Source organism: Algoriphagus iocasae, from assembly GCF_014206875.1.
GTDB lineage: Bacteria > Bacteroidota > Bacteroidia > Cytophagales > Cyclobacteriaceae > Algoriphagus > Algoriphagus iocasae.
Genome location: NZ_JACIJO010000001.1, coordinates 461372 through 519042, shown reverse-complemented (window position 1 = coordinate 519042; position 57671 = coordinate 461372). Strand labels below are relative to the sequence as shown.

Genomic DNA, 57671 nt, shown 5'->3' with positions numbered 1-57671 from the left:
TTGATTCTATTTGGAGACCAAACCCAGATCGAACAGGTTTTGATTAACCTTGCCCAAAATGCTATCCACGCAGTCGAGGATTCCGATATCAAAGTGATCACATTTAGGGCATTTATAGATGAAGCTGGAAAAATCATTTTGGAAGTCAGCGATACAGGAAAAGGGATTGAAGAAGAAGCATTGAGTAAAATCTTTATTCCATTCTTTACTACAAAAAAGAAAGGTTCTGGCATTGGATTGAGCTTATCCAAGCAGATCATGCGCAGACACAAAGGCAATATCCAAGTGCGGTCAGCCATCGAGGAAGGAACAACTTTTAAATTGATTTTTAACGGATAGTCCGATAATTCAGAATGTTTAAATCAGAAAGCTAATAGATCCAAAACAGCCTTCTCATGAATCTTGAATAAAGAGTCAGAAAAAAACACTAATCGCCCCTTCCAAATTTTTATAACCAAATGAAGCAGCAAAATCTATTTTTATTCGGATTTATACTGATCAAGTTTGTATTACAGTATTTGCTGATTGACTCAGGTTACGATCTCCATCGGGATGAATTTCTCCATCTAGACCATGCTCATCATTTGGCTTGGGGTTATATTTCTGTTCCTCCAGTTACTTCTTGGTTCTCTTACCTTATTTATCTGCTGGGCTACACAGAGTTTTGGGTCAAATTTTTCCCCACTCTTTTAGGTGCCTTGACCATTACTTTGGTTTGGAAAACAATAGAAAGCTTTGAAGGAAATTTATTCGCTTGTTCACTTGCAGCTATCGCATTGATTTGTTCAGCATTGGCACGATTGAACCTCCTTTTCCAGCCAAATTCATTCGACATCCTTGCATGGACCTTTATCTTTTATACCCTGATCAAACACATCCAAACAGGAAAAAACTCTTGGCTTTATTGGATGGGAATTGGCTTTGGTTTTGGGTTTTTGAATAAATACACCGTCGTATTTTTGGGGATAAGTCTAGTCTTGGGACTCTTAATAAGTTCAGAGCGTAAGAGACTGAAAAACCCTCATTTCTATGGCGGGATCGGACTTGCACTACTTATAGCTTTGCCTAATATCATCTGGCAGTATCTGAATAATTTCCCAGTACTATGGCATATGCGGATGTTGAATAAATATCAATTGGTCAATGTGGACCGAATTGATTTTCTAACCGAACAACCTTTATTTTTCATCGGATCTATTTATATCCTTATCGCCGCTTTGGTGTCATTTTTCACTTATGCGCCATTTAAAAAGTATCGTTTTCTATTTTTTACTTTGGTAGCCACTTTGACCATTTTCACTTTTCTTCGTGCCAAAGCTTATTATGGCATTAGCCTTTACCCTATTTTCTTTGCCTTCGGATCATTATACTTAACTCATCTTCTAAAAGACGGAAGGAAGCGATATTTAAGACCTGTAGCCATCCTAACTCCTATTATCATTTTCGGGTTGATAATCCCTTTGGTATTCCCTATAAGACCTCCGGAAAAGTTAAAGGAAGTGTATAAAAGACATCCAGACTTGCAATTAACCCGTTGGGAAGACGGTGTAGATCACGATATTCCTCAGGATTTTGCAGATATGCTCGGGTGGAAGGAACTCGCTGCAAAAGTTGATCTCGCTTATGCCAAAGCACCTGCGGATGAGTACACTGTCATCATCTGTGACAATTATGGATTAGCTGGAGCGATTAATTTTTATACTAAAACCAAAGGACTTGAAGCAATCACCATGAATGCAGATTATGTCAATTGGATCGATTTAAGCAAAGAAATCAGAAATGTGATTTTGGTTCGGGAGGCTTCAGATGAAGTCAGCGATAGAGAGATTTCATTATTTGAAAAATCCGAAGAAATCGGAACCATCACGGATCCAAATGCTCGTGAATTCGGAACCATTATTCATCTTCTATTAGGAGCTAAAACTGATATTAATTCGATTTTGGCAGAAGAGATTAAAGAGAAAAGAGCAGAGTTAAAGGAATAGAAATCGAATTCAGAATTTTCTGCAAAAATAGTTTTGACAACTTGATAATTAATTAGTACGTTAACTCTCTAATTATTAGTTCTTTTTAAACCCAAAACCATGAAAGCCAACCTCCTTTCTTTTTCACTGTTCCTATTCTTATCCAGCTTACTTTTTTCCTGTGATAAAGAGGAATTTCCAGACCCTACTCCTGATCAGAATCCTTCCTTAGACATCTATAAAGATCGCTTTATAGCTGAGGCAAAATCAAGAGGTTTTAATCTGGATTTATCCAATGTGGACATTGTATATTTAGAGGAGGATATAGTCATTGGTGGTGAATCTTTTTGTGGTTATGGTTTTCAACAACATCCTGTTACTGGCAAAAGAACCGTCTTAATTTCAAAAGTGAGTAGATGTGGATGGTCCACCCAATCTGATCTGCAACGGGAAAGGTTCTTTTTTCATGAAATTGGACATGCTTTTTTAAATCTCGATCATGATGATTCATTTCTTTGTGATGGTAATCCAACTTCTCTAATGCATTCCAAAGTCAACCTTTATGATTATTATGAAAATGATTCTGATCTTAAAGAATATTATTTAGATGAACTATTTGACAGATTAGCCTCAGAACAAAAATGTATCGCTGATCTTCAGGATTGGGAAATAAACCCTGTTTTTTTCAAACATCAAACCGAAGATGATTCTTGGTTTTTTTACAATTCAAACGGAAGCTTCTCCGGAGAAAGAATCAGCCAGAACTCAACCAACTCGCTCGTTATTTCTTCAGTTGAAGGTAAAACTTCTACAGAAACTGGATATTGGTTTACCCAAATATCCAATCCAAATATTCCCAAGGGAGCTAAAGTAACTGTCCGGACAAAAGTTAATTCTTCCGGATTGAAAGGGCCTGGAGTAGCAATTGCACTTCGGGTTTATGAGTCACGACTCTTTAATGATGGAGCCAAAACCGTTGAATCAATTTTTTACTCGACGGAAGACAATCCTGTTTCAGGAGAACTTACGAATCAGATCATTGAGGTTACACTTCCAAGTTTCACAAGAAAAACAGAAATCATTATTCCTTTTGCAGTAATTCTTCCTGGAACTGAGGGGGAAGTACATTTTGATGATTTTGAAATAATTGTAGAAAAGCAGGATTAAACGAGACAGAGTCACTAAAATTCATGTCTGAGGAAATGACAAAAAAAATCCGTGTGATTCAATTCACACGGATTTTTAAATTTTATTGCTTTCCTATCTAGCTTACTTAGTCTTTCAAAGTAACAGTTCTGGTTACTTCATTAAATCCACCTGGGATCAAATTTCCATCAGCATCCAACAATTCCAATTTGATCGTTGCCTCGCCTTTTGGAAGTCCTTTGATGATGTAAGGAGCCCATTCAGTAATCATGAATTCCTGACCGTTGATGGTTGCTCTAACCTTGTTTCCAGTTTCTGAAAGTGTGGTATTCAAAAGGAAGAAATCCAACATCAAGTTCTCGGTATCAGCTCCTGCATATTCACCTTTTGGACGGCTATAGATCATGGTTGGTTGTTCCAAATCAACTCCCATATCATCGCCAGCTTCTCCAACAACAATCTTCTTAGCCACAAATGAATTCGCATTCTTAACTGACTCGTGGTAAGATCTGCTCAAAAATGCAACCACGTAATGTGTTCCAGCAGTCATCTCTTTCTTGAATTCCGGCTCATAGTGAGCTGAGTAAGGATCGTTATCTACAATGAAGTGAATGTGCTGTCCATTTCCTGAATTGGCTAGGTTCGCAGCCATTCCATTCTTCTCAGTCTGAGCTCCGAGTTCATAATCTCCTACCTCAAATGCAAAATCAACTTCTCCTGCCTGTGGAACAGACATTCCAGATGGCTTAGTCATTTTTAAAGATGAACTGGCATAAGTAGGTGAATCTGTAAACTTCTCGATTGAAATTGTGGCTGGCGTAGTTTCAGCGCTCATTTCAGTTTCAGCTCCCATTGCCTCCTCATTTTCTGTGCTTTTTGTACCGCAACTTGCAGCCATTAATAATACCGCCGCAGCTGTACCTAATATTTTAACATTCATAATTTTCGGTTTTTGAAATAAGTTCTTTTTCATTTTCTAAAATTTGCACAAACGCTATTCCAGTACTAGTAAGAAAAAATACCGGGTCGATTTGAAAGTAATTTCAACAGTTTTTAAACCAACAAACTTTGATTTTGATTCATTAAGACGCGAAAATACTCAAGGTGATTCCCTTTTTTGAGATTTTAGGCCAAATTTTAAACAAATAATTAAAAATCATTTACAAAGTATCTTTATTCCAATCACTTAATTCAAGGATTGCTTTCTACCTCCTCCTGCGTCATTTTTCCCAATATTGGGGAAGATATTTCCAGCTTTTCGGTCACGGATTTAAAAAAAACTAGAAAATCATTTGCGAAACCAAACGGTTGCTTATATTTGCAACCAATCAGTTTCATAAATAATGCGAAGAGATATTTTCCAAGCGATTGCCGACCCTACAAGAAGAGCCATCATCGCCTTAATTGCCATTCAGGCAATGACACCCAATGCCATCGCTGAGCAGTTTGATACAAGTCGTCAGGCAGTTTCCAAACACTTAAAAGTGCTCCATGAATGTGAGGTCTTAAAACAGGAGCAAAAAGGCCGTGAAATTTTCTACAGTCTTGAATTGGAAAAGATGAAAGAACTAGACAATTGGCTAGACCAATTCAGAAAAATCTGGGAATCGCGTTTTGACAACTTGGATGCCTACCTAGCTAAAATTCAAAAAGAAAGAAAAAATGACAAGTGAATCAACAAAGAACCGTGAGATGCACATGTTTCGGGTTCTAAATGTACCAATTGATCTGGTTTGGGAAGTTTGGTCAAAACCTGAGCATATCTCACAATGGTGGGGACCGTCTGGATTTACCAACACTATCAAAACCATGGAATTTAAAGCCGAAGGTGATTGGATCTTTATCATGCATGGCCCAGATGGCAAAAATTATCCAAATCATTCCATTTTTAAAGAGATCATTCCTTTCAAAAAGATTGTATTCGAGCACTTCAATCCTCACTTCATCACCACAGTCCTATTTGAAGCAAAAGGAGATAAAACCGAAATGGATTGGACGGTTGTTTTAGACTCGGAAGAAATCCTTCAGGCAGTCATCAAAAACCATAACGCATTGGAAGGACTAAAACAAAACGGCGAAAAACTTCAAAACTATCTTTCACATAAATTCAACGTATCATGAGCCTTCCACTTCAATTCGACTTTATTGTCAATAAAGGAACTCAAACCGTTCACGTCACACGTGAATTTGCCGCAAACCTGGATTTGGTTTGGGAAGCTTGGACCAACCCTGAAATATTAGATAAATGGTGGGCTCCAAAGCCCTATAAAAATGTCACTAAATCCATGGATTTCAGAGAAGGTGGTACCTGGCTTTATTATATGGAAAGTCCAAAAGGAGAAATTCACTGGTGCAAAAATGATTACAAAAGCATCAATGCAAAGAAAAGCTATTCTGGATTGGACGCATTTTGTGATGAAAATGGAGTGACTAGTACTTCTATGCCTAGAACTCTATGGACCAATACTTTTACGGAAAATCCAAACACAACTACCGTTTACATAGTCGCGAAATATGAAAAACTTGCTGATCTGGAAATGGTCATCGAAATGGGTTTCAAAGAAGGATTTACCATGGCATTGGGAAATCTGGATGAGGTCTTAAAAAAACTTTCTTAAGCTATTTTTTAGAAGGGAATCCAAATATTTGATTCCCCTCTATTTCTAGTAAGACTATTCTTTGCTGGATTTTCTATTGAAATGGGTAAATTGAAAGAGTCCAAGCTTTGAAATCACGTCCATGGAAACGTCCACTGCCTTTGCTCCAGAACTTTATATTCCTCGGGGAACACTCGATATTTCTTTTTACCAAAAGGCCTTCGGTGCCAAGGAGCATTTCCGTTTTAGTAATGAAGATGAAAGTATCCACGTGGTAGAATTAGCGATTGAAGGAGCCATTTTTCATATTCATGAAGCTATGCCGAATAGCTTTTTTAAATCTCCAGACACCTTGAATCATTCCACCGTTTGCATCGGATTATTTGTGGATGATGTGGCAAAGGTTTTCAATTCCTGTGTAGCAGCTGGAGCAAAAATCATCAATCCTGTCACCGATCATGATTATGGCTACCGTCAAAGTATGATTCAGGATCCTTTTGGTCATTTATGGCAGATTCAAAAGAAAATTTAATATCTATCCCAATGGACTTACAGGAAAACAAGAAAAACGCAATCGCATTTTACAAAACCGCTTATTTCGGAGAGCCAAAAAAAGCAGTTGAGCTTTACGTCGGAGCAGAATACATCCAGCACAATCCGGCAGTTTCTAATGGAACAAAAGGCTTTATTGATTATTTCACCAAAATGCAGAAGGAATATCCCGATAAGAGTATCGAATTTGTCCGAGCCATAGCAGAAGGCGATTTAGTCGCTTTGCACACACATCAGATTTGGCCAGGAAATGATCAATATGTAACCATGGATTTTTTTAGATTTGATCAAAACGGTAAAATCTGCGAGCATTGGGATGCCATACAACAGATCCCTGAAAAATCCGCCAATCAAAATACCATGTATTAATCTCTGGCTCTTTTGAAAGCATACCCGAAACCCTCATACTCCTTTTAAATGAAACTATTACGTCTGTTTGCGATCCTTTTATCCATTTCACTTCTAGCTTCCTGCAATAAAAAAAGTGAGAATAACCAATCTCAAAAATCCGAAACAGAGAATTTTCATTTATACCTGTTAATGGGTCAATCCAATATGGCGGGAAGAGGCCAAGTTGAAGCAATCGACACACTCTCTCATCCCAAAGTTTGGATGCTGGATTCTGCTATGAACTGGGTTTTAGCGAAAGATCCGATGCATTTTGACAAGCCGGTTGCTGGTGTAGGACTTGGTCTTACCTTCGGAAAAATCATGGCGAATGAAAATCCATCGGTAAAAATAGGCCTGATCCCAACTGCAGTTGGCGGTAGTTCCATCAATGCCTGGTTTAAAGATTCCATCCATAATCAAACCAAGACTTATCCTTATGATGACATGATTGCCCGGGCTAAAAAAGCTTTAAGCGATGGAACATTAAAAGGGATTTTATGGCACCAAGGTGAGTCTGATACAGGAAATGAAGAATCCATTGCCAACTATCCTACAAAGTTCTATGCCATGATGGACTCACTTCAAAAGGATTTGGGAATAGAACCTGTCCCAATTGTCATGGGTGAAATAGGTCATTTTTTCTATGGAAAAGCTCCTTTGGCAAAAAACATAAATGACACATTTTCCCAGATCGCCAGCGAAAATCCTTGCATTGATTTTGTGCGTTCGGATGGATTAAATCACAAAGGAGACAGCACTCATTTTGACTCCAATTCCTACCATGTTTTGGGCATGCGCTATGCGGAAAAGATGATAGACCTTCAGAAAAATTGCCTAAGTGAGTCGAAATAGTCTAATTAATTTTTTAATTTCAATTGGTAAATTTTAAAATTCAATGGACTAAATTTCAACTGTTTATGAAAAATATATTTGTTATTCTTTTAAGCTTCACATTTTGCTCTGAAGTCCTATCTCAGGATTTTAAAGAATTAAAAGATACGAGTCATGCTTGTTCTTCCGTGAATCCAGCATATAAAAACGGGGAAGCTCTTGATTATTTTCATGTGGTGGAAGTGATGCCAAAACCATCTCTTTCCTTTGATTCCATTGCTGAATCGCTTCAAGAAAAGATCACCCATTCACCTGAATCTACCGGAAATATCACATTCCAAACTTTGATCAACTGTGATGGAAAAGCTGGAGACTATCAGTTTTTGGCTTGCAGCCCATCAGATTCTAACACTTGTCGTCAAGTTTTGGAGTTTTTTCAAAATGAAGTCAGTTGGCAACCGGGAATACAAAAAAGTAAAGCTGTTGACGTTTTGATACGCATAGAAGTTGAAATCGAAAAAGAAGGAATCAAAGTCAGAAGATTCTAAAATTTAATTATCCGAAAAGATGTCAGGAACCTTAGATCCTTTGCTTATCTGGTCGGAAGACAGAAGACAGAAGAGGCGTCAATTAAAAATTTTAATTTAATCTTGAATGCCTTAGCTTCTTTATTGGTAGAAAAGCAGTTAGACATATTCAAAAAAGGTCCGATTCTAATAAGAACCGGACCTTTTTAATGAAATCATAGATTAAAACTTACTTCGTTTGTGCTTTTTCCCGCTGGAATTCCAGCATATCTACTGGCGGCGGAGTATTATCTCCAAGCAAATGCTGAACAAAATAATCCCCCATTCTCCAGAAGAAATATTCCGTCATATCCCCATAGCCATGGCGCTGTCCAGGTAACATCACAAAGTCAAAACGCTTCCCTGCTTTGATCAAAGCATTCGCCATTCGGATGGTATTGGCAGGATGCACGTTATTATCAACATCTCCATGAGAAAGCATCAAATGTCCTTTTAGATTCTTTGCCAAATCAGGATTCTTTTCGATCTGATAAACAAACGTTGTATCACCTTTCGGAGAAATCTGCTCTTTTACTCCATGGTGCTTTTCTGACCACCAACGGTTGTAGATATTGTTTTCATGGTTTCCGGCCGAAGAAACTGCCACCTTGAAGATATCCGGATAAACCAACATGGCTGCAGTAGACATAAATCCACCACCTGAGTGACCATGAATTCCAACTTTTGACTTATCGATGAAATCATGACGGTCTGCCAATTGCTCAATCGCAGCTTTTTTATCTGCCAAACCATAATCTCTCAAATCTCCATAACCATAATTGTGATACCACTTGGATCTTCCTGGATGACCACCTCTATTTCCCAATGTGATAACCACAAAACCGAATTGTGCCAATCGATCCGTACGATCCAATCTAGCAGAAAATGACTTATCCACTGCTTCAGTCTGAGGACCTGGATATACGTACTCGATGATTGGATACTTTCTGGTTGAGTCAAAATCAAATGGCTTATACATGACACCATACAAATCCGTGATTCCATCGTCAGCCTTGAAAGTAAAAGGCTCTGGGAATTGATATCCTGCCGCGAAAAGCTGAGAAAGATCTGCAGTTTCCAAATCCATCACTTTGGCACCAGATCTATCTCTTAATTCAGAAACTGGAGTGGTATTAACTCTGGAATAAGTGTTTACAAAATAGCTTCCTGCATCGTTCATATCGGAGGAATTGTTAAAATCACCTTTGTTCAAAAGGGTAATTGCACCACCATCCAAACTCACAGAATATAAATGCTCGTAATAGGGATCTTCTCCTTTTTCACGACCATTTGCTACGAAAAACAATCTTCTTCCTTTATCATCCACTCGCTCCACTCGGTCGGTGTGGAATGCCCCGGAAGTCAATTGTCTTTTAAGCGTTCCATCCTTGCCATAAAGATAAAAATGTCCCCATCCGTCTCTCTCTGACCAGAATATCAATTCATTTCCACCATTTACCAACTCAGGTCTGCTTAGATCAATGTAGGTATTGCTTCGCTCCTCGATTACCACTTCTTTGGTTCCAGTGGACAAATTCCATCTTACGATATCAACTTTTTTCAGATCTCTGGAAGTAATTCCAAAGTAAAATTCATCCTCATCTCCTAACCAAGTTGCAGCTCTGAAATCATCATCTCTGGCATTGGCTGGTGCTGGCGTGGACCAAAGAGAAATTGTCTGATCTTTGAAAGTTGCTACAGGCAAATTCTTCAGCTCTTCGGTGTCAAAAGAAAAATGGTACAAGTATGAGATTGGCTGCTCTTTTTCACCTGGCATGGCATACTTGTATGTTTCCAGAGTTGGTCTAGGATCACGGGTATTATGCAAAACCCAAAGGTCTTTCACTTTACGGTCATCAGAGCGAGTAAATACAAATTGAGTAGAAGCCTCGTTCCAGAGCACGCCTACTCGCTTTCTTTTATCTTTATTTTTTTCTACTTCGACATTGTCCTCTCCTCTTCCGCTAAAGCCATATCCAAAATCCTCTTCTCCGTCTGTCGTCAATTGATGCTCTACTATGGAACTGTCTTTTTCATCTTTCACTGCCTTGAGGAAGTTTTCTTTATCCATCCAGTAAAGATTATTCTGCTTCGCAAAAACTACTTTGGAGGAATCGGGAGAAATAGATGCCCAAGAAAGACGTTTTGGATCTTCTTCAGCATCGGTGATTTCTACCAATTGCTGATTGCCGATATTGTATTGAAACACAAAAGTCTTCTTCTCCAAGGAGTCTTTTGCATTCTTATTCTTTTCCTTGATCTCAGCCCAGTCCTTTTTTAAAACCTCCTCGGTTCCTTTGATCTTGAATCGAATGGTGTTTTCATCCTCCATAAATTTCAGATCATCCAAATCCAGATGTTGTCCGTCTACCGGATCCTTCATGATTTTGGTGATTTCCATCGCCAGTTTATCCTTGTCAAAAAGCGTTGTTTTTGACTTCCTCACAGGATCTACCAAATACCAATTGTTGCCTTCACTGGTTTTGTATTCATACCAGAACCGATCTGACTTTTTTAACCAGTGCGGAGATACCGAAGTGGAAAAAACCATTTTGCGCATTTTCTCCGGAGAGAATCTCGCTGCAAGCTCATAATTGCCTGGATAGACTTTTTCCTGAGCAATAGCTCCGGAAAAGACCAGGAAAAATGAAGAAATAAGTAAGAGTTGTTTCATAGGGTTTACATTTGAAGCATTAAAGCTAAATCATAGAGATTTCTAATTGACCACCATTAATGTAAAAAACAGGGAATCCAGAATCCTTAATTAACTCTCTCTCAGCCATCAGGATTTTTAATATTGGCTTAATTATTTGGTCACAATTATTCGAAATCTCCTCAGAATCATATCCTTTTGATAAAACCGATTTCATTTTTAGTTGATTTTAGGTGTATACCTTTCAATCAAAAGCTATCGTGTGAAAACCAAATTCAAAACAATCGTCATTTCCGATGTGCATTTGGGCACCAAAGGATCAAAAGCCAAGGAAGTTTCCCGCTTTCTGAAGCAATATGAATGTGAAAACCTGATCCTCAACGGAGATATTATTGACGGTTGGCAACTTAAAAAATCTGGCACCTGGAAAAGAAGACATACTCGATTCTTCAATAGGGTGATAAAAATGATAGAAAACAGTAATACCAACGTTTTCTATCTCCGAGGGAATCATGATGATTTTTTAGAACAAATTCTCCCTTTGCAAATAGGCAAGCTTTCCATCCAAATGGATATGATTTATGAGAGTAATGGGAAGAAATATTTCATCACTCATGGAGATGTTTTCGATAGCATCACCACGAACCTAAGATGGATTGCATACATCGGCGATGTAGGATATACTTTTTTGCTCTGGCTCAACAGGGTGGTCAATTATTACCGTTTTAAGAGAGGCCTACCCTACTTTTCTCTTTCCAAATATGTCAAAGGGAAGGTCAAATCAGCAGTTTCTTACATCGATCAATACGAAGTGGAATTAGCTAAAATGGCCAAAGTAAAGGGCTGTGACGGCATCATTTGCGGCCATATTCATAAAGCTGAAATGCGGGAAATTGATGGAATTGAATACCTGAATTCCGGCGATTGGGTAGAAACCATGAGTGCTTTGGCAGAAGATCATGATGGCAACTGGCAATTGATTTATTACAATGAAATCAATTTCAAATCGTCTGAAGATCATATTATTTCGCCTTTTCCATCTGAGAACTCACCTCAGATTTATGGACCTTTTAGAGAGGTTTCTTTCTCCAAACGGGATGATGAAGATTTAGACAATCCTGCTATCCGGCTCTAAGATGAAATTCTTATTTATCGTTCAGGGTGAAGGTCGCGGTCACATGACCCAGGCCATTGCGTTCTCAGCATTATTAAGGCAAAATGGACACGAACTCTGCGGAGTAATTGTTGGAAAAAGTAAGAGAAGATGCATTCCGGATTTTTTTATCCGTGAAGTTGGAGCCAAAGTCCAGCCTGTGGAAAGTCCCAATTTCGTAACTGATAAATCAGAAAAGCGGATCTTGATTGGAAAAACCATTCTTCATAACCTAAAGAATGCCCCGGTATTTATCCAGAGTTTAAATCAAATCCACGAAATAGTACTTGAAGAAAATCCTGATATCATCCTCAATTTCTATGATCTTCTGGGAGGACTTTACAATTTGATCTATCAGCCAAGAGCTAGTTATTGGGTGATAGGTCATCAATATTTAATTGAACATCCGGAATTCACCTTTGCCAAATCCAAGGCTTTTGCCAAGCAATGTTTTCAGGTAAACACCTGGTTGACAGCTTTAGGTGCAGAAAAAAAACTGGCACTTTCATTTCAAAAACTTGAGGAAAGTAACAACCCAAAATTGAAGGTCGTCCCTCCCCTATTGAGATCTGAAGTAAAGAAACTTGAGGTGAGTTCTAGAGATTTTTTCTTGGCATACATGGTCAATTCCGGATATGCAGAAGAAATCATTGCTTTCGCAGAAAAGCATCCTCATATAAAAATAAAGGCTTATTGGGACAGAAAGGATGCGAATGAAACAGAGAATCCTCTACCCAATCTTTCATTGCACCGGGTGCATGATAAACATTTTCTTCAGGACATGGCATCTTGCAGGGGTCTAGTTTGTACGGCTGGATTTGAATCGGTGTGCGAGGCTATTTATCTGGGGAAACCCGTGATGGTCATCCCTGTCAGAGGACAATACGAACAGGCCTGCAATGCCATAGACACCGAAAAGTCCAAAGTGGGAATTGCATCAGAAAGTTTTGACTTTTTAAAAATAGAGCGATTGATCCAATCAGGCTTTCAGGCAAATGCGGAAATAAAAGAATGGAATAATTCCTGGCCAAAAATTCTCCAAGAAGTGATCCCGGAAACAAAAATGACCGAGCCAGAATATCATCTAACTCAGTCATTTTCATAAATATTTTTCTACTTAACAACCTGCAAAAGCTCGCTGCTCAGGAGTAAGCTCATCCAGAACTTTGAAAGACAAAACACCGCTTTCTACCATTGGGATGTAAGGGAAATTGACACGCTTCACCTGTCTTCTTTGGATAGGATTCAAAGTCAAATATTGCTCTTGCATCGCATTGAATAACTCAAACATATAAGCCCGCTCCTTCTGGGATTTATTCGAATATTTCCTCCCTTCCATTCTCATCCATTCGTACTTTAGAAATAATTGATGATAAGCACCTACTTTATCATTTGAAACTTTTGGAGAAGGTGGCAATTGACTTTTTTCTTCTTCCGTCAGATCTTCACTTAATTTATAATAAACTCCATTTTCTGATTCTAATTTCACAAAAGGTGCATAGGGATGAATCGGACGCTTAGTTGTCTGCTTAAGCTCCAAAGGAATTCTATAATATAAACTTCCCAGTTCTGAGAACCGAGCAAGTAACTCTTGCTGCTCAGCTTGAGACCGATTTATAAAATGAGGTTGAAGATTTCTATCTAGTTCATAAATCTTAAGTTTCTCTTGATATTCTGCCACAGGAGAATCGTTCTTTTTAGGCCATGGCATACCTCTATTCACTTTATTTTCAGATGGGTAGAGATATAGCTTATCTTCTTTGGTTAATGGATCTGTAAAACCTGACCTAGGCCCATAAGTTTTTTCATAGCCTTCTTCAGTATAAAGGTGCACCTGATGTTCTTGTGGAAACCTTTCAGACCGGGCATTGGTATGAACAAAGCTATTGAAGACATGAGCTATATCAGAATGCTTTATCTTTTCCAACTCGGTATTTTGAATATGTTTTCCATCAAGCCAAACAGCAAAATTTTCCGGATTCTTCCATGACTCAAATTCTTCAGTTGATGGGGAAGATTTTTTAGGGGGAGGTGGAGGTGGTACCAACATCTTCTTTTCTTGTTCTGAAAGCATTTTATAGGTCTTCTCTTCAAAATCTCCAGATTCATTTTCGACAAAAAATGTTGCGTTTTTATAATATTGATCTCTATCTGAATTATTTACAATCGGGCTCAGGTTAAAAACTTTAGTTGCTGCCAATTGTATTTCTCCAGTCGAGGATTGATACTTCACTTTATTTATACCACTCTCTCTCAAAACCCTCTGAAAATCCTGAATTACTCCCATCTTCACTTCTGAGTTGGCAAAGATGTTTATAATGGTATGTTCACCGTCCAAGTTTTCAAGAATATCTGGCAACTGGGAGATTTGATAGTTTTTGCCTTGATGAAAGAATGTTCCATCACTGTTTATTGTAAAGTCTTTTTCAATTTCATCTGAAAGAAGCACTTCTTCCTGACCTTCAACCTCTGGCTCTTGATTTGCCTCCACCTTCTCACTAAACACATATACCAAGGCTCCCAAAACCGGGATCAATACGAGCATTTTGATCCATTTCTGAAATGGATTTGATTGTTGTTTCATCATTTTCAACCGTTTTTTAGTGAGAGAAAAATTCAGATTACTTACCAAGGAAAATCGAACTTCCTGACTTGCCAGAGCAAGCAACATCTTTTGGTAGGTATAAAGTGAGGTGGTTTTCAGCGCCTTTTGATCGGCAATAAATTCATGGTTTAGGCGAATAGCCTGTTTTGCCAGATACAATCCCGGGTGAAACCAAAATGGAATCAGCAAGGCCTCCAGAAATAAAATATCATAGCTATGCCCTTCTTTTACATGGGTATATTCATGTTCAATGATTGCATCTGCCAATTCTCCATTTTCAAAATCTGTTCTAGGGACAAAAACATACTTCAAAAAAGTATAAGGTAGTGATGCTTTCGGTAGCAAAACCAGTGTCATTTCCTTGTAGGTAACTTTCAAATTTTGCTGCACCTGATCCATCAGTACTTTGATATTCCTGATAAAACGGATCAGTAAAACCAGAGTTATCAATCCATAAATTGACCATAAAACTTCATTCCAAGGAAATGGTTGATCAGGAGTTTGCGCTGTTTCAACAATCAAATTTTCCTGTGGAAAGCTTTGTGCCGGAAAGACCAACTCCTCTGAAAAAACTGTTTCAGTAATTTCAGGATAGGTTATTTCTTCTTTTTCAGCGGCAACCTCAATCGAATTGAATGGAATGATGAAAGAAAAGACCACTGCACCCAAAAGGAAAAACCGGTTGAACTGATGCATCACTTCCCGCTGAAGAAACAATCGATGAATCAATAGCAGAATTACTAAGCAAAGCATGGATTTTAAGAGATATTCCATCATTTCTTCTTGGTTAGTTTGTCTTCAATAATTTCTTTTAAAGCTTCCAGTTCCTCTTCGGTAAAGTCTGCCTTTTTGGTGAAAAATGAGGCAAATTGAGCGGGGGAATCATTGAAAAAATTCTTGATCAAGCCTTTCATATGCTTGTTGAAATAGTTTTCCTTAGAAACTAGTGGGAAGTATTGCCGAAGCTTCCCTACAGAATCATAACCAACGAATTTTTTTTCCTGCATTCTTTTGAGCAAAGTTGAGATGGTCGTTGCAGCCGGTTTTGGATCAGGATATTCCTCTAATAAATCTTTCATAAAAGCTTTTTTCAGCTTCCATAAATGATTCATTAATTCTTCTTCTGTTCGAGATAGTTTCATTCCTAAAAGAGTTTTTACTTCTACAAATGTAGAACATTATTTTAATTCTACAAGTGTAGAACAAAATTTATATCCTTTTAGAATTTTATTACACATAAAATTTCATTGAACCAGAGAAATAACTCAAATTTCTGTTGAAATATCCAATAAAAATTACTGCCAAAAAACACTTTCATAATCAAATTATATTTAAATTAAATCAAATTTTTTAGAGGCATAAATACCTACTTAACAATCTAATTTTCAGGTACTTTTAATGATTTTAAAATTATTATTAACTCTTAATTTTTAATTGAAATGAGAAATCTAAAAATTGAATGTAGACTTTCAAAATTTGACATTATTGTTGAAAATGAAAGTAGTCCGGATGAGCCCTATTTATGGGCCTTTTATATCAGGATTGATGGTCGGAACATCAATGTTTTCAAACCTGAGGAATCTTTTGTCACATTACATAATGCCGCAGGTAGCCATGGAAATCTCGGGCCAGCTAGTGATGACGTTGAGAAAGAAGATGCACCATTGACTATTCCAAGCAAGATTGGTAAATGGAATACCGAATTAGATACGATGGGGACACTGTTTCCTCAATTAGTACCTTATTGTATGGTTGCTATTTTAGTAATTGCTATTGAAGAAGATGCAGCACCTTCTACATCAAAAATGGAAGAAGCCCGCAAAAAGCTCAAATCTAATCTCCAATCCCAACTCAATGCGGCTCTTATAAAAGTCATCAAAGACCAAAAAATTGATTTAAAGAATCTTGAGGCGTCCATTTCTTACGATAAATTAATGAATGGGATTACTGGAATATTGGCTGGGGATATTATTGCCAATGCAATAGCAGGTTTACTTATCAATCCATTGTTTTTTTTAGGAACTGATGCCGATGATTTTATAGGGTATGATATTGCAGGTCCATATATGATTGGGGAAATCTTAAGTTCGGCTACGGAAAAAATTGATTTCAATTTATACTTGGCTCAAAATGGAGCTAATTTCGATGGAAAATACAAAGTCTCAGGTTACATCAAAATTACTGACCCTGTACAATATGCCAATGCCGCTGTTGTTCAGTACTCCAATTCAATTTCTGTAATAGGAAGAGCTGCCAACGTAGACAAGTATTTTAGATCCTATTCTGAGAATTCAGGATCAAGTTGGTCCGGCTTTAAGAAAATAGGAGAAGGTGAGTTTATTTCATCTCCTGCAGCAGCTTTATCCGCAGATGGAAAAAAACTTCATGTTGTCGGTCTAGGTAAAGACAAGAAATTTTGGAGAGCTTATTCTCCTGATGGTGGAAAGAACTGGAATATTGCATGGACACCTATTCTAAATGGACTTTTTACTTCATCACCTTCACTCAGTATTAGTGCAGATGGAAATAAAATCTATTTAATAGGAAAGGGAAATGATAATAAAGCTTGGTTTGGATTCTCCAAAAATGGTGGGTCAAATTGGACGGGTTTTTCACCTATTGGAGCAGGAGTTTTTCTTTCCGGACTATGCACATGCTGTTCTGCAGATGGAAATCAAATTTTTGTATTTGGCCTTGGTAAAGATAGAAAAATATGGCAGGCCTCCTCTAATAATGGCGGAGCATCTTGGTATTTAGCTTGGAAACCTCTTACATCTGGCCAGTTCTATTCCTCACCATCTGCTGTTTGCACTCCAGACGGAAAAAGAGTCGCTGTATTTGCACGGGATAAAAACAATCGCTTTGCAGCTTGTTATAGTGCGAATTATGGTCAAAACTGGTCTATGTGGAACCAATTTGACAATGGGTCTTTTATTTCTTCACCAAGTTCATCTATAGCCCCAGATGGAAAAAAAATCACTTTGGTAGGAATTGGGAACAATATGAACCTGTATTTTTTGAAAAGCTCAAATTTTGGCTTGACTTGGTCAAGCAAATGGACGCGAATTAACAATACTGACACATTTTGCTGATTTTCTAAGTATTGCTTTCCCTCTTCGAAATAACAATTTTAAACTTCTACCAAGTCTTATTTTATTTTTGAAGAGGGATTTTTATTTAGTGAGAATGTCTTCTATTAAAAAAATTATACTTCCTATTGCTAAATGAAAAATAAAAATGCAATTCTTTAAACAGATGCCTGAAAAATAGCCCATTATCCGAGGAAAATCATAATTTCGAAGTTCGCTCATTTGATAATGACATGATTGCTGAAAAATTACGATTACAAGAAGATAGGGAAAGGATAAAGCATTGGAAGAAGTGGGGACCGTACCTGACTGAAAGACAGTGGGGAACAGTTAGAGAAGACTATAGCCCTGATGGTTCAGCATGGGAAAATGTCACGCACGATGAAGCCAGAAGTAAGGCTTACCGATGGGGTGAAGAAGGCATTGGAGGGATTTCTGATTACAAACAAAAATTATGTTTGGCTTGGGGTTTTTGGAACGGAAAAGATCCTTTTATTAAAGAACGACTTTATGGAGTGACCGGAAATCAGGGCAACCATGGTGAAGATGTAAAAGAGATCTATTATTACCTGGATTCCACCCCGTCACATAGCTATATGAAGATGCTTTATAAGTATCCTCAAGCAGAATTCCCCTATAAAGAACTCCTCGATGTCAACCTCAAAAGAGGAAAAACCGATCCAGAATATGAGTTGATCGATACAGGTGTTTTTGACAAAGACGAATACTTTGACATCTTTATCGAGTATGCCAAAAACGATGTAGAAGACATTGTTGCATCTGTCACCATCCACAATCGAGGCCCAGAAAAAGCATACCTCTGCGTTATGCCAACGCTTTGGCTCAGAAAAACCTGGTTTACCGGCCATGAACCATTCCTTCCTAGGTTAAGCAAAATCGATGAAAATACCATCCGGGCTTATAATCCCAAATCCGGTAATTACACCATTTCATTTGATGGTGAGCCTGAAATCAAGTTTTGCGACAATGAAACCAACCGGGAGAAAATCTACCATATCGGGAATGAGAAAAAATTCCTGAAAGATGCCATCAACGATTATGTGGTGGATGGAGATACCAAACACTTGAATCCTGAAAATTTCGGTACCAAAGCGGCTGCGATTTACCATCTAGAAATTCCTGCTGGCGAAAGCCAAACCATTCAACTTCGCTTAATGCACCAGCACATCGAATCTCCTTTAGAGGTTTGCGGTGAAATATTAGAAAAAGCGAAGCAAGAAGCGGATGAATTTTATGCCGAACTACAGGAAAGGATTCCTGATGATGACATGAAAATGATCCAGCGTCAGGCATTTGCAGGAATGATGTGGTCAAAGCAATTCTACTATTACGATGTAGAAAGGTGGCTGGAAGGTGATCCAGGGCGCTATGTTCCTCCTGTTTCCAGGAAAAAAGGAAGAAACAGCAATTGGAAACACCTCCAAAACTACGATGTGATTTCAATGCCTGATAAGTGGGAATATCCCTGGTATGCTGCTTGGGATCTGGCATTTCATTGTATTCCTATTGCCAGAATTGATCCTGATTTTGCTAAAAACCAACTCTTACTCTTGCTGAATGAGTGGTACATGCATCCTAATGGACAGATCCCAGCTTACGAGTGGAATTTCTCTGATGTGAATCCTCCGGTACATGCCTATGCGGTACTCCGTGTTTATCAAATTGATAAAAAGGCAAATAACGGAAAAGGAGATTTCGAATTTCTGGAAAGAGCCCTTCACAAGCTGATGCTGAATTTCACTTGGTGGGTCAATCAGAAAGATAGTGATGGCCAAAATATCTTTGAAGGAGGCTTTTTGGGATTGGATAATATCAGTGTTTTTGACAGAAGTCATGCACAGCGGTACCAAGGAAAATTGGAGCAAGCAGATGCGACTTCATGGATGGCGATGTTCTCACTTAATCTCCTAAGAATCAGCCTTGATCTATGTGAACACAATAAAGTCTATCAGTTTACTGCTACCAAATTCCTTGAGCATTTCTTATACATCGCCGGAGCTATGAGCAATATCTCGGCAGAAGGAATTTCCCTTTGGGATGACGAAGACAATTTCTTTTACGATGTCTTCCATGTGCCAGGGAAAGAATCTAAACGAATGAAAGTAAGATCCATCGTAGGTTTGATTCCACTCTTTGCAGTGGAGCCAATCCGGGAGGATCTATTTGATCAACTGCCAGAATTCAAAAAAAGGCTGGAATTTTTCCTTAGGGAAAAGCCGAAATTGGCAGCCTTGGTGTCCAGTTGGATTCAACCAGGATTTGACAGAAGACGTTTATTCTCGCTTTTGAGAGGTCATAGAATGAAAAGTATTCTTCAGAAAATGCTTGATTCTGATGAATTCTTGAGTGAATACGGAATCCGATCTCTTTCAAAATATCACCTGAATAATCCTTACACCATGAAAATCTCTGGGGATACGCTATCTATCAAGTATACCCCTGGTGAATCAGATACAGTGATGTTTGGCGGCAACTCCAACTGGAGAGGTCCTATTTGGTTTCCTATCAACTTCCTGATTATTGAATCATTGAAGAAATTTGATTTCTACTATGGTGGAGATTTCTCAATTGAATACCCAACAGGATCTGGAAGGTACATGACCATGGATATCATTGCCAAGGAACTTTCCCTTCGCTGCATGAAGATCTTTATGAAGGACAAAAATGGGCATAGGCCAGTTTATGGATATAGTAAAAAATTCCAGGAAGACCCTCATTTCAAAGATTACATCCTGTTTTATGAGTATTTCCATGGGGATTCAGGATTGGGACTAGGAGCATCTCACCAGACAGGATGGACTGGCTTGGTAGCAGAGATGATTCACAAGTATTACAAAATAAGAGAAGATAAGGAGCATGACTCTAAAACCCTTTTTAGAAGCTAACCGAATCGAAGCAGGTTGTGATGAAGTGGGAAGAGGATGCCTTGCAGGGCCAGTAGTGGCTGCAGCGGTAATTCTTCCCACCAATTATTCCAATCAATGGATCAATGACTCCAAAAAGCTGGGAAAGAAACAGCGGGAAGATTTGATTGAAGAAATCAAAGACAAAGCCCTCGCATGGAAAATCGCTGAAGCTACGGTAGAGGAAATTGATAAAATAAACATTCTCAATGCTTCTTTTCTGGCAATGACAAGAGCTGTGAAAGGTTTAACATTGCTTCCTGAGCACTTGCTCATAGACGGAAACAGATTTAAATCCGATCTGAAAATTCCTTTCACATGTATGATCAAAGGAGATGGAAAGTATGCCAGTATTGCTGCTGCCTCCATTTTGGCAAAAGTTCACCGAGACAAATTCATGGAAGACTTGGCTGAAAAATTTCCCCATTATGCCTGGGAGAAAAATGCCGGATATCCGACCCAAGCCCATAGAAAAGGAATTCAAGATGAAGGTCCTTGCCTATGGCATAGAAAAAGTTTTCAGCTTTTGCCTAGGCAATTGCAACTTGAACTCTAAGTGATTTTGAAAAAATCCGAAGATTAAGAAGTAGGGAATCATATCTATTCAAGGGCTGAATTCCTCCACTTCTTAAGATTCAAAAAACTTAAATCATTCTTTCTAAAATCCCAATTCAAAAAAAACACAGCCGAAACTCAGCTGTGTTTAGTCTTTCTTATAGGGTGATTACTACTTCTCTTTTTTTACAATTATCTTTTCAAAAACCAATTTTCCAGCACTTTTTCCGTTGGTAGAAACTGGTTCAAGAACTAACTTTTTTCCGTCAAATTCTACAATTTTTGCCTCCTTGACATTTTCCCCTTCTTGAATTGTCATCAGGTTATCTTCACTGATTTCGATCTTTGCTTTTCGCAAAGCAATCTCTTTATTCACAAAATCAGTGTAAGCCAAGCTATCTCCTTCCATAAAAGTATAGACTGTGTTTTCAAGCCTATATTGGATTTTTGTCTCTAAGTCAGCTCTAAATGCAGCGCTCGAACTCAGGTATTCTGGAGAGGTCTTAATTTTCTTGATTCCATCAAAATCAACCAATTGCCAGCTACCGATCAATTCCTGATGTTGTACCTGAGATATCCCCAAGGTAAAAGTCAGAAATAGAGTGAAGATAAAATTTAGATTCATAACCTTTTGAAGGCAATTATTTTGCCAAAAAATCCAAAGACCAAAAGCTAGATAGATTCAAGTTTCACTGCACGACTTTGCTTGCTAAAAAAGGAAGCCATTCAGCGGCTTGCCTTTCGGCATATTCTGCTAAAAAATAGGATAAACTAGGTCTGAAAGGTTCTTTTCGCAGGATTAAACCCGCTTGCTCAGGAGACTTATCCCCCTTGTTGACATTGCATCGATGGCAAGCAGTTACCAAATTCGTCCAGTTGGTCTTCCCTCCTTTTGACCTTGGAATCACATGGTCGATGGTCAAGTGCCGCTTGTTTCCACAATATTGGCACTCGCCATTATCTCTTCGGAACAGGTTATTTCTATTAAGTAAAACCCCTTTATAGGGAATGGATTTATAGGCCACAAGACGAATCACAGCTGGATATTCAAAACTCCTGCTTACTGTCCGGATCTTTAAAAGCTCATAAGTAGACAAGCAATTGGCTTTTTCCATCAAGACCAAAACGATAGCTTTCTGTACAGGTACAACTGCCACAGGTGTATGATCTAAATTTAATACCAATACTCGTTTTTCCATATCAGCTCATAATAGATTGTCCTTCGAGAACAACCTGTTTACTTGAATTGTTCTCTTGAATTGATTCCCATTCATCGATATCTGACACTCTCATTTTGCCATCCATCCACAGCACTTCTTCAGCACCTAGATACATAGAAACCTGAGAATCTTTACTTTCTAAATCTCTGAAAATAAGCAAATCTCCGGGGATTACCTGCTCCGGATCAATCATTTTTCCGGGCAGTTTATCCAAACTCCATCTATACCCAGCTGTGGCATAGATCAATTCAAAGCCTTTGATTTCATCTAAACCAAAGATGCTTCTGCCTCCAGCTTGAAAGGGAGCATTTAAGTATTTCAAAGCTATTTCCAGTACTTCTTCACGGGAGGCTTTCACTGCATGACTCCTTGTGGAACCCGTAAAACCAATATGGTCCCGCCAATTAAATAATTCAAGATCAGAAAAATGCAATCGGCTGCCAGGTAGTAGGTAAAGATTAGTGCCCAAGTATTCAATCACGGCGATTGGGCTGGTTACCACCTGAAAATCCTGACTCAGAAAGTTTGAATAATCTGCAGGTAAAATGGTTTTGATGGATTTTGAAGTGATCCAGCCTTCCAGGCCGATATCCTCATGAAAAATTTTATACCAGCTTTGGTCAGGATTGATGGCTTTAACTTGGTAGCATTCTCCAAAAAGTAACTGGGAGATAAGCGCGGATTCGAAGGTAGGTTTTCTGTAGAGCGGTAAAATTGTCTGGCGGCATATCCCAAAGACGTCAGTCAAAGGCCATTCGCTGGATTTCTCTTTTCGCATCTTTTTCTTTCAGATCGTGTCTTTTATCGTGTAGCTTCTTTCCTCGACCTAATGCAATTTCCATTTTTGCTAAGCCTCGGTCGTTTATAAATATACGAACAGGAATGATAGTCAGCCCCTTTTCATCCGACTTAGTTTCTAATTTTTCAAGTTCTTTTTTGCTGAGCAATAATTTCCTATCTCTCACAGCCACATGATTATAGCTTGCTGCCATGGAGTAAGGTGCGATATGCATCTGTCTCACATATAGCTCCCCTCTTAAAAAAACACAGAATGCTTCGGTCAAAGAAACTTTCCCTTCCCGGATAGATTTGATCTCAGTTCCTTTCAGCACCATGCCGCAGACAAATGTCTCGATGAATTCAAATTGAAAACCCGCTTTCTTATTCTTGATGTTGATGATTTTATCAAACTTACTATCCTTCGCCATATTAGATTTTCATTTTGGCCAGTGGAGTAACATCATACGATGAAAATTCCCCCGCCAGATACTTGTAATGTGCAGCCATGGCAATCATGCCTGCATTGTCTGTACAATATTCAAATTTTGGAATGTACAAGTTCCACCCTCTTTTATCAGCCAACTCCTGCAAGCTTTTTCTCAAACCTGAATTGGCAGAAACCCCGCCAGCTATCGCTATCTCCGAAACTCCATATTGTTTCACAGCCTCTTTCAGTTTGATCTGAAGCATTTCGATCAGCGTCCATTGTATGCTAGCGCAAAGATCAGGCAGATTTTCCTCGATAAATTTCGGATTCTCTTGAAGTTGCTCTCGTAGGAAATATAAGACAGCAGTTTTGATTCCTGAGAAAGAATAATTCAAACTTGGCATCCGGGTTACCGGAAATTTAAAAGCCTTTGGATTTCCTTCTTTCGCATATTTATCGATTAATGGACCTCCAGGATATGGTAGACCAAGCAATTTCGCAGTCTTGTCAAACGCCTCTCCCACCGCATCATCTTTGGTCTCCCCAATTACCTCCATATCCAGATAGTCTTTGACCAAAACCAGTTGGGTATGACCTCCGCTTACGGTCAGACAAATGAATGGAAAATTAGGCTTAGGGTCATCGATAAAATGTGCCAAGATATGCGCCTGCATATGATTAACTTCTATCAAAGGAATATTTCTACCAAAAGCCAAAGCTTTGGCGAAGCTCACTCCTACTAGCAAGGACCCCATCAATCCAGGACCCCTGGTAAAGGCTACTGCCGAAAGCTGATCCAATGTAATTCCAGCAGACAAAACAGCCTCCTGAACCACAGGGATAAGATTTTCTTGATGTGCTCTCGAAGCAAGTTCGGGAACCACACCCCCATATTTTTCGTGAACCGATTGTGTAGCGACAATATTATTAAGTACTTTGCCGTCTACAATAATAGAGGCAGATGTCTCGTCACACGAGGATTCAATTGCTAGAATAAAGTTATCGTTGGTACCCATTGGAAAAGAACGCGAAAGTTACGGATTTTTTGCACAAAGCGTTTCGGATAATCCTTTGGCTTGTATTTTCTATCTTACTACTATTCATACTTGCTGCTGTTGCCCTTCAAATCACCTTTGTCCAAAACTGGGCCGTAGATACTGCATCCAGTTACATCAACGAGCGGACTGATTTCAAAACTGACATTGGCAGAATCAGGCTCAACTGGTGGGATGCCATCAAACTGGAAAACGTCACAATTTATGATCACAAAGACAGTCTGATGATTGGATCTGAAGTGATAGAGGTGGATTTTGACCTCAACAATCTTTTGACTTCCGGAAATCCTGGCCTTCAGGAAGTCCGTCTCAGCCACCCGGATTTGCACCTAATTACCCATGCTGCTGACAGCATGATGAACATCAATCTCTGGGTTCTACAAATGTCAGACCTTTTTAGTTCCGGAAGCAGCTCAGAAAAAGCCGCCAAATTCGCAATTGACCAGATCCAGATCCGTGAAGGAACTGTTTACGTGGTGAATTTAGAATATGATCCTTTCGAATATGGTTTTGACTACAATCATCTAAAATTCGAAAAGGTGTTTTGCAACGCGAATGATTTCTATGTAGAAGGTGCAGAAATCGGTGTTGATGTGAAAATGATCACTGGATTTGAAGCTTCTTCCGAATTAGAAATCAAAGAACTGATCACTGATTTCAAATATTCCCCGGAGTTTATGGAGTTTGATGGGCTTAGTTTAAAATCAGACAAAACCCATATCAAAGATTACATCAGATTCGATATGATGAGCGATTCTGCTCTTTCGAATTTTATCACAGATGTGAAAATCACCGCCCGGATGCAGGAATCGAAACTTAACTTGTCTGACTTGCGAAAGTTCGCTCCTACCCTTCCCGAATTCGAAGATGAAATCTATTTAAGTGGAGAAGTGATCGGTCCTATTGCAGACATGAAATCCGATGAATTCTTAATTCGGCTTGGCCAAAAAACAGCGCTTTTCGGAGCATTTGAATTGGAAGGATTACCTGATATCGAGGACACCTACATCAATCTTTCCCTTAAGAACTCTACCATTCTTGCCAGAGATTTGGCTCCCTACATAAAGCCAGAAGTCGAAAAAGAAATTTTCAAATTCAACACCATTCGGTTCAATGCTGACTTTGCCGGATATCTACGGAGGTTCAATACTTCGGGTAATTTCAAAACCAGCATCGGTGATATAGAAGGAAGAATCAACTTTGATTTGGTGAATAACAAACCATCCGTTGTCTCCAGGCTGAAGGTTTCCAATCTTAACCTAGGAATTCTAGCTGAAAACAGGGAGTTATTCCAAAAAGTGAGTTTGAACGGAAATGTGACCCTTCAAGGTGATACCAGAGAAAATATATTGGTTGGTGTGGATGCAAACATTTCCAATATTGGAATCAAAAATTACAATTACACCAATATTAACACCGATGCCACTTATGGCCTTAACCTATTCAAAGGAAATTTGGATATCGCGGACCCAAACCTGAAGATGCAGGCCACAGGACTGCTAAATTTAAACCCATCAGTTGATTCGGTGAGAATGCAAATCAATCTGGATTCTGTATTTCTGGAAACGATTAACCTGACAGACAAATTAAATTTCTTAAGCGGTCATCTGAATATAGATACCAAAGGAATCACTGTAGATGACATTCAAGGGATTGCGAGATTTACTGATATAGGATTGGGATTTGAAGATCGGTATCTGGATTTGGGAGATTTTAATTTCCAATCACTTTTTGCCGGAGGTACCAGAACCATGTCCATCAACTCCGATTATCTAGTTGCTGCTGCTTCTGGCCAATTTAACATCGAACAGATGTCCCGAGATCTGGACATTCTATTAGACCAATACATTGCGATTATTCTTAACGAACCTCAGCCAGTTGCGGATCTGGAGACGGTTTTTTCGGAAACATATAATCTGGATCTGAACATTCGGATGTTTAATATCAATCCCATTGTCCAGCTTTTTGATCCGGGAGTTTCTATTTCCAGAAATACCATTTTGGAAGGCGCATTTTACCAAACTCCGGAAAATACTGTATTCAACTTTTTCACCAGTATTGACACGCTGACTTACCAGAATAAAACTGCATTTGCCACCAACATAGATTTCAACACATCCAAAATCATCAATTCCGAAGAGATTTTGGCTTCCTTTTATATCTTCTCCAAAGCTCAACAAATCGGAAAAGATATTGAATTCTCCAACCTGGGGCTAGAGGCAATCTGGGATCAAAATAAGCTTGCTCTTGACTTTACCTTGGATCAGGATTCCACACAAAGTGCTGCAAGAATCAATGCAAACGCACAGTTCTCTCCTCAAAATACAAAGATCAATTTTGCCCCTTCTTCCCTTAAAGTTCTTAATAGAGAATGGAAGTTTGTGGCGGACAATTTAATCACTCTGATTCCTGGCGAAATAGACTTTTCAAATGTAAAAATCTACAACGAAAACCAATTCATTTCTTTAGACGGGGAGATCTCTAAAGACTCTACAAAAGTACTTCAGCTTGCTCTGAACCAAGTAAATGTGGATTTATTAAACACCTTGGTACCACAGGAATTTGAAGGCACTGCTAATGGTCTTTTCTCAGTGGAAGATGTGTATGAAAAACCATTGGTTCAGGGAGAAATCCGTATTGACAGTTTGGAAATCAACACCTTCCCTATAGGAAATCTAAAAGGAACAGCCGACCTGAATAGTGAAAGTTTGGCCTTGAATTTAACCAATACCCGAAATGGTAAGAAGACAATTGATATGGATGGGGGTATCGGATTGGAAAATCAGGATATAAATATTGACGCAAAATTGAGTGAGACAAATCTGATCATTCTAGAGCCTTTCCTTTCAAATTACGTTTCCCAAATGGGTGGAACAGTAACAGGAGACTTCCAGATTCGAGGAACGACAACTAACCCACAAGTATTAGGTTCAGGAAATATCCGAGATGGTAGGTTAAAAATCAACTTCCTCAACACCAGTTATCGGCTGGATGGAAAAATCGCGTTCAATCCTAACCTGATCAATTTCAAAGATTTGCAACTACGGGATGTCAATGGAAACTTGGCAAATCTGACTGGTGGTATCAATCATAAAGATTTCAAGGACTTCTATTTAAACATCAAATCCAACCTGACCAATTTCCAGGTTTTGAATACCACCGATAAGGATAATGAAACTTTTTATGGAAATGCCTACGTAACCGGAACAATAGATTTCATTGGCAGTACAACCAATCTGGACATCAATGCCCGAGCTACCAGTCAGCCAAATACCAGGATTTACATTCCTCTATCTAAAAATAACCGAATTTCGCAAGAGGATTTCATCCATATTATTAATATTCAGGATACGGTAAGAATCAGGGAAATAACGGAGGAAATCAATCGACTGGACATTGAAAATATCCGAATGAATTTTATTCTGGACATCACTCCAGATGCGCTTGCAGAGATTATTATTGATCCACGAACAGAAGAAGGAATCTCTGGCCGAGGACGGGGAGTTTTGACGATGAATATCGATACCCAAGGCAATTTCTCATTGACCGGGAATTATGAAATCACAGAAGGGAAATATAATTTCTCTCTTTACAACATTGTCAAAAAGCAATTTAATATCCGACCTGGAGGTAGAATTACTTGGTATGGAGATCCTTATGAGGGAGTTATGGATTTAACCGCAGAATATGTGGAAAATGTGTCGATTCAACCCCTTCTCAATGCCAACACCACGGCTGATCCAGACAACACTCAATCCAGAAGACGGTATCCTGTCAAAGTGATCATGGATCTGCAGGGAGCACTACTTTCACCGGACATCCAGTTTGGTTTTGACTTCTCCCAGTTCCCTTCCTCGGGTGACGTCCAGACTACAATTTCTGCTTTCCAAAACAGAATTGCCAATGACGAGCAGGAGAAAAACAGGCAGGTTTTCTCTGTGATTATGTCCAGATCTTTTTCTCCAGAAGGTCAATTTGCCGGCGTAGCGAACATATCCTCCAGTTTGGGTCAATTGCTTTCGTCCCAACTGAATGCATTCCTTGGCCAAGTAGATAAAAATCTTGAAATCGATGTGGATTTGGCTTCTCTAGATGCGAATACCTTGGAAACATTCCAGCTTTCTGTGGCCTATACATTCCTTGATGGAAGATTGAGAGTTTCTCGAGATGGTGGTTTTACCAATAACCAAGGGACCGCCAATGCAGCTTCCATCATCGGTGACTGGCAAGCTGAATATTTATTGACGGAAGATGGGGTTTATCGAATCAGGATTTTCAACAGAAATAATTTCAATGTCCTTACCTCTCTTTCACTTTCTAAAAATGTCGCTACCTATGGTGTCTCTGTTTCCCAAAATGTTTCTTTCAACTCATTCTCTGAGCTTTTCCAGAAATTAACCAGAAAGAAAGATGAGAAACTGCGAATCAATGACACTGATGATTTCCTTCGATACAATTATGAAAACGGAGAAAAGTGGACTCCGATTAATTTAGAAAATCTTGAAAACCGATTGGATTCATTAGAGCGGATCAGAAATGCCACTCCGGTTCCCGATTCCATCCCTCCCAAACAAGATTCTCTAAACATTTTCATCCAAAAACCGCTTTTCTGATAAAGTTTAGCTATGAAGAAAATTACGATTTTTTGGTTTCGAAGAGACCTGAGATTAGAAGATAATACCGGATTATATTACGCCTTGCAGCAGGAAACAAATGTGCTTCCACTATTTATATTCGATCGGGTGATTTTAGATGATCTGGAGGATAAAAAAGATGCAAGAGTATCCTTTATCCATGATCAGATCCAAGAACTCAAATCACAATTTGAAGAAAAAGGAAGTACTCTTTTGGTGAAATATGGCAAGCCAGATGAGGTTTACGAGGAGCTTTTCAAGGAGTACAACATTGAGTCAATTTATACCAATCGGGACTATGAACCTTATGCCAAAAAGCGGGACAAAGCGATTGAAGAATTGGCGAAGAAGAATGATGCAACATTTTTAAGTTTCAAGGATCAGGTGATTTTTGAGCCCGGAGAAATCCTGAATGGATCTGGCGAGTTTTACAAAGTATTTACTCCCTTTAGCAAAGTTTGGCTTCAGAAATTTGAGGAAACGAACGTCGAGGTTCTATCCTATTTCCATTGGAAGAATCTGCTGGAAACTAAACCGGAAAAATTGGTTTCACTTGATGACATGGGGTTTGAGCGAACCGAAATTGAAATTCCAAGTTCAAATGCTGATGAGGAAATTATCCGACATTACGATCAAACCAGAAATTTCCCAGCAAAAGACGGCACTTCCCGACTGGGAATCCATCTTCGCTTTGGCACTATTTCTATCCGAAAATTAGCCTTGAAAGCCGCAGGACTCAATGAGACTTATCTGAATGAATTGATTTGGAGAGAGTTTTATATGATGATTTTGGCATATAATCCGCAAGTGGTGGACAAAGCTTTCAAACCTGCTTACGACCAGATTCCATGGAGAAATAATGAAAAAGAATTTGAGGCTTGGTGCAAAGGAAAAACAGGGTATCCGATCGTGGATGCCGGTATGCGCGAACTGAATACCACCGGCTATATGCATAATCGGGTTCGGATGATTGTTGCATCTTTTCTAACCAAACATTTGCTGATCGATTGGAGATGGGGAGAAGCATATTTTGCCAAGAAATTATTGGACTACGACCTGTCCGCAAATAATGGCGGATGGCAATGGGCAGCAGGTACTGGAACAGACGCACAACCATACTTTAGGGTATTCAATCCTGAATCACAAACGGAGAAATTCGACAAGGATTTAAGCTATATCAAAAAATGGGTACCAGAATATGGAACTGAAAACTATCCAAAACCGATTGTAGATCATAAATTCGCCAGACAAAGAGCGCTGGACACTTATAAAAAAGCATTGGATAAATGAACATTGGAGATAAAGTACGATTAATCAGAGGGACGGAAGAAGGGATCATCCGCAAAGTCTCTTCAGGCGGAAGAATAGAAATAGAGATTGAAGACGGTTTTATTATTCCAGCATTAAAAAATGAAGTGGTGCTTGTGCACGCTGCCGAAAAAAACTATTTCGGAGAGCAGGCAAAGAAAGAATCCGAAGCGGATATTCCTCAGGCCATTTCAGGCCCAAAAGATCAGGGACTTTACCTTGCATTTATTCCAATCAATGATCAAAGTCTCAGTCTTTACCTGATCAATGACAGTAAAAAATCCTATTTGACGCACGCCTCGGAGGTTTATGGTGACAATCATCGAACCTTGATGGCGGGAAAACTTGAACCGGGAGAATCCAAAAAGTTTGATGATCGCCTGATGAAGGAAATGGATGAATGGCCAGCATTTTTGCTCCGTTTTATCCCGATTCAAAATACCTTGGAGAAAGCTTTACCGGCATTTGAGCGTCAGCTGAAGATGAAGCCAACTCAGTTTTTCAAGCATCTTAGCAAAGCTCCTTTGCTTGGCAAAAGCGCCTACATTTTTGCTTTGGAACAAACGACCAAAGAACTGGATATCCGTGCATTGAATCAGGAATTGGAAAGTCTTCAGCCGAAAGCTGCTCCAGTTCAGACAATGAGACCTCCAAAATCTGTGGATCTTCATATTGAAGTATTGACCCCAGATTATCAGGGAATGAGCAATTCGGCCATGTTAAAGCTTCAGTTAGAGGTTTTTGAGAAAAATCTGGATCAGGCTATCGCCAGTGGAATGGACGAAATCACATTTATTCATGGTTTGGGAAATGGAGTTTTAAGAAAAGAAATTCACCGTCATTTGAGTCAATTAGGAAATATTAAGTACTTTCAGGACACGCAGAAAGACCAGTGGGGTTATGGGGCTACACTGGTAAAAATTTCCTAAAAATGCAGAGCAAAGTCTCTCCGGTATTTCAACTATTCGATCGTCAGCATTCCGATGCCAAAGTTGTTTTTTTGGCTTTGGGTAAGCAGATCAAGTCTAAAAAAGCCATTGAGTTATTAAGCAGAATGGAGTTTTTACAGCTTTACTGCAATTTGCTCGGTAAAATCCATTTCGAAAAAGAAGGCCTGAATTTCGATATTTTCTCTTCCTTCAAAAAGCTGGAAAAGCATCTCCGGAAGATTCACCATTTCAAATTAGTCGAAAGGAGTTTTCAGGAATACCAGAAGAAAACCAAAAACAAAATCCTATTTCCCAGTTACCAGAATTTTCTCGAAAAGCAGAAAAAAAAGCTTTACAATGAGTCTTTTGATCTGGTTGTAGGTAGTACCTTGAAAAGCTGGGATGAATTATATTTTGCTGCCATGCAGGCAAGCAAAGGCCTGAAACCTTTGGCAATCAGTTCGGCTATTAATCAGATCATCCAGGAGGAACTGGATTTTATTCATGTGGATCTCAAAGCCAGTCTTGATAGTAAAGCGTTGAAGGAGATTTTTGACGCATTGAAATCCATCATCATGCTGGAGAATTTGCTGATACATTTGGGATTCAATCCAATCTTTGTTGACAGCATTCATGAAGAGTTCAAATTGTTAAAGGACAGTCTAAAACCTTGGTATTCCAATCAACTGGCCTTGCAGTCACTGACCCATTTTGTTGCTGAAAAAGAGAATGCCTCCCAGAAATATCTGGATTGGATCGACGAATTGAAGAGTCAAAAGAAAATTCTTTCCTCCCAAGCCGAGAAACAGGCCCATCAGCTTTTTGATAAGATTTTGATTTGAGAAAAGTCTACGATTATTCCATTGAATTGAAATAGTATTTTGAATGATTATTTCACTTCATTCATGACACAAGTTCAATGCGATCTTTTCAGTAAATCATGATATATTACTCTTGAAATCCATCATCAATTTTTCAAATGAAAATCCTTTCTACCAACATCGGCAAACCCACTACCTTCATTTGGAATGGCAAAGAAGAAACTACCGGGATTTATAAAAAACCTACCAATCAACCCATTTTTTTGACGAAAAACGATGTTTTGGGCGATGAAGTATCCAATAGACTCAACCACAGTGGTTACTATAAGGCTTGCTACGCATTTTCTGCCGAGCAATATCCCTATTGGCAAAATCTTTACCCAAACTTGGATTGGTCTTGGGGCATGTTTGGTGAAAATCTCACCCTTGAGGATTTTGATGAGCAAGAGGTACTTTTAGGAGATATATACAAAGTTGGGGAAGCTGTGGTACAGGTTTCTCAATACCGTGAACCCTGCTATAAATTTGGACACAAGTTTGGCACCCAGCAGGTCATCAAACAATTTGTCCAACACGGTTTTGGTGGTACATATTTCAGTATTCTTGAAGAAGGTTATGTTGCGCAGGGCGATGAATTTGAACTCATAGATAGACCAGAGCAAAGTCTCTCTGTCGCAGAATTATTTCATTTGGTTTTTGCGAAAGAAAAGAATCAAGAGCATCTAAAAATCGCCGCAAACAGTAAAGCTATTCCTCCCAAAAAGAGAATTCTATTGAGCTCCTACATCCAATAATACAAAACTAGTTTCTGGTTTAGATCTAAAATGTAGTTGTAAAAAACCTTAAAGATCTATTAGCCAGAACTTAATTCGATCAAAACAGAAGTCTTGAAAACTTGAGCATTTGACTCTTCCCGATTTTTTATAAATTGATTTCCTTGTTCGATACATTCCAATTCACAAGGAATCAGCATCATACACCCAAAATCACTGTTATGAACAGAATCTTTATAATTTCTCTTCTAGGAATTTTCCTTACTGCCTGCTCTGAAAAGGTAGAAAAACAAACTGCCGAAATTCAAATCGACAGACAATGGTGGAAAGAAGGCACGCTTTACCAAATTTACCCTCAAAGTTTTAAAGATACCGATGGCGATGGATTTGGGGATTTTCGAGGCATTATAGATGAATTGGATTACCTGCAAAGTCTGGGTATAACTGCTGTTTGGATGAATCCATTTTTTGAATCACCCATGGTTGACAATGGCTATGATGTGAGTAATTATCGGGCGATCAACCCTCGTTATGGCACTATGGAAGACTTTGAGGAAATGGTCAAAGGGATGAAAGAGCGAGGCATTCGCTTTGTTTTGGATGTGGTGGTCAATCATAGCAGTGATCAGCATGAATGGTTTCAATCCGCAAAAAACTCAAGAAATAGTGAATACCGCGATTACTACCATTGGTGGCCTGCGGAAAAAGGAGAACCACCCTACAGATACAGTCTTTTTGACCCAGAAGGAGGCTGGGATTATGTCAAAGAAACAGATTCTTATTACCTCCACACTTTTGCGGAACAACAGCCAGACTTGAATTGGGAGAATCCAAAACTTCGCCAGGAAGTCTATGATATCATGAAGTTCTGGGCGGAAAAAGGCGTGGATGGATTTAGAATGGATGCATTTCAATTTGCCAGTAAGGACATTACCTATCCTGAATTTCCTGAAGGATATGAATCAGAATTCATTAAATATCATGGCCTGAGACCGGCATTGCATGATTATTTAAAAGAAATGTACCTAGAAGTGATGGAGCCTTATAATGTTTTTGCTGTAGCGGAAGGAGCTGGTAGCACATTTCAGGATGCACATGACTTGGTTGATGCAGACAGGAAAGAACTTCAAGTAGCTTACCATTTCGAATACGTGGACATGTCTCGAACACCAGCCGGCTACGAGCTTTCGGATTTCAAAGAAGTATTCAGTCGTTGGGACAGTGCTTTTGCAGAAAAAGGGTGGATCGCAGTATTCCTTTCCAATCATGACAATGCTCGATTGGTAGATAGATTTGGAAATTCCAGCCCTGAATTCAGACGAGTAACTACTCAGCTATTGAATACATTTTTGCTTAGCATGCGAGGAACGCCCTATACTTATTATGGTGATGAATTGGGAATGACCAATTTGGATATGCCCACTATCGAAGAGTATGTAGACATCGATGCTTTGGGGAAATACAAAGCTGCAAAGGCTGCAGGTCAGGACATGGAAGAGTTTATGGAGGTTTTGAATTACAGCTCCCGTGAAAATGCCAGAACTCCTATGCAGTGGAATGATTCTGAAAATGCTGGCTTCACAACAGGTACACCATGGAAGCGAGTGAACCCGAATTACAAAGAAATCAATGTGGAACAGCAAAACTCAGATCCAAACAGCGTGCTGAATCATTTTAGAAAAATGACAAAGTTGCGAAATGAAAATCTGGTTTTGGTCTATGGTGATTATGAATTATTACTCCCAGATCACGAGCAGATTTATGCCTATACCCGAATTCTCGGAGAAGATAAAATGCTTGTTTTGCTGAATTTTTCGGATAAACCCGCAGAAGCCACCTTGCCAGAAGCTCAAGGGTTAATTGAGATTTTCATAAATAATTATGACAGTAGTCCAATTAAAGCAGAATCAAAGATTGTTTTAGAACCTTATCAGGCTGTTATTGTAAAAATGAATTAGCAATCAACTAGCATGGAAGTTCAACCTATTGGGAAAAATCAAAATAACCTTGACAAATGGACATTTTGGCTATTGATGATTTATGTATCAGTCTTGGTTTGGATCATTCTTTTGAAATTCGGTGTTCAATTTTCTTACATGGAAAACCGGAAAATCAATTTGATCCCTTTTGCCAATGGATATTATGACAAGACAGAAACCATCATGAATGTGGTGATTTTTATACCATTGGGGATTTATGCTACTTCTTTATTCAAAAGATGGGCTTTTAACACCCAGTTGATTTTCTTCTTTCTGATGGGTTTGATTTTAGAAAGTCTGCAATACCTTTTAAAAATAGGGACTTTTGATATTACGGATCTGCTCACGAACACAACAGGAGGCATCATCGGGTATTTAGGATTCTGGACAATTCGAAAACTGACTCAGGACCATCAGAAATCTCAAAAATTTTTTAATATTTTGTCCTCTGTGGGAACCTTGACCATTTTGCTTCTATTAATCCTGCTCAAATTGGAAATGCTTCCTATTCGGTATCGATAGTTATTAAATAGTGCTTTTCTGTTAGTTTAACTCAACCAAAACCAATTAGAATTTAAAAGTAAATCATGTCCAATTCAAAAGGTTCTAGCCCTACTCCTTTTGCCCAAACTTATTTTCATGGGTCCAAAGCAGATCTAAAAATCGGCGACCTCATTGTACCGGGATATAATTCTAATTTTGGGAAGAGAATTAATGCTAAATATATTTTCCTTACTGCTACTTTGGATGCTGCTATTTGGGGTGCTGAATTAGCAATTGGAGAAGGAAAAGGCAGAATTTATTTGGTGGAACCAAAAGGACCTTTGGAGGATGACCCTGACTTGACAGACAAGAAATTCCCCGGAAATCCAACCAAATCCTACCGCTCTACCCATCCTTTCAAAGTGGTAGGAGAAGTTAGTCATTGGCAAGGACACCCAGAGGAGCAAGTATTAGCGATGAAAAGCCAATTGGAAAAATTAAAAGAACTGGGAATAGACTCCCTAAATGACGAAGAGGTATGATTTATTTCACACAACTTATTTACATCCTAGATGGTCAGGAAAAGACTTTTCTGGAATTTGAGGAAGTAGCAATTCCTTTAATAGCCAAATACAATGGAAAGCTTCTTTTAAGGTATCGACCAACAGCTGATAATATCATCGAGCAGAATATGGAAATGCCATATGAAATTCATTTGGTCGAATTTTATAAGGAAGAAGATGTTGCGGCATTTTTTAAAGATGAAGAGCGCAAGAAATTCCTACACCTCAAAGAAAAATCCATCAAGTCCACTTGGCTGATTAAAGGATCGAAGTTGTGATTATTCTAATTACTAATTAGGATTTGAATAAATCCCTAATCTGATATTAAATGGAAAAACCAAATATCCTGGTAGTTTGTGGAAGAAATAAGCGAAGGAGCAGAACCGCTGAGTATATTTTTAAAAACGATTCCAGGTTAAATATCCGGTCTGTTGGGTTAAGCCCAAAAAGTGAACGCCAAATAAAGGAACGGGATGTTATTTGGTCAGATTTAATATTTGTTATGGAGTATAATCAAAGTAAGCGCGTTTCTGAAGCCTATCGAAGTCTGGAACTTCCTAAAATTGAAGTTTTACAAATAGAGGACGAATATGAATATTTGAATGAAGAATTGATAGAAATGCTTACTGAAAGAATTAATTCAGTCCTGAAGAATTTATTTGGAATATAAAGGTCAGAAAACAAAAAAACCAGCCTCATCAGCTGGTTTTTTTGATATAAATGAATGTTCTAAAATCAGATTTTCGAAAGGGCATTAGCCAAATCCTGCTTTAAGTCTTCTGCATCTTCTACTCCTACGCTGAGACGAATCAGAGAATCTACCAATCCTACTTTCTCACGCTCTTCCTTAGGAATACTGGCGTGAGTCATGGAAGCTGGATGACCACAAAGTGACTCCACTCCACCAAGAGATTCTGCCAAAGCAAAAAGCTTAAAGTTCTCCATCACCGTCTTCGCATCTTCCAGTTTATTTCCCACCAGAGTAAAAGAAATCATCCCTCCAAAGTCACGCATTTGTTTTTTGGCAATGTCATGGTTTGGATGATCTTCGAAACCTGGCCAATACACCTTGGCTACTTTTGGGTGGTTTTTCAGATAGGCAGCGATGGTTTTACCATTTTGACTGTGACGTTCCATTCTCAAATGAAGTGTCTTGATTCCTCTCAAAACCAAGAAACAGTCCTGAGGACCTGGCGTTGCTCCGCAGGCATTTTGGATAAATACTAGCTTGGAAGCGAGTTCATCGTCATTGAGCACCAAAGCTCCCATCACTACATCAGAATGGCCTCCAAGGTATTTGGTCACCGAATGCATCACGATATCTGCACCTTGATCTAAAGGATTTTGCAGGTAAGGAGAAGCAAAGGTATTATCGACTGCAAGAATCAATTGATGAGCTTTAGCCACCTTCGCCACACCAGCTATATCGATGATATTCATCATCGGATTGGTTGGTGTTTCCACCCAGATCATCTTGGTATTTTCGTTGATATAATCTGCAATTGATTCAGGATCACCCATTGGCACAAAATGGAATTTGATGCCATAACGCTCGAAGACTTTTGTAAATAAGCGATATGTTCCGCCATAAAGGTCATTTGTAGAAATGATTTCATCACCAGGGCTGAAGAGCTTCACAACCGCATCAATCGCTCCCAAACCTGAAGAAAAGCAAATTCCATATTTCCCATTCTCCAAAGCAGCAAGGTTATCCTGCAAGGCTGTACGAGTTGGGTTATGTGTTCTGGAATATTCGTATCCTTGATGATCTCCAGGAGATCGCTGCACGTAAGTGGAAGTCTGATAAATCGGAGTCATAATAGCTCCGGTAGAAGGATCGGGCGCCACGCCGGCATGGATGGCTTTTGTACCAAATTTCATTGTATTTGGGGTTTTATTCTTTTTGACTAAGTGAAAGGAATTTTATATTCCTAATAGCGTGTTTTCGGGTTTAGCTTGCTAAACTTGCAAGCCTTGGGAAGAATACTCTCCCCAATAGCTGATCAAAGATGACAAAAAAGGGCAGTATATTCAAAACAATTTCATCCTACTTTGGGCATCACCCCACTGGCATCCTTGCATGGCTTTGGGTAACCACAATGCCCTTTGTTGGTTCAGCAGTTTTTGCCGTGAATTATGATTTTTTGAGCCAGTATTCGCTAAATCATCCACAGGATTTCCTGATTTACACACTAATTGGTGCCTTCTTGATGGGCTTAGCCTTGTTGCCAACAACACTGATTGCCTTGGCTTCCGGTTTTTATTTCGGTTGGGTTTCTCTTCCTTTTTTGATTTTGGGTTATTCTTTGGCTTCCGTTATTGGTTATGGAATCGGCAAGCTGATCAATACGGATCTGACAGAACAAGTCTTTAAGAAAAATCCCAAGTTTAAAGCTGAAGTAGAATCCAGAAAGGAAAAAGAAGGTTCATTGGTGTTTTTTGTAAGAATCAGTCCAGTTGTACCTTTTTCTATTTCTAATTTCCTTTTCGCCTCTCTAAAAGTAAGCTTAGCAAAAGTCCTTATTTTTGGAATTCCCGGAATGCTCACCCGTACCGTCATTGCATTTTCCGCAGGAGTAGTCGCCAGTTCCTATCTCGCCGCCAAGGAATCCATGAACACGCCTCTCCAATGGGGAATTGGTTTGGCTCTCTTGATTGTAGGAGTTTGGGGTATTTATGAATATGTGAGAAAGAGGAATCAGTAAGCAGCCTGCCTACCGAAGGTAGTTTGGATATTTTGCAATCTCAGTAAATCAAAATGGCTTTGAAAGCAAGGAAGGAGCATGGCAATCTTGCTTTAATGGTTTGTGTATGAAACGTGGTTGGGTTTTCGAAGCGAGTCACTGTGCCACGACACCAAAAGTAATTTTAAAAGCTAAACTACAAAGTTGCACTGCCCCCCAGCAATGTATTATAGATTTTGTTGGTGGCTATCTGAACTTTCAACTAAATTCATTCGTAGCTAAGTCTTAGGTTAATTTTACAATTGTAGTCGTTGAATTAATAATTCATTACACATCCTAATTATAAATTGTATAGTTGGCATGAATCTCATTATCAAAATCAGTTCTAATCTTTAGTTTCCTTTCGTCCGGCAAGCAAATAATCTCATACTGGGCATCTCTAAAATTAGGACTGACTAGAAAAGATGTAAACATTCTAGATTCAATAATTTCCGTATGTCCTTCTACAAAAACTCTTCTCTCGCTTTTATCCTTTGGATTTCCAACCATAAATTGCTCCGCTAAATTTGGAGAGAGCGTATAAGAGGTTAAAAGATTTCGTTCAAAGAATGGAAAGTCGTCATCTAATGATTTGTATAGTGACAGGAAGTCCTTCGTGTTTTTAATTCGCTTGTAATAAGATTTATTATTTATCCCTCGGTAAATCAATATTCTTTCCAACTTCGGTGCCCAAGCATTGTCACCATCTTTTAATACGCAATATTCTACCCATCTTTTAAGCTTTTTAAGTGTTATTGCCTCAGCACTTTTCTGATATATCCGTAAGGAGGTTCCTGGAATTAATTCATCATCGGTAAACTTTATTGAATCAAAACGCTCAAGCGCTTCAAAATAATTTTCCTTAACTAATTGTTTAATTGATTCATCTGATTCGTTATACTTGTTTAGCAATATATCCGGGTACGCTTTAACTAGTGATTTATATAATAGTGCTGAATCCCTATGAATTTTTGTAGAGCTATTTGTAAATGCTAAAATACCCTTTTCGATTTTATCGTAATCATTTACTGGTATTTTGCATTTTTTGATAACGAATCTATTGAACTCTTCAATAGACTTGTCAATATATTCCGTTTCAAAGAATTCAAATCCATGGTAGGTATCAAATAAACTATCATTTTCGTACGGTCCGTATACAGGAGTTCGAATGAAGTTTTCTTCATAATCTGTCAAATCCGACTCGTCATTTGGTGTTGTGTTAAGTTCTTTTTGGTATTTCTTAGTCATATTGATAAATACTTAGCACTTCTCTGTTTTCTAAAAAAAGTCCAAAATTGTTGTAGTTGATCATTCTTTGTACAAGGCCACATTGCCACCTACGTTTTCGGGCTTTGCGTTCGGGCGGGTTTCGGAGCACAAAACTGTCAACCAGCACTGAACTTGAATATTAGCACAAAGCTCCAAATTTACACGTCACCCCGCCTGACGCAAAACCCGTGTTAGCGGTAGTGCTTCTTTCCTGTCGTTGTGTTGTCATTCCGCTTTTGGTTTAAGTTCTGTTGGAATTTGTTCCAAATATTCTTGATACGTCACTTGCGTAACTCCTTTAGGAATATAAGTCGCTTTGTATTTTTCAAGCAAGTCTGTCTTTGGTTTGTATGGGTCAATTACAACCATATGTTTACCCCTTGATAAAAAGTTTTTCTCAAGATATTCGTTTATTCCAGGGTCTTGAAAACCGTAACCAATTACAACAAGAAGTTCTGATGTCGAAAGGTTGTTTTCAAAATGTTTAAATAGATTTTTATAGTAAGGGTCACCAGTATAAAATCTTGTTTTATTAGTAGTCCCACTTAAAAAGTCAGGAGCTACTTCGTCCCATAAATTCTCAAATTTTTGTTCTCCCGTTACAGGGTCTGTAACTTCCATTAAAAACCGAGATACTGCATAATTGTCTTTTAAGCGAATTCTTTGTTGGTCAGGTTGTGGTGTATAGACAATTGTATTAAAAACACTTCCGTGAAGTTTGTAAAGGGCAAGTGATTTGTCAAATTTGTCAACGAAACGTTCAAGTTTTACATAATAGGTTTTATGCACTTTTTTGTCTGTGCCACCATTGAAGTCATAACTAACTGTCCCATAAAATGGCGAACCTTCAAGTTGGTAACCGTCAGTAAAATGTTGCAAAAGTTCTGAATGATGTCGTCCTAACCAGTCAAAAAACAAGTCGTGGTTTAATGTGTGAAATTTAATGTCACAAGTTTTAAGCAACTCTCTTAAAAATCCGATGAATGGGTCATATGGTGGATAATTTAATGTACTTATATCTTCAAAATATTTTGTCTTGTGGAGCTGTGATGCTAAAAGTTGATTAAAGCTTCTGTTGAAGTCTGAAATTCTGTTGTAACAGTCTCTTTGATTATCTGAACCCTTAAAATGCTTGTCGTTAAACCGTTTGTAAAAATCTTCAATGGCTTCTTTGTTTTCTTGGTTTGTTAAATAGCCAGAATAGTAGTCATAAAAAGTTTCGTAATGAAATTCTTCACTCGGTTTTAGAACTTCGGCACTATAAAACTCTAAAAATTCTTGAAGAAAAATTCTTTCGTCCCACCTTGACCAACGGTTTGGGTCTTCCTGTCCGTTTAAGAATATTGCCCTTTGGTCTGTGTGAATTAAAATTTCACTTTCGTCAATTTTAGAAAGCCTTTGATTTAATTGTCGAACACCCGGAATTTCTTCGGGAATTGAAAATCCTGAGCCAACTAAAATTGATATATTTTGTCTCATTTCTGTTTGATGTTTGTCGGTTGCACGGTCGTCATAGCATTACTGGTAACTTATTTACCGCCACCCCAAAACCATCTTTATTTTCCAGAATCGGGTTAATAGCTACGGTTTTCTCTGCTTTTATTTTTTTCTACTCCTCAACTAGCGTAACAAATACATCTTTCCATAGCCTTTTTTAAAGGCTTTGTCTCCGGCAGTTGGTCGATGCTCCATAAACTGACCATTTTTTCGGACGAGAACGCGATAGATATAAACCCCATTGGCCAATTGATCACCGAATTCATCTTTTCCATCCCACGCGTAATCCGTAATGTTATTTCCGATTCGGATTGGCCCTAATTCATTTTGAAGGATTTCACGAACGACCTTGCCTGTGACCGTCATTATCTGGATTTTGATCTCATCAGGAACTTCCGAACCGGTCACCGTAAATACAAATTTCACACTCGTGCTAAATGGATTTGGATAAGGGTAGAAATTGGTGATTTGGGATTCATTGATGACTTCAAATGTAATCTCGTATGGCTGTGGCGAATCTTCATTCTGAATCATCAGCGTATACATTCCATCTTCCAAAGGTCCTGGAAGGAAAGAAACTTTGAATCGCTCGTCCTCCGAAGCTGGAGTCCAAGTAAGATTTGGATCGGAGAAATTGACTCGTTTAAAGTCACAACTTTCACAATTCTGCTTCAAGAAAATCTCCATCCCAACTGTATCCTTTTTATAAAGCAAAGTCTGGTCATTAACCAACTGGGCAGTTACCAAAACTGAAGGCGAAACTATGTCCCCGTCCATGATATAAATTCCGTCAAAATTCACATCAAGCAAGGATGTAGACTGATCTCCCTCCACGACGATATACGTACCGAAATCAATCTGATTATTTCTAAAAGTCTGCTCTTGCTGGATTCTTGGATTGGCAAAAACTTCTAATTCATTTTCCCCGGATTTACCGATTGAATTAAAATCAATGCTGAATTCGAAAGATTCTCCAGCTTTCAATGCCGGGAATTTCTTACTGAAGTTTTCAACCTTCTTGGAAGCGAGATTCGTCCATTTCCAATCCACCTGAATGGAATCCAGGAAGTTATATTTTGAGACGTTTTTGAAAATCAACTCAATTGCTGCCTGCTCTCCTTCCCTTAGATTTATCCTTTCTCTGGAAGATTTGACGGTCAAAGCACCTTCAGGAACCCCGGAATAATTCACCTGCCATTTATCCAATTGAGCTGGAGCTGTGGATTGAGGGTCATTCATAGAATATCTGAGTCTCAAATAAGGATAAGTCAACGGATCGATGAAACTCAAGTCAATCTCCTGATCTACAGCATTCCCCAAGATCAATTCCTCAGAACCATCATTTTTCACTCCAAGAATATCGAAATAGGTGAAATCCTCTTCGTTGATCCAGGTTCTGGCATTGACATTTTGGAAGAAACGCTCCCAGTTGGATGCTGGCCCTACACGAGGAGTCAAAATCACCCCGGAGGTAATATAACCCTCCACTTCAGACTCAAAGGAAAGCGTCTGTTGGTTTGGCGGAAACTCCTGATTTGTATTGCCCACAATCTCAATCGCCTCTCCAGGTTTCATTCCCTTTCTTCCATAAAGAATATAAGGATCCCCGGTTTTCAGGTTTCTCAAGGTAGCTTCATTGGCACCAAATTCTTTTAAAAGCGCATACGCCTCGTCCGGCCAAGCATCAAAGGTGACGTTACCAACAGAGAAAATCACCACATAATCATCGTCTTTTACTCCATTTGTGTACTGTTCCAGCATGGTTTGGCCAGGAGTAGTAATCCAAGAATTCTGAATACTTTGGATCAATTGAGGGACTCTTCCGCATGCTCTTCCATCCAGAATATCAAATCCCGGAACAGGAACAGGCAAATAAGGCATCAGGCTTTTATGGTCAAAAGTCACCAAACCTAAAGAGCCATTTGGACAAAGTCTGCTATTGGCATTGTTTACATTATCGATGATCTGTGGTACCTGATCGAGATAAAATTGCGTATTCCTAAAGTTCAATGTATCCACTGCCGCACCCACCGTAAATACTTCAAAGCCTAATTTTCTATCCAGAAACTTGAAACCGTTTCTCTGAGAATTGATTTCTAGATTGTCCAATTGGTTTTCTTCCAACTGAGGGATTGTTCGCTGCGTCCATCCTTCCGGTCCGTTTGGAATCAATGAAAAACTGGAATTGGTCCAAGAGTCCGTTTCTCCAGGCTGATGTTCTTGGAATTTTGTCCTCCAGTAATAGGTCACTGAATCTGAAGAAGTGGATAAATTCACTGGCCATTCTGCCAATCCTGAAGTTGTAATTCTTATTTCCTTTCTAAAGGCAGAATTGAAATTCTTTGCTGAGTCAATTTGGAAAATGATGGTACGATCTGCAGCGGATTTCCCCGGGATCTGTGCCACCAAATTCACATTACTTTCAGAAACAATCCCAAAATTCAATGGGAATAAATTCAATGTTCCGCTGAGAGGAATAAACTCTGATACTGAAATGCTATTATTCACGAAAGTCATTTCCGGTACTTCTCTCCCAGGGTTTACCTCAAGGGTAAAAGTATTTTCTCCTGCAGCATTCAGCCCAATATTTGGGACTGAAAACATCAACGTATCCTTTCTGGAGATATAAGGTATTTTGAAAGTCTCATATTGAAATTCAGTACCGTCAGGAAGCTTTCTTTTGATTCTATATTCGACGGAGTCGGTATTGACAATCCCGATATTTCTCAACACAAAAGTTAACTTGATACTATCAGAAAGTGCATTGAGTGGAGTATCGTCAAAGCTTTCGAAGAAAACCTCATTTTCATCTAAAGAATAATCAGCCTTATTTGCGGGAAACATCCTTACTCCAGGATCTCCCAATAGCACCATCTGCTCCATGTGGGAATAGCTCAAAGGCGTCGTACCATAAGTATCCACAAAGTAGGTCTCAGCGATTTTCTTCACTTCACCAACTGTCTTGTAAATGCTCGAACTATCTGCGAATGCTGTTCTGTAAAAAGAATTTGAATACCTATTTAAAATCACATCCACACCCACAGCTGTGTTTGCCATGATATTCGATGCTCCCTTTTCCGGAGTGATCACCCAATCCTCCGACTGAGTATATACTGTTCCAAAAGCACTTCCATAATCACAGCCATTAAACAACATCACCGGGTATTTTCCTTTGTTTTGATAGTTCAAGGTTGGATCAGAAGCAAAGCCAATTTCTATATCGATAATGGTTGGAGAACCATGCCCAAAAAATGTTACTAGCGACCTACCTTCATTCAAATCACCAGTGATATCTATCAGTTCAACGGTCGAATTAGACCGCTTCCTATAAGTGGTTACATTTCCTCCGAGATACAGACCTTCGGCAATGGTTTTATAGCCATTTAAGAAGTTGAAATATCTGTCTAACTCAAACTCCGAAACTCCCCCGCCCAAGTGGATCAACTCTTTTTGCCATGGAGCAGAAACTCCAACTGCATCTTTTTCGATTGCTTTATCCAAATAATCTGCGAGTTGCTGGGAATTTTTAGCAGGAATTCGCCCTACTGCCATAGCTGGTGAATCGGGATTGGAAGGATCCAGCCCGACTACAAAATTGTTATCCGAAATCGGGTATCCTCCTGGAGGAACAAGGTTTTGGAAGGCAAAAGCTGAAGGATTATTTCTGTAAAAATAGGTTACTCCATTTTGCCTTGCAGTAGAATACATAGTCAAGGATCTTCCTGCAAGCAATAGGTGGGTAGGTTTATGAGCAGGATAATACGTTCTCAAAAATTCAAACAAAGCTGTAGGCCCTTCCTCACCATACCCATATTGATCATAAAGCTCCTCCATAAAAACCGTCATGGTCTTGAACCCTCCTCCCAAAGGGGAAGATCGATGAGCTGCATAGGATTGCAATGGATTTTCATATTGAGAAGCCGAAACTTCCAATGCATGGTGTCCCACTAAAATATAATCTGCTTCCTGGGCTAAATAATTCTTAAACTGTAGCGGCTTCAATTTGGTCACTTGGATTATTTCAGCCTGATTTTCTACCCAAATTCTACTGCTATCACTAGGAATGGATGCTCTGAAACTCAACTGATTTGCAGTTTGAGAGAGTTGAACTACTTGTGGATTTCTATAATCAGATATTTCCAATGCAGCGTAATCTCCAGTTTTTTGAGAAACTGTAATTCGCTGATTCCCTGTAGGAAGAATAAATAATTCAGAAGAGAAATCTCCTGCTACTACCCTTTCCTGAAAACTCACCTTATTATATGCCACAGAAACATTGTCTGCTCCTTCCGAGCCAGCAGATCTGACACTGATTACGATGCTTCCGTCTGCATTAAAATCACTCATTGCCAATGGCAAAGTCAATTGAGGATATTCAAAGCCGTAAAAATTCTCAGTTCGGATAACTCTTTGCGAAGTAGTATTTGGTCCAACAGAAATCACCGTTTGATGATTATTGAGAGATCTTCCAACCAAACCTATTTCTAGTTTGCCAGCACCGGAATTGGCAGGAGATCCGAGACCTGAAATTGTAAATTGCCGGGTATTTCCTTTAGTGATTACAGAACTCATCCAGCCCTGACCTGTATCAAAAATGGAAAGCCTAAAATCCAAAGCATAGCCAACACCCAAAGAATATTGCTCTCCATAAACTTCCAATTTCTCAGAGGTGTAGGTTGTCAACTGAGGCAAATTGCTTTCTGGGGCAGTTCTTTGAACCATTCTTTTCCCCATTTCACCAGGAGTGACAGTCAGGAAAAAAGCAGTGCTATCCGAATGCGTATTGAAATATGGATTGGGAATTCTATCAAAAGTAGTGTAGAGCAGTGAATCCAGAGTCCCATCATTGCGAAGGCCATAAAAATCAATGAAGTCACCTGCGTCCAACTTGCCATCATTTTCTCCAGAAATTGAAATCGCCACCTCTTTTCCTCGATGGTACATTCGCAAATTCCTCGGGTCAACGGAATTTAAATTCATCCCCGAAGCGGTCAAAGCCTCCGGCGAAATCCTATAAATCCCATCTTTGGCAGTCAGAATTTTATAATAAGTCTGATTGTATTTATACCAGGCTGGTTGCTGCGCAAAAGTGATTCCTGCAAAAGCAAAGACAAATAGAATGGATACTAAGAATTTCAATTTGTTCATCGATTCCATCCTTTAAATTTTCTGAATTCCGCATCCAATTTTTCCAGGCTGACTTTCACGCTAAAAACATGGGAATAAGGAGTTTCCGACACATTTCCGATATCCGACAATGCATAATCAATTTGAAACTTTTCATTCAAAACCACTCCCAATCCCATACTGGGTTGAAAATTCAAAGACTTACTGCCATCAAAATCTTTGATATACTGGAAGTTTCCAATCCCGGCTCTTAGATAAGCAATTTTCTGAAAACCTGCTTCGATTCCCAACCGAGGGTCAATGCTGATCAAGGAGGTACTGATTAAGGTATTTCTTTCTCCATCGAAAGTCATGTCCAAGTCGGCCACTGCCAAAAGATTAAACTTTTCTCCTAAGTTCCATTCGTATGCGATACTTCCAATAGCCCTTGGCAAAGTCAATTCTACAGAGTTAATCGGAACTTCATTGTCCGTCTGGGCATAAATTTCTTTGACGAGTTCGGCATTATGAGACCAGGCATTGAAGGTGGTGGTGATATCTCTCACCATCAGTCCAAGGGTAAGTTTTTCTTTGATATAAATACCGCCCACATCAAGACCGAAGCCCCAAGCCTGAGCAAATTTGCCGACATTTCTATGAATCAATTTGGCATTCATTCCTACCTTAAAATGATCCGAAAGATCCCTCGCATAGCTTAAGAGCAAGGCATAATCGGCGGCATTAAAAAACTGGATGTTGTTATAATTGAGGGCTCCATTGGCATCGTAGAGAAATCTCGTATCAGGTATATCATCAACCCCAAAACGAATCAGGGATACAGCAACTTGGCTTTCACTTTTGATATTTGTAGAAAAGCCGAGGTAATCGTACTGAGCGACTCCGGCGAAATATTCAGAGTGCATGAGGGTAAATTCATATTTATGCTGAATCCCCATCAGCGCCGCTGGATTCCAGTAAGCTGAAGTCACATCATGCGTGGAGGCAACCTGTGCACCTCCCATTCCCAAAGCCCGGGCTCCCACTCCTATGCTTAAAAATTCATTGGAATATTTCGGCGCCAAAGATTGAGAAAAACCGATCCTTGGTGCCATTGTCACCGAGAAAAGGATCAGAAAAATGTTTGTTTTTAAAAGTCTTGTGATCTTCACAAAACCAAAATAAAGCAAATATCTAAGTCGCTAATATTCCTTGGCCTTTTTATTTAAAAATTCCAACAACTGTACGCCATCGTACATAATCCTGTTCACTTTTTTGCAGTTTTTTGACCGAAATAGAAATGTTACACTTTAGCTGATATTTTTTTTAAAAAAGTTCTAAAAATGAAAAACCCACTTAAAAGAAGCTATAGAAAGGGTTTGCAGGGCTATTGGTAATCCAAAGAACCTTTATATAGCAAGGAATTAGGTTATACAAGGTAGCTGTGAAAAGATTGGTATCATTTTTCTATCAAAAGAGGAAACGGAAATGGATTTTTCCAACAGCAAGGAAAATAAATCACCTTATATATGAATGTCGCCAACACACAGATTCAAATGCGCAAAGGGCTCCTGGAGTTTTGCGTTTTGCACATTATCTCCCGGGGTGAGGTGTATACTTCTGACCTGATCGACGAGCTAACGCAAGTTCAGATGATCGTGGTAGAAGGAACCCTCTATCCCCTGCTCAATAGGCTCAAGTCTGCCTCATTAGTTCAATACCGTTGGGTAGAATCTGAATCGGGACCACCTCGAAAATATTATTCAATCACCGAGGAGGGCAAGGAATTTCTAGGTACCCTTTCGGAAACCTGGACCTCACTAGTCAATTCCACATTACAAATCACCTCTAAGAATTGAACCTATGAACCTGAGCAGCACATTCCCGAATCTAGCCTGTGATCCATTCAGCGCGATTCCCTGTCCTTCGACTTGCGGGCATGTGGCCACTCTCTAAATTGAACAACACATGAAAAAGACGATAAGCATAAACATCAGTGGAATTCTTTTCCACATAGAAGAAGACGGATACGAGACGCTCCGCAAATATCTGGATGCGATCAACAAACACTTTTCTTCTTATAAAGACAATCATGAAATCATCTCTGACATCGAAAACAGGATCGCAGAGATATTCCTGAGCAACCTGAAAAACAACAAGCAGGTAATCACTGCCGATAATGTGGAAAAACTCATTGAAAAAATGGGTACCATTGCGGATTTCGCAACTGTGGAAGAAGAAAAGCTTGAAGAAGAATTCGAAAACACAAAATCAGCGAAAGACGAAGACTACTATAAATATGTCACTCCTCCACAATCTGAAAAAGGCGGTTATAAAAAGCTGGTAAGACTGGAAAACAAAAAGATCCTAGGCGGTGTCTGCGCAGGTATTGCACAATACTTTGCCATCGATCCACTATGGACCAGACTGATTGCCATTCTGCTTTTATTCAGTGGAAACGTACGATTCAATAGCGGGCTATTCGATTTCATGCCTTTCGATAACTTCCGTTTTGGTTTCAGTTTCGGATTCTTGGCAGTAGTCGCTTACATAGTTTTATGGGTGATTCTTCCAGTTTCTTATGAAATCGTAGAAGATAAAAATGTCAAAAAACTATATAGAAACCCAGATGACAAAGTTCTTGGAGGGGTAGCTTCAGGATTGGCAGCTTACTTCGGAATCGAAGTGATCTGGACCAGATTGGCATTGGCTCTTTTGATTCTGGCTGGTGGGTCAGGGTTTGTGATTTACCTGGTACTTTGGATTATCACTCCAGTTGCCAGCTCTATTACAGAAAGAATCCAGATGAAAGGTGGTGAAATCACCTTGGATAATATTGACACAACAGTAAAAGAAAGCCAAAATCCGATTCCTCCTATGCCGGAATCAAACACTCGTAAAATCTTGTTGACTCCTTTTCGGATCATTGGACAAGTAATCGAAGCGATTGGGAAAGCATTGGGACCGGTAGGCAGAGTAATTTTGGCAGTCATTAGAGTGCTATTCGGACTATTCGTTTTCTTCCTTGGTCTTGTGATTACCATCGCACCTTTGGTGACCTTGGGAGTTTACTTCGGAATCTTCACCAATGACGACTACGGAATGATGATGGATAATTTCCCAATAGAATTGTTCTCTAATCTAGTACCGGTTTGGTTAGTAGTAGCAGCATCTTTCTTGCTGATTATTCCAGGCATCATCATCTTGCTTCTAGGCCTGAGTGTCCTGGCAAAGAAAAACATCATCGGTGGAAGAATGGGCTTGGTGGCACTTGGATTATGGTTGCTTTGTATTGGAATCTGTGGATTCCAGATCCCAAGAATTATCGCACTATTCAAATCTGAAAACTGGTATAAGAGTGAGGAAGTCCTTCCAGTTTCTAAGGGAACCATGATTTTAAGTCTGAATCCAATCAGTGATGAGGCGACTTTCAACAGAGTGAATTTAAGAATCGAAGGTACTGCGGATTCAGTTGTGACATTGACAAAAGATGCTTTCTCAAGAGGAAGATCTAAAGCAGAAGCGATGGAAAATGCAGAGAAGATTGTCTATAACTATTCTGTGCTTGATTCATTGGTGACTTTCGATGAAGGCTTTGATGTAAACTCTTTGGACTCATTCAGAGATCAAAAAATAAATCTTGTCTTGAATGTTCCTTATGAGAAGCCATTCATCATGGAAAGATCGATTCTGGAAATTATCAGAAATACGATCTACAGAAATGGATATCGTTCTTCTCAGGTAAATCAAAGAAACATCTGGGTATTCAATGAAGCAGGCCTAGTATGTGTGACTTGTGATGAGGATGATGACGAAGACAATGACAATGACGATGCTGAAGAGGTTTATTTGGACTCACTTTCCAGAGCCCAGTTGGACAGCATCAGCAAGGCTAAATTTGAGCTTAGCAAAGCCAAAGTAGATAGCGTATCAAAATAAACTCATTTATATCTTCTCGCCGGATTCTTTTCACAAAATCCGGTACTTAAAAAGCAAGAGGTATCCAATTGGATGCCTCTTTTTTTGTAACTTCTGTTCCCAAATAACCAACACTATGGATGTAACCGTAAAATTTTTAGGTGGCGCAGGAGCAGTTACCGGATCTAAATACCTCATCGATTTAGGTGAATTTGAATTTTTGGTGGACTGCGGTCTATACCAAGGTCCTCGCTTTCTAAGAGAGAGAAACTGGGACAAATTCCCCATGCCCCCAATGGAAATGGAAGCGATCATCCTAACCCATGCCCACTTAGATCATATAGGTTACCTTCCCAAATTGGTGAAACAAGGCTTTTCCGGGCCGATTTATTGCACCGAGGCAACCGCCGAACTAGCAAAAATTCTTCTTTTGGACTCAGGAAAGCTACAGGAAGAGGAAGCTGAATATGCCAAAAAGAAAGGCTATTCAAAACATACCGATCCTCAGCCGCTTTACACTCAAGATGATGCAGAGGCTGTCTTTCCTCAGTTGGTTCCACAGGATTTTGAAAGACCTTTCAAAATCAACAAAAACGTTACAGTAACTTATTATCATGCAGGACATATTCTTGGGGCTTCCATTGTCAAAATCATTATCAAAGGAGAAACCCAGGAGAAAAAACTGGTTTTCTCGGGAGATCTTGGCAGGTACCATGACCCGATTTTATACCCTCCCACACGGATTCCAAAAGCAGATGTACTTTGGATAGAGTCTACTTACGGAGACCGGGTAAGTCCACCCGTGAGAGCAGAAGACGAACTTGGCAGAGCAATTAGAGATACATTTGATCGAGGAGGACTAGTGATAATCCCGGCGTTTGCAGTGGGACGGACCCAGCTGGTGATGTATTATTTATTTCAGTTAATGGAGAAAGGAAAAATCCCGAAAGTTCCGATTTTCTTAGATTCCCCTATGGCCATCAATGCCACAAAACTCTATCTGGATTTCAAAAATGATCATCAGTTAGCTGCGGTATTAGAGGAAGAAAACAACCATCCATTTGATCATTCGCAACTTCATTATTTCCAAAAGCAGGAACAATCAAGATCATTGAATGAATTTCGGGGCAATGCGATTATTATTTCAGCAAGTGGAATGGCCACAGGAGGACGTGTACTTCACCATTTGTTTCACCATCTGCCAAGTGAGAAAAACGGGGTAATTTTTGTAGGATATCAAGCAGAAGGAACCCGAGGAAGACGATTGGTAGAAGGCGAACCAGAAACCAGTATTTATGGAAGAAGTGTTCCTGTAAAAGCTAAAATCTATCAAATAGAAGGGCTTTCTGCCCATGCAGACCAAAGTGAATTGATGGATTGGGCAGAAGGGTTTACAGATCGCCCTAAATTCACCTTTATCATCCATGGTGAGGAGAAAAGCGCAACTGTTTTAGGCCGCAAGCTCAAAGATGAATTGGGATGGAATACGATTATCCCGCAGTATTTGGAATCATTTATGCTCTTCGAGAATATCTGAAACCAAAACACGATTTTTATAACCAGACCAAAATGAAAACACTATCTCAATACCTTGGCATATTCTTACTTTTGATTGGCATGACTTATTGTAAACCTTATCAACCCGAAGGACAAGGCGTCGTGGGAACCATCACTTGGCTGGAAGGAAACATGATGCCGAGTATTCAAGATGGAGAAGACCCTGAAAAAGAAGCCCAAAAAGTGGAGCGGACAGTACAGATCTTCCCACTTACCAATATTTCAGATGTCAAAGTAGAGGATGGATTGATCACTTCCATTGCTACCAAAAAAATCAAAGAAGTAAAAACAGACGGATCCGGAAAATATGCCATCGACCTAAGTCCTGGAAGATATTCTGTGGTAACAGTAGAAGAAGGTGGTCTTTTCGCCAATATTTTTGATGGAGATGGAAATATCCAGCCAATTACGATTAAGGAAAACGAATGGACCTTGCTGGATATCCAGATTAATTATAAAGCCTTTTATTAATTACTTATTTCCACTTTCCTGCCAGAAAAATGCTCAAAGCTTCGAGAATTCGGGAAACAACAGAATTGTTGAAGCATCAATCTCCCCTCTTTGAGCTACTCTCATATCAAATAAAGGAAATAAACTCACTGGAAAGATTTCAAAAAATCATATTTTCAAAAAATAATTCCAACCAGAATCAATATCATAACTCTTTATTTATCAATATTTTACAATTACTTTTCAAATAGAATAAAAAATAATTAACTTTTTTTCACCTCCCCAAGCAACCATCTCTTTATGAGCTGCATCTACCTATTTGAAAGCCACTAGTAATGTTCAGCAGAACCAATTTTTCTACCGAATCAGGAATTATACAAGGATGCCTTAAGGGTGATCGGTCCGCCCAGCGCCACCTATATGATACCTACTCGGGAAAATTTCTGGCCATCTGCATCCGGTACTTAAAAGACCGCGAACATGCTGAAGATGTGATGATCGAAGGCTTCATGAAGATCTTTGAAAAACTTCCACAGTTTCAGAACAAAGGAAGTTTCGAAGGCTGGATGAAAAGAATCATCGTCACTCAGGCTCTCATGACACTACGTAGCAACAGACATTTGACAATGGAGGTGAATATGGAAAATGATTCGGATTTCAAAGACCACAACTATGAACTCAACCATCTCGAAACTGAGGAATTGATGGACATGGTGAAGAGTCTTCCAGTAGGTTATCGCACCGTTTTCAACCTCTATGCGATCGAAGGGTTTTCTCATAAAGAAATTGCCGAACTACTGGGAATCAACGAAAGTACCTCTAAGTCGCAGCTCAATCGAGCACGTAATGTTTTAAAAGAAAAAATTGCCTGTCTAATACCAAACGAAAGGAGAAACAATGGCTAATTCATCACAAAATCTGGATAAAGTTTTCAAAGAAAAACTGGACCAGCACAGCATCAAGCCCAGTGCACTAGCCTGGGAAAGATTGGAAAGCAAACTGCCAAAAGAACCAAAATCAAATAAAGGTTTCTGGTGGGCAGCTGCTGCTTCAGTGGTGATATTACTCTCTGCAGGATATTTTTTATATCCTCTAGAATCCACCGATCCGACTGGTGACATGCTGGCTACCAATCAAGGAGTCATTCAGCAAGAAGATAAAACAGCCCAAATAGCTGAACCTTCTGAAAATTTGAGTTCTGAAGAAACTCCCATAGAAAGCGAAATCAATTTACCTGAAGAAAATAAAACCACTCCTGCTCCAACTCAGGAGAAATCAAAAACAGAAACTAAATCAGTTAAACCATCTACTCCTCAGCCACAAATCGCAGAGGCACCAAACCAGAATCTGATCGCCATGACCGAAACACGAGAAGAGGAAAAGGTTATCGCCGAAGCAATTACAATCGAGGAAAAGACAGAGACAGTGTTGATAGTGGAGCCAGAAATTACTGCTCCCGCACTGGATCTTAATCAAGCGATTGCAGAGAATACTCCTAAGACCGAAGTGGAGGAACCTGCCTATCGAGTTAAAATCTTTTCAGATGGTCTTAAGGAAGAGCCAAAAGACAAAAACCTGATTGCTGAAATCGGCAAAACAGTGAATGAAGTCGGAGGATTACTTGGTAAAGTAGATCAGGGATTGGCAGACTTGCAAGATGCCAAAAACAATCTCTTTGTCAACATGACTTCCAAAAGAGAAAGAGCTGATAAATAAAAAAATCGCCACAAGAAATTAGAACCAAATCATGAAAAAATATCTGTTATTATTTTGCCTGATGGCACTGGTGCAAGTAGGATTTGCCAGCAATATGCCATCCAATGACACCTATAAAACGGTCATGAGCGACAGTGTAGTCGTAGAATTCGGCAAGTCCGGAAAAGTAGTCATCATCGTAGACAGCAAAGAAGATTTTGAAAAGTTAAAGCTGATGAATATCAATCAGATCATCCGTGAATTGGATTTGGAAGAAAACGAAGATTCCGGTGAACTGACCATCGTAGAGATCAAGAAAAAAGACGGAAGCACCAAAGAAGTGGTGAAAGTTAGAGAAGACTGGGACGAAACCGAAGTATACATCGGAGGAATGAGAATTCTGGTGGATGAATCCGGTGAAAACACCAAAGTTCGTGTGGAATCCGGCATAAAAAAGAACAGTGATCCGCCATTCAGAACCTATTTCAATTTAGATCTTGGGGTAAACAACTACCTGGATGGATCTGGAAGTTTCCCGACATCCGACAATCCATATGCTGTCAAAGGTTGGGGAAGCTGGAATGTAGGTATCAATTGGATGGCTGCTCAGAGATTATCCAAAGGCTTTTATTGGGACTTTGGCTTGGGATTCCAGTTCTACAACTTCAAGTTTGAGAACCGTGATTATCAAGCGGTACGTGGAGATGATATGATCGATTTCTTGCAAAGAACTGACGTAGATGGTTTCAAAAGCAAAATTTCCGCATCCTATATCACTGCGATGACCATGCTGGAACTGGACTTTGGAAAAATGAATGACAATGGCAGAAGAGGATTAAGAATCGCAGCCGGACCATATGCTGGATATAGACTTGGCGGCCAATCTAAATACGTTTACAGAGAACTCGGAGGTTCTGGTCGTAAAAAAGACAAGCAAAACACAGGGCTATATCTAAATAACTTCAGATATGGTGTGAGAGGTGAAATCGGTGTTGGAAGAGTTACTTTCTTCAGTACTTATGACCTCAATACACTTTTCCAAGAAGGAAAAGGTCCTGAGTTAAACCCAATCACTTTTGGTATAGTATTCTAAAAAAACGAGGGCTTTGTCCCTCGCTTTAACACTCTTTTATCATGAAAAACCAACTGATTACACTACTACTTTTCGTTTTTACCCTTAGCACAGCTTTGGCACAAAACGAACCTGACACAGTGATTTACACCAAAGATAAAGTCATCAAAGTCTTTGGAAATACCTGGAAATACGCAAAAAACGAAGAAGGAAAATGGATACTGGAAGTGGAGGAAGACGATGAAATTCAAATCAAAGACCGCTACAAATCCAAAAGAAATAAATTCCACGCTGACTTTAATACGGAACTAGGAATCAACTTGGTGAACCCATCAGGCGAAATGCCAGATGTGAAACCTTGGGGATCTTGGTATTATGCGATCAACATCGAAGGGGTTTACAAACCCGCTAAAAACTTTCACTTGATCTCTTCCATCGGTGTCAACTGGTACAATTTCAAACTGGAAGACAGAAGTTTGATCGCTGTGAAAAATCCTGAAGGGATTACCTGGGAGGAATTCGAAGGTGGTACCGGTACTAAATCCAAGATTTCAGCATCCTATGTGAATTTCACATTAGTACCAACTCTTTTGACTAACAATCACAAGCTAAGATTGGGATTGGGTGGCTATGCAGGCCTAAGAATTGGTGGAAGAGGGAAGTTTGTCTACGATGACGAAAATGGAAACAAGCAAAAGCAATTCGAAAAATCGAATATGTATGTTGAAAATTTCAGGTATGGTGCTAGAGGAGAAATTGGCGTTGGAGATGTCACACTTTTCTTCAACTATGATTTAAACAACCTGTTTCAGGAAAACCTAGGACCAGAAGTTAATGCCATGAGTTTTGGTATCACAATCAGATAAAATCAATGCAAAGCATGGGAAAGGAATCACGAATGATCAGAAATCAAGAATCGTGATTCCTTCACTTTGCTTTTTAAACGAATTATATAAATCAATCATATTCTCATGAAAACAATCTACAAAATCAGCCCTATGCTGTTTGCATTGCTTCTTTTTGCTACAGTTTCTTTTGCGCAGAATGTCATCGTCGACACTAACAAAACCTATTCGGGTATCAGTAAAATCGAGGTTAGTGGTGGATGGCTAAACGTCACTTATGATGGAAGTTCCAGCTCCGATGTCAAAGTGGAAGCATATCTAGAATCCAATGATGAAAACCAGGATATCATTTTTGTAACAGTAGGTGATGTTTTGAAAATTTCCTACGAAAGAAAAAACAGCTCTAGCTCTTGGGGAAACAACCGAAACAAAGGTTTTATCAAAATCAATGGTCCTATGGCAATGGCTTTGGACATCAAAAACAGCTCTGGGACTATCAGCGTAGACGGTGTGACTAACGATGAAACGAATCTTCGAGTAAGCTCTGGAAAAGTATCCGCATCAAACATCAAAGGTGATCTAAAAATCAAAGCTAGCTCAGGTTCTCTTTATATTGACGAAGTAGAAGGAAATGTAACGGCAGGAGTAACTTCCGGAAATGCAGACATTACCCATGTAAAAGGCAATGTGGATTATGAGTCTACCAGTGGTTCATTGGATGCTGATTCCATTATGGGTGAATTAAGCGCTTCGCTCACTTCAGGAAATGCTAAACTAAGCAATATCGGCACTCTGGGGGAATTGAGATTTACTTCCGGAAACATCAGAGCTACCAATGCAGGATTGGCTGGAAATACCAGATTTAACGGAACTTCCGGATCTTTTAGAATTCAAACTTCTTCAGATCTTAAATCTTTGAATTTCTCTTTGAGAGCTTCTTCTGGCAACTTAAAAGTAGGTGGAATTAATACAGGCAGAAATCTGGAGATTGACAATGGAGCCTCAGAATGGGTGAAAGGATCCATCTCTTCAGGAAATATTGTAATCGAAAACTAAACCAACTCATACAATAAAAGAGGCTGTCTCAAATTGCATTCATTTGTCAGCCTTAAAAATTCTTGGAACATACAAAAAGGAAATGACAGGAATTACTCTCAAAAACTGAATTTCGGTCACCCTGAGCGGAGTCGAAGGGTCCTCGACTCCGCTCGGACTGACCCGAATATCGTGCCATTTAATCAATCTGTCATTGGTAGCACTGGAGCGACAAAAGTCGCGTCTATCGAAGGCTTGATTTATCCAATCAAACCAAATTTCGATTTCGAGACTCTCGTCTCACAAGTGCTCAATGTGACATCAAGATATTTTGAGACAGCCTCTTATTTTTTACTCTGGTCGGGAAGCCTCAAGAATAATATCCCGATCTTCTTTTTTCAGTTTCATCAATCTGCCCATACGATCTGGACTCGGTTTTGCCAAGGAGAAAAACACCAACGTACCTGCAAATAAGACAATGAAATACGGGTTAGAGAAAAACAAAAGGCC

Annotated in this window: 50 protein-coding genes and 1 pseudogene (2 of these 51 running past the window's edge); 35 read left to right on the top strand and 16 right to left on the bottom strand. The window is 39.2% G+C overall.

Going from position 1 to position 57671, the window contains the following annotated elements:
• The 3 genes from FHS59_RS02240 to FHS59_RS02230 all read left to right on the top strand — a co-directional run.
• A protein-coding gene (locus FHS59_RS02240; protein ID WP_184492783.1) for a sensor histidine kinase crosses the window boundary here: on the top strand, positions 1-339 show its 3' portion. The gene continues 1005 nt to the left of window position 1, outside the view; 339 of the gene's 1344 nt are visible here — the last part of the coding sequence; its start codon lies beyond the left edge, outside the window; it ends in the stop codon at positions 337-339.
• Positions 340-458: 119 nt separating this feature from the next.
• Positions 459-1985 carry a glycosyltransferase family 39 protein gene (locus FHS59_RS02235; protein WP_184492782.1) on the top strand — a complete coding sequence of 509 codons (1527 nt, stop codon included), beginning with the start codon at positions 459-461 and terminating at the stop codon, positions 1983-1985.
• A gap of 99 nt (positions 1986-2084) precedes the next feature.
• The gene (locus FHS59_RS02230) at positions 2085-3131 is read left to right on the top strand and encodes a hypothetical protein (RefSeq protein ID WP_184492781.1); all 1047 of its coding nucleotides are present in this window, start codon (positions 2085-2087) and stop codon (positions 3129-3131) included.
• Between the two features lie 106 nt (positions 3132-3237).
• On the opposite strand, the gene FHS59_RS02225 is transcribed toward FHS59_RS02230, so the two are convergent.
• Positions 3238-4050 carry a hypothetical protein gene (locus FHS59_RS02225; protein ID WP_184492780.1) on the bottom strand — a complete coding sequence of 271 codons (813 nt, stop codon included), beginning with the start codon at positions 4048-4050 and terminating at the stop codon, positions 3238-3240.
• A gap of 403 nt (positions 4051-4453) precedes the next feature.
• On the opposite strand from FHS59_RS02225, the gene FHS59_RS02220 reads away from it, so the two are divergent.
• The 7 genes from FHS59_RS02220 to FHS59_RS02190 all read left to right on the top strand — a co-directional run bounded on the left by FHS59_RS02220 (position 4454) and on the right by FHS59_RS02190 (position 8028).
• Positions 4454-4783: an ArsR/SmtB family transcription factor gene (locus FHS59_RS02220; protein WP_184492779.1), complete on the top strand. Its 330-nt coding sequence runs from the start codon at positions 4454-4456 to the stop codon at positions 4781-4783.
• Positions 4773-5231 carry an SRPBCC domain-containing protein gene (locus tag FHS59_RS02215; RefSeq protein WP_184492778.1) on the top strand — a complete coding sequence of 153 codons (459 nt, stop codon included), beginning with the start codon at positions 4773-4775 and terminating at the stop codon, positions 5229-5231. Before FHS59_RS02220 ends, FHS59_RS02215 begins: the two co-directional genes overlap by 11 nt.
• Positions 5228-5728, top strand: a complete 501-nt coding sequence (locus tag FHS59_RS02210; RefSeq protein WP_184492777.1) for an SRPBCC family protein — start codon at positions 5228-5230, stop codon at positions 5726-5728. Before FHS59_RS02215 ends, FHS59_RS02210 begins: the two co-directional genes overlap by 4 nt.
• 121 nt (positions 5729-5849) lie before the next feature.
• On the top strand, positions 5850-6239 hold the full coding sequence (locus FHS59_RS02205) for a VOC family protein (RefSeq protein WP_184492776.1): 390 nt from the start codon (positions 5850-5852) through the stop codon (positions 6237-6239).
• An 11-nt stretch (positions 6240-6250) separates the two neighbouring features.
• Entirely contained in the window at positions 6251-6628 is a 378-nt protein-coding gene (locus FHS59_RS02200; protein ID WP_184492775.1) for a nuclear transport factor 2 family protein, read from the top strand.
• 48 nt (positions 6629-6676) lie between these two features.
• Positions 6677-7501, top strand: coding sequence for a sialate O-acetylesterase (locus FHS59_RS02195; RefSeq protein ID WP_184492774.1), 825 nt, complete (start codon positions 6677-6679; stop codon positions 7499-7501).
• 65 nt (positions 7502-7566) lie between these two features.
• Positions 7567-8028 carry a hypothetical protein gene (locus FHS59_RS02190; protein WP_184492773.1) on the top strand — a complete coding sequence of 154 codons (462 nt, stop codon included), beginning with the start codon at positions 7567-7569 and terminating at the stop codon, positions 8026-8028.
• 208 nt (positions 8029-8236) lie between these two features.
• On the opposite strand, the gene FHS59_RS02185 is transcribed toward FHS59_RS02190, so the two are convergent.
• Both FHS59_RS02185 and FHS59_RS02180 read right to left on the bottom strand, forming a co-directional pair.
• Positions 8237-10720, bottom strand: coding sequence for a S9 family peptidase (locus FHS59_RS02185; protein WP_184492772.1), 2484 nt, complete (start codon positions 10718-10720; stop codon positions 8237-8239).
• A 25-nt stretch (positions 10721-10745) separates the two neighbouring features.
• Positions 10746-10916 carry a hypothetical protein gene (locus tag FHS59_RS02180; protein WP_184492771.1) on the bottom strand — a complete coding sequence of 57 codons (171 nt, stop codon included), beginning with the start codon at positions 10914-10916 and terminating at the stop codon, positions 10746-10748.
• Between the two features lie 45 nt (positions 10917-10961).
• On the opposite strand from FHS59_RS02180, the gene FHS59_RS02175 reads away from it, so the two are divergent.
• Together FHS59_RS02175 and FHS59_RS02170 are read left to right on the top strand one after the other, a co-directional pair.
• The gene (locus FHS59_RS02175; protein ID WP_184492770.1) at positions 10962-11834 is read left to right on the top strand and encodes a UDP-2,3-diacylglucosamine diphosphatase; all 873 of its coding nucleotides are present in this window, start codon (positions 10962-10964) and stop codon (positions 11832-11834) included.
• Position 11835: 1 nt separating this feature from the next.
• Positions 11836-12957, top strand: a complete 1122-nt coding sequence (locus tag FHS59_RS02170) for a glycosyltransferase family protein (RefSeq protein ID WP_184492769.1) — start codon at positions 11836-11838, stop codon at positions 12955-12957.
• A 12-nt stretch (positions 12958-12969) separates the two neighbouring features.
• Here the strand turns inward: FHS59_RS02170 and FHS59_RS02165 are convergent, their stop codons facing one another.
• Both FHS59_RS02165 and FHS59_RS02160 read right to left on the bottom strand, forming a co-directional pair.
• Positions 12970-15234: a M56 family metallopeptidase gene (locus FHS59_RS02165; protein WP_184492768.1), complete on the bottom strand. Its 2265-nt coding sequence runs from the start codon at positions 15232-15234 to the stop codon at positions 12970-12972.
• Positions 15231-15599, bottom strand: a complete 369-nt coding sequence (locus tag FHS59_RS02160) for a BlaI/MecI/CopY family transcriptional regulator (RefSeq protein ID WP_184492767.1) — start codon at positions 15597-15599, stop codon at positions 15231-15233. Before FHS59_RS02160 ends, FHS59_RS02165 begins: the two co-directional genes overlap by 4 nt.
• 297 nt (positions 15600-15896) lie before the next feature.
• Here FHS59_RS02160 and FHS59_RS02155 point away from each other — a divergent pair, with 297 nt between their 5' ends.
• The 3 genes from FHS59_RS02155 to FHS59_RS02145 all read left to right on the top strand — a co-directional run bounded on the left by FHS59_RS02155 (position 15897) and on the right by FHS59_RS02145 (position 21026).
• Entirely contained in the window at positions 15897-17549 is a 1653-nt protein-coding gene (locus FHS59_RS02155; protein ID WP_184492766.1) for a glycoside hydrolase, read from the top strand.
• Positions 17550-17779: 230 nt separating this feature from the next.
• Positions 17780-20452: an MGH1-like glycoside hydrolase domain-containing protein gene (locus tag FHS59_RS02150; RefSeq protein ID WP_184492765.1), complete on the top strand. Its 2673-nt coding sequence runs from the start codon at positions 17780-17782 to the stop codon at positions 20450-20452.
• Complete coding sequence (locus FHS59_RS02145; protein ID WP_184492764.1) at positions 20424-21026, top strand: ribonuclease HII; 603 nt, start codon at positions 20424-20426, stop codon at positions 21024-21026. The genes FHS59_RS02150 and FHS59_RS02145 overlap by 29 nt, the downstream gene beginning before the upstream one ends.
• 171 nt (positions 21027-21197) lie before the next feature.
• Here FHS59_RS02145 and FHS59_RS02140 read toward each other — a convergent pair whose 3' ends face one another.
• The 5 genes from FHS59_RS02140 to tsaD all read right to left on the bottom strand — a co-directional run bounded on the left by FHS59_RS02140 (position 21198) and on the right by tsaD (position 24468).
• Positions 21198-21650 carry a hypothetical protein gene (locus FHS59_RS02140; protein WP_184492763.1) on the bottom strand — a complete coding sequence of 151 codons (453 nt, stop codon included), beginning with the start codon at positions 21648-21650 and terminating at the stop codon, positions 21198-21200.
• 64 nt (positions 21651-21714) lie between these two features.
• On the bottom strand, positions 21715-22224 hold the full coding sequence (locus FHS59_RS02135; protein WP_184492762.1) for an HNH endonuclease: 510 nt from the start codon (positions 22222-22224) through the stop codon (positions 21715-21717).
• A gap of 1 nt (position 22225) precedes the next feature.
• Positions 22226-23023 carry a hypothetical protein gene (locus FHS59_RS02130; protein ID WP_184492761.1) on the bottom strand — a complete coding sequence of 266 codons (798 nt, stop codon included), beginning with the start codon at positions 23021-23023 and terminating at the stop codon, positions 22226-22228.
• Positions 22986-23453 (bottom strand): SsrA-binding protein SmpB, encoded by a 468-nt coding sequence (smpB, locus tag FHS59_RS02125; RefSeq protein WP_184492760.1) that lies wholly within the window; start codon positions 23451-23453, stop codon positions 22986-22988. Before smpB ends, FHS59_RS02130 begins: the two co-directional genes overlap by 38 nt.
• Position 23454: 1 nt before the next feature.
• Complete coding sequence (gene tsaD, locus FHS59_RS02120; protein ID WP_184492759.1) at positions 23455-24468, bottom strand: tRNA (adenosine(37)-N6)-threonylcarbamoyltransferase complex transferase subunit TsaD; 1014 nt, start codon at positions 24466-24468, stop codon at positions 23455-23457.
• Between the two features lie 29 nt (positions 24469-24497).
• Here tsaD and FHS59_RS02115 point away from each other — a divergent pair, with 29 nt between their 5' ends.
• The 10 genes from FHS59_RS02115 (at position 24498) to FHS59_RS02070 (ending at position 36667) form a co-directional block, all read left to right on the top strand.
• Complete coding sequence (locus FHS59_RS02115; protein ID WP_246388264.1) at positions 24498-29120, top strand: translocation/assembly module TamB domain-containing protein; 4623 nt, start codon at positions 24498-24500, stop codon at positions 29118-29120.
• Positions 29121-29132: 12 nt separating this feature from the next.
• Positions 29133-30431: a cryptochrome/photolyase family protein gene (locus tag FHS59_RS02110; RefSeq protein ID WP_184492758.1), complete on the top strand. Its 1299-nt coding sequence runs from the start codon at positions 29133-29135 to the stop codon at positions 30429-30431.
• Positions 30428-31378 carry a Smr/MutS family protein gene (locus FHS59_RS02105; protein WP_184492757.1) on the top strand — a complete coding sequence of 317 codons (951 nt, stop codon included), beginning with the start codon at positions 30428-30430 and terminating at the stop codon, positions 31376-31378. Before FHS59_RS02110 ends, FHS59_RS02105 begins: the two co-directional genes overlap by 4 nt.
• A 2-nt stretch (positions 31379-31380) precedes the next feature.
• Entirely contained in the window at positions 31381-32220 is an 840-nt protein-coding gene (locus tag FHS59_RS02100) for a hypothetical protein (protein ID WP_184492756.1), read from the top strand.
• 137 nt (positions 32221-32357) lie between these two features.
• A complete protein-coding gene (locus tag FHS59_RS02095) occupies positions 32358-32993 on the top strand; it encodes an MOSC domain-containing protein (protein ID WP_184492755.1) in 636 nt (211 codons plus the stop codon).
• A 200-nt stretch (positions 32994-33193) separates the two neighbouring features.
• The gene (locus tag FHS59_RS02090; RefSeq protein WP_184492754.1) at positions 33194-34930 is read left to right on the top strand and encodes a glycoside hydrolase family 13 protein; all 1737 of its coding nucleotides are present in this window, start codon (positions 33194-33196) and stop codon (positions 34928-34930) included.
• Positions 34931-34942: 12 nt separating this feature from the next.
• A complete protein-coding gene (locus FHS59_RS02085) occupies positions 34943-35473 on the top strand; it encodes a VanZ family protein (protein WP_184492753.1) in 531 nt (176 codons plus the stop codon).
• 65 nt (positions 35474-35538) lie between these two features.
• Positions 35539-35976, top strand: a complete 438-nt coding sequence (gene arr / locus FHS59_RS02080; RefSeq protein WP_184492752.1) for an NAD(+)--rifampin ADP-ribosyltransferase — start codon at positions 35539-35541, stop codon at positions 35974-35976.
• Positions 35973-36275, top strand: coding sequence for a DUF1330 domain-containing protein (locus tag FHS59_RS02075; protein WP_184492751.1), 303 nt, complete (start codon positions 35973-35975; stop codon positions 36273-36275). Before arr ends, FHS59_RS02075 begins: the two co-directional genes overlap by 4 nt.
• Positions 36276-36325: 50 nt before the next feature.
• Positions 36326-36667, top strand: a complete 342-nt coding sequence (locus tag FHS59_RS02070) for a protein-tyrosine-phosphatase (protein ID WP_184492750.1) — start codon at positions 36326-36328, stop codon at positions 36665-36667.
• Positions 36668-36732: 65 nt separating this feature from the next.
• Here FHS59_RS02070 and FHS59_RS02065 read toward each other — a convergent pair.
• Positions 36733-37887: pseudogene (locus FHS59_RS02065) on the bottom strand (cystathionine gamma-synthase); the annotation flags it as partial.
• Positions 37888-38006: 119 nt separating this feature from the next.
• On the opposite strand from FHS59_RS02065, the gene FHS59_RS02060 reads away from it, so the two are divergent.
• Positions 38007-38702: a TVP38/TMEM64 family protein gene (locus FHS59_RS02060; protein ID WP_184492748.1), complete on the top strand. Its 696-nt coding sequence runs from the start codon at positions 38007-38009 to the stop codon at positions 38700-38702.
• 315 nt (positions 38703-39017) lie between these two features.
• Here the strand turns inward: FHS59_RS02060 and FHS59_RS02055 are convergent, their stop codons facing one another.
• The 4 genes from FHS59_RS02055 to FHS59_RS02040 form a co-directional block, all read right to left on the bottom strand.
• The gene (locus FHS59_RS02055; protein WP_184492747.1) at positions 39018-39968 is read right to left on the bottom strand and encodes a hypothetical protein; all 951 of its coding nucleotides are present in this window, start codon (positions 39966-39968) and stop codon (positions 39018-39020) included.
• Between the two features lie 246 nt (positions 39969-40214).
• On the bottom strand, positions 40215-41468 hold the full coding sequence (locus FHS59_RS02050) for an SIR2 family protein (protein WP_184492746.1): 1254 nt from the start codon (positions 41466-41468) through the stop codon (positions 40215-40217).
• A gap of 141 nt (positions 41469-41609) precedes the next feature.
• Entirely contained in the window at positions 41610-46634 is a 5025-nt protein-coding gene (gene porU2 / locus FHS59_RS02045) for a putative type IX secretion system sortase PorU2 (RefSeq protein WP_184492745.1), read from the bottom strand.
• On the bottom strand, positions 46631-47704 hold the full coding sequence (locus FHS59_RS02040; protein ID WP_184492744.1) for a putative type IX sorting system protein PorV2: 1074 nt from the start codon (positions 47702-47704) through the stop codon (positions 46631-46633). The genes porU2 and FHS59_RS02040 overlap by 4 nt, the downstream gene beginning before the upstream one ends.
• 414 nt (positions 47705-48118) lie before the next feature.
• On the opposite strand from FHS59_RS02040, the gene FHS59_RS02035 reads away from it, so the two are divergent.
• From FHS59_RS02035 to FHS59_RS01995, 9 genes are all read left to right on the top strand, one after another.
• A complete protein-coding gene (locus FHS59_RS02035) occupies positions 48119-48448 on the top strand; it encodes a PadR family transcriptional regulator (RefSeq protein WP_184492743.1) in 330 nt (109 codons plus the stop codon).
• A gap of 109 nt (positions 48449-48557) precedes the next feature.
• A complete protein-coding gene (locus FHS59_RS02030; protein ID WP_184492742.1) occupies positions 48558-50528 on the top strand; it encodes a PspC domain-containing protein in 1971 nt (656 codons plus the stop codon).
• Between the two features lie 115 nt (positions 50529-50643).
• The gene (locus tag FHS59_RS02025) at positions 50644-52044 is read left to right on the top strand and encodes an MBL fold metallo-hydrolase RNA specificity domain-containing protein (RefSeq protein ID WP_184492741.1); all 1401 of its coding nucleotides are present in this window, start codon (positions 50644-50646) and stop codon (positions 52042-52044) included.
• 32 nt (positions 52045-52076) lie between these two features.
• Positions 52077-52535 (top strand): peptidase associated/transthyretin-like domain-containing protein, encoded by a 459-nt coding sequence (locus tag FHS59_RS02020; protein ID WP_184492740.1) that lies wholly within the window; start codon positions 52077-52079, stop codon positions 52533-52535.
• A 314-nt stretch (positions 52536-52849) separates the two neighbouring features.
• Positions 52850-53419, top strand: coding sequence for an RNA polymerase sigma factor (locus FHS59_RS02015; protein ID WP_184492739.1), 570 nt, complete (start codon positions 52850-52852; stop codon positions 53417-53419).
• A complete protein-coding gene (locus FHS59_RS02010) occupies positions 53412-54230 on the top strand; it encodes a hypothetical protein (protein ID WP_184492738.1) in 819 nt (272 codons plus the stop codon). The genes FHS59_RS02015 and FHS59_RS02010 overlap by 8 nt, the downstream gene beginning before the upstream one ends.
• 31 nt (positions 54231-54261) lie before the next feature.
• Entirely contained in the window at positions 54262-55302 is a 1041-nt protein-coding gene (locus FHS59_RS02005) for an outer membrane beta-barrel protein (RefSeq protein ID WP_184492737.1), read from the top strand.
• Positions 55303-55343: 41 nt separating this feature from the next.
• A complete protein-coding gene (locus FHS59_RS02000; protein ID WP_184492736.1) occupies positions 55344-56147 on the top strand; it encodes a hypothetical protein in 804 nt (267 codons plus the stop codon).
• Between the two features lie 105 nt (positions 56148-56252).
• Entirely contained in the window at positions 56253-57182 is a 930-nt protein-coding gene (locus tag FHS59_RS01995) for a DUF4097 family beta strand repeat-containing protein (RefSeq protein ID WP_184492735.1), read from the top strand.
• A 330-nt stretch (positions 57183-57512) separates the two neighbouring features.
• Here FHS59_RS01995 and FHS59_RS01990 read toward each other — a convergent pair whose 3' ends face one another.
• Positions 57513-57671: the 3' portion of a hypothetical protein gene (locus FHS59_RS01990; protein WP_184492734.1), read on the bottom strand. The gene runs 330 nt beyond the window's last position; the window shows 159 of its 489 coding nt (coding positions 331-489); the start codon falls outside the window, past its right edge; it ends in the stop codon at positions 57513-57515.

Coding starts and splice junctions, on each gene's coding strand:
- FHS59_RS02235 (WP_184492782.1), top strand. CDS start 459: ATGAAGCAGCAAAATCTATTTTTATTCGGATTTATACTGATCAAGTTT.
- FHS59_RS02230 (WP_184492781.1), top strand. CDS start 2,085: ATGAAAGCCAACCTCCTTTCTTTTTCACTGTTCCTATTCTTATCCAGC.
- FHS59_RS02225 (WP_184492780.1), bottom strand. CDS start 4,050: ATGAATGTTAAAATATTAGGTACAGCTGCGGCGGTATTATTAATGGCT.
- FHS59_RS02220 (WP_184492779.1), top strand. CDS start 4,454: ATGCGAAGAGATATTTTCCAAGCGATTGCCGACCCTACAAGAAGAGCC.
- FHS59_RS02215 (WP_184492778.1), top strand. CDS start 4,773: ATGACAAGTGAATCAACAAAGAACCGTGAGATGCACATGTTTCGGGTT.
- FHS59_RS02210 (WP_184492777.1), top strand. CDS start 5,228: ATGAGCCTTCCACTTCAATTCGACTTTATTGTCAATAAAGGAACTCAA.
- FHS59_RS02205 (WP_184492776.1), top strand. CDS start 5,850: ATGGAAACGTCCACTGCCTTTGCTCCAGAACTTTATATTCCTCGGGGA.
- FHS59_RS02200 (WP_184492775.1), top strand. CDS start 6,251: ATGGACTTACAGGAAAACAAGAAAAACGCAATCGCATTTTACAAAACC.
- FHS59_RS02195 (WP_184492774.1), top strand. CDS start 6,677: ATGAAACTATTACGTCTGTTTGCGATCCTTTTATCCATTTCACTTCTA.
- FHS59_RS02190 (WP_184492773.1), top strand. CDS start 7,567: ATGAAAAATATATTTGTTATTCTTTTAAGCTTCACATTTTGCTCTGAA.
- FHS59_RS02185 (WP_184492772.1), bottom strand. CDS start 10,720: ATGAAACAACTCTTACTTATTTCTTCATTTTTCCTGGTCTTTTCCGGA.
- FHS59_RS02180 (WP_184492771.1), bottom strand. CDS start 10,916: ATGAAATCGGTTTTATCAAAAGGATATGATTCTGAGGAGATTTCGAAT.
- FHS59_RS02170 (WP_184492769.1), top strand. CDS start 11,836: ATGAAATTCTTATTTATCGTTCAGGGTGAAGGTCGCGGTCACATGACC.
- FHS59_RS02165 (WP_184492768.1), bottom strand. CDS start 15,234: ATGATGGAATATCTCTTAAAATCCATGCTTTGCTTAGTAATTCTGCTA.
- FHS59_RS02160 (WP_184492767.1), bottom strand. CDS start 15,599: ATGAAACTATCTCGAACAGAAGAAGAATTAATGAATCATTTATGGAAG.
- FHS59_RS02155 (WP_184492766.1), top strand. CDS start 15,897: ATGAGAAATCTAAAAATTGAATGTAGACTTTCAAAATTTGACATTATT.
- FHS59_RS02150 (WP_184492765.1), top strand. CDS start 17,780: ATGATTGCTGAAAAATTACGATTACAAGAAGATAGGGAAAGGATAAAG.
- FHS59_RS02145 (WP_184492764.1), top strand. CDS start 20,424: ATGACTCTAAAACCCTTTTTAGAAGCTAACCGAATCGAAGCAGGTTGT.
- FHS59_RS02140 (WP_184492763.1), bottom strand. CDS start 21,650: ATGAATCTAAATTTTATCTTCACTCTATTTCTGACTTTTACCTTGGGG.
- FHS59_RS02135 (WP_184492762.1), bottom strand. CDS start 22,224: ATGGAAAAACGAGTATTGGTATTAAATTTAGATCATACACCTGTGGCA.
- FHS59_RS02130 (WP_184492761.1), bottom strand. CDS start 23,023: ATGCGAAAAGAGAAATCCAGCGAATGGCCTTTGACTGACGTCTTTGGG.
- smpB (WP_184492760.1), bottom strand. CDS start 23,453: ATGGCGAAGGATAGTAAGTTTGATAAAATCATCAACATCAAGAATAAG.
- tsaD (WP_184492759.1), bottom strand. CDS start 24,468: ATGGGTACCAACGATAACTTTATTCTAGCAATTGAATCCTCGTGTGAC.
- FHS59_RS02110 (WP_184492758.1), top strand. CDS start 29,133: ATGAAGAAAATTACGATTTTTTGGTTTCGAAGAGACCTGAGATTAGAA.
- FHS59_RS02105 (WP_184492757.1), top strand. CDS start 30,428: ATGAACATTGGAGATAAAGTACGATTAATCAGAGGGACGGAAGAAGGG.
- FHS59_RS02100 (WP_184492756.1), top strand. CDS start 31,381: ATGCAGAGCAAAGTCTCTCCGGTATTTCAACTATTCGATCGTCAGCAT.
- FHS59_RS02095 (WP_184492755.1), top strand. CDS start 32,358: ATGAAAATCCTTTCTACCAACATCGGCAAACCCACTACCTTCATTTGG.
- FHS59_RS02090 (WP_184492754.1), top strand. CDS start 33,194: ATGAACAGAATCTTTATAATTTCTCTTCTAGGAATTTTCCTTACTGCC.
- FHS59_RS02085 (WP_184492753.1), top strand. CDS start 34,943: ATGGAAGTTCAACCTATTGGGAAAAATCAAAATAACCTTGACAAATGG.
- arr (WP_184492752.1), top strand. CDS start 35,539: ATGTCCAATTCAAAAGGTTCTAGCCCTACTCCTTTTGCCCAAACTTAT.
- FHS59_RS02075 (WP_184492751.1), top strand. CDS start 35,973: ATGATTTATTTCACACAACTTATTTACATCCTAGATGGTCAGGAAAAG.
- FHS59_RS02070 (WP_184492750.1), top strand. CDS start 36,326: ATGGAAAAACCAAATATCCTGGTAGTTTGTGGAAGAAATAAGCGAAGG.
- FHS59_RS02060 (WP_184492748.1), top strand. CDS start 38,007: ATGACAAAAAAGGGCAGTATATTCAAAACAATTTCATCCTACTTTGGG.
- FHS59_RS02055 (WP_184492747.1), bottom strand. CDS start 39,968: ATGACTAAGAAATACCAAAAAGAACTTAACACAACACCAAATGACGAG.
- FHS59_RS02050 (WP_184492746.1), bottom strand. CDS start 41,468: ATGAGACAAAATATATCAATTTTAGTTGGCTCAGGATTTTCAATTCCC.
- porU2 (WP_184492745.1), bottom strand. CDS start 46,634: ATGAACAAATTGAAATTCTTAGTATCCATTCTATTTGTCTTTGCTTTT.
- FHS59_RS02040 (WP_184492744.1), bottom strand. CDS start 47,704: ATGGCACCAAGGATCGGTTTTTCTCAATCTTTGGCGCCGAAATATTCC.
- FHS59_RS02035 (WP_184492743.1), top strand. CDS start 48,119: ATGAATGTCGCCAACACACAGATTCAAATGCGCAAAGGGCTCCTGGAG.
- FHS59_RS02030 (WP_184492742.1), top strand. CDS start 48,558: ATGAAAAAGACGATAAGCATAAACATCAGTGGAATTCTTTTCCACATA.
- FHS59_RS02025 (WP_184492741.1), top strand. CDS start 50,644: ATGGATGTAACCGTAAAATTTTTAGGTGGCGCAGGAGCAGTTACCGGA.
- FHS59_RS02020 (WP_184492740.1), top strand. CDS start 52,077: ATGAAAACACTATCTCAATACCTTGGCATATTCTTACTTTTGATTGGC.
- FHS59_RS02015 (WP_184492739.1), top strand. CDS start 52,850: ATGTTCAGCAGAACCAATTTTTCTACCGAATCAGGAATTATACAAGGA.
- FHS59_RS02010 (WP_184492738.1), top strand. CDS start 53,412: ATGGCTAATTCATCACAAAATCTGGATAAAGTTTTCAAAGAAAAACTG.
- FHS59_RS02005 (WP_184492737.1), top strand. CDS start 54,262: ATGAAAAAATATCTGTTATTATTTTGCCTGATGGCACTGGTGCAAGTA.
- FHS59_RS02000 (WP_184492736.1), top strand. CDS start 55,344: ATGAAAAACCAACTGATTACACTACTACTTTTCGTTTTTACCCTTAGC.
- FHS59_RS01995 (WP_184492735.1), top strand. CDS start 56,253: ATGAAAACAATCTACAAAATCAGCCCTATGCTGTTTGCATTGCTTCTT.